General features: G+C 39.7%; 54 protein-coding genes (2 of these 54 cut by a window edge). 22 read left to right on the top strand and 32 right to left on the bottom strand.

All coding sequences use genetic code 11. From position 1 onward, the window contains the following. The 7 genes from ACLCDL_RS12125 to ACLCDL_RS12095 form a co-directional block, all read left to right on the top strand. Window positions 1-905, top strand: the 3' portion of a protein-coding gene (locus tag ACLCDL_RS12125; protein ID WP_423148570.1) for an ROK family protein. It extends 343 nt beyond the left edge of the window; the window shows 905 of its 1248 coding nt (coding positions 344-1248); its start codon lies off the left edge, out of view; the stop codon is at window positions 903-905. A 45-nt stretch (window positions 906-950) separates the two neighbouring features. Beyond that, complete coding sequence (locus tag ACLCDL_RS12120; RefSeq protein ID WP_423148569.1) at window positions 951-4295, top strand: SusC/RagA family TonB-linked outer membrane protein; 3345 nt, start codon at window positions 951-953, stop codon at window positions 4293-4295. A gap of 107 nt (window positions 4296-4402) precedes the next feature. Further along, window positions 4403-5908 carry a SusD/RagB family nutrient-binding outer membrane lipoprotein gene (locus ACLCDL_RS12115; protein ID WP_423148568.1) on the top strand — a complete coding sequence of 502 codons (1506 nt, stop codon included), beginning with the start codon at window positions 4403-4405 and terminating at the stop codon, window positions 5906-5908. 134 nt (window positions 5909-6042) lie between these two features. Beyond that, complete coding sequence (locus tag ACLCDL_RS12110; protein WP_423148567.1) at window positions 6043-6582, top strand: redoxin domain-containing protein; 540 nt, start codon at window positions 6043-6045, stop codon at window positions 6580-6582. A 1-nt stretch (window position 6583) separates the two neighbouring features. Beyond that, window positions 6584-7900, top strand: a complete 1317-nt coding sequence (locus tag ACLCDL_RS12105) for a cytochrome c (protein ID WP_423148566.1) — start codon at window positions 6584-6586, stop codon at window positions 7898-7900. A gap of 7 nt (window positions 7901-7907) precedes the next feature. After that, window positions 7908-11255: a VCBS repeat-containing protein gene (locus ACLCDL_RS12100; RefSeq protein ID WP_423148565.1), complete on the top strand. Its 3348-nt coding sequence runs from the start codon at window positions 7908-7910 to the stop codon at window positions 11253-11255. A 2-nt stretch (window positions 11256-11257) separates the two neighbouring features. Continuing rightward, a complete protein-coding gene (locus ACLCDL_RS12095) occupies window positions 11258-12613 on the top strand; it encodes a vanadium-dependent haloperoxidase (protein WP_423148564.1) in 1356 nt (451 codons plus the stop codon). A gap of 277 nt (window positions 12614-12890) precedes the next feature. On the opposite strand, the gene ACLCDL_RS12090 is transcribed toward ACLCDL_RS12095, so the two are convergent. From ACLCDL_RS12090 to ACLCDL_RS12080, 3 genes are all read right to left on the bottom strand, one after another. After that, window positions 12891-13217, bottom strand: a complete 327-nt coding sequence (locus ACLCDL_RS12090; protein WP_423148563.1) for a DMT family transporter — start codon at window positions 13215-13217, stop codon at window positions 12891-12893. A 140-nt stretch (window positions 13218-13357) separates the two neighbouring features. Then, window positions 13358-14194: a ferritin-like domain-containing protein gene (locus tag ACLCDL_RS12085; protein WP_423148562.1), complete on the bottom strand. Its 837-nt coding sequence runs from the start codon at window positions 14192-14194 to the stop codon at window positions 13358-13360. 10 nt (window positions 14195-14204) lie between these two features. Continuing rightward, entirely contained in the window at window positions 14205-14918 is a 714-nt protein-coding gene (locus ACLCDL_RS12080) for a ferritin-like domain-containing protein (protein ID WP_423148561.1), read from the bottom strand. 219 nt (window positions 14919-15137) lie between these two features. Here ACLCDL_RS12080 and ACLCDL_RS12075 point away from each other — a divergent pair, with 219 nt between their 5' ends. Continuing rightward, window positions 15138-16109: a polyprenyl synthetase family protein gene (locus ACLCDL_RS12075; RefSeq protein ID WP_423148560.1), complete on the top strand. Its 972-nt coding sequence runs from the start codon at window positions 15138-15140 to the stop codon at window positions 16107-16109. A gap of 1 nt (window position 16110) precedes the next feature. Further along, window positions 16111-17181 carry a TerC/Alx family metal homeostasis membrane protein gene (locus tag ACLCDL_RS12070; protein ID WP_423148559.1) on the top strand — a complete coding sequence of 357 codons (1071 nt, stop codon included), beginning with the start codon at window positions 16111-16113 and terminating at the stop codon, window positions 17179-17181. A 4-nt stretch (window positions 17182-17185) separates the two neighbouring features. Here the strand turns inward: ACLCDL_RS12070 and ACLCDL_RS12065 are convergent, their stop codons facing one another. The 3 genes from ACLCDL_RS12065 to recJ are packed head-to-tail and all read right to left on the bottom strand — an operon-like array spanning window position 17186 to window position 21151. Further along, a complete protein-coding gene (locus ACLCDL_RS12065) occupies window positions 17186-18697 on the bottom strand; it encodes a GH3 auxin-responsive promoter family protein (RefSeq protein ID WP_423148558.1) in 1512 nt (503 codons plus the stop codon). A gap of 9 nt (window positions 18698-18706) precedes the next feature. Further along, a complete protein-coding gene (gene lptB / locus ACLCDL_RS12060; RefSeq protein WP_423148557.1) occupies window positions 18707-19441 on the bottom strand; it encodes an LPS export ABC transporter ATP-binding protein in 735 nt (244 codons plus the stop codon). Then, window positions 19442-21151, bottom strand: a complete 1710-nt coding sequence (recJ, locus tag ACLCDL_RS12055; RefSeq protein WP_423148556.1) for a single-stranded-DNA-specific exonuclease RecJ — start codon at window positions 21149-21151, stop codon at window positions 19442-19444. 97 nt (window positions 21152-21248) lie between these two features. Between recJ and ACLCDL_RS12050 the strand changes: the two genes are divergently transcribed. Then, complete coding sequence (locus ACLCDL_RS12050) at window positions 21249-22019, top strand: MBL fold metallo-hydrolase (RefSeq protein ID WP_423148555.1); 771 nt, start codon at window positions 21249-21251, stop codon at window positions 22017-22019. A gap of 34 nt (window positions 22020-22053) precedes the next feature. On the opposite strand, the gene ACLCDL_RS12045 is transcribed toward ACLCDL_RS12050, so the two are convergent. The 13 genes from ACLCDL_RS12045 to ahcY all read right to left on the bottom strand — a co-directional run bounded on the left by ACLCDL_RS12045 (window position 22054) and on the right by ahcY (window position 37683). Further along, complete coding sequence (locus ACLCDL_RS12045; protein ID WP_423148554.1) at window positions 22054-22650, bottom strand: YceI family protein; 597 nt, start codon at window positions 22648-22650, stop codon at window positions 22054-22056. Between the two features lie 83 nt (window positions 22651-22733). After that, entirely contained in the window at window positions 22734-25019 is a 2286-nt protein-coding gene (locus ACLCDL_RS12040) for a DUF7133 domain-containing protein (protein ID WP_423148553.1), read from the bottom strand. Beyond that, the gene (locus tag ACLCDL_RS12035; RefSeq protein ID WP_423148552.1) at window positions 25016-26302 is read right to left on the bottom strand and encodes an MFS transporter; all 1287 of its coding nucleotides are present in this window, start codon (window positions 26300-26302) and stop codon (window positions 25016-25018) included. The genes ACLCDL_RS12040 and ACLCDL_RS12035 overlap by 4 nt, the downstream gene beginning before the upstream one ends. Before the next feature lie 42 nt (window positions 26303-26344). After that, complete coding sequence (locus ACLCDL_RS12030) at window positions 26345-27538, bottom strand: Gfo/Idh/MocA family protein (protein WP_423148551.1); 1194 nt, start codon at window positions 27536-27538, stop codon at window positions 26345-26347. Between the two features lie 105 nt (window positions 27539-27643). After that, the gene (locus tag ACLCDL_RS12025; protein ID WP_423148550.1) at window positions 27644-29005 is read right to left on the bottom strand and encodes a Gfo/Idh/MocA family protein; all 1362 of its coding nucleotides are present in this window, start codon (window positions 29003-29005) and stop codon (window positions 27644-27646) included. Window positions 29006-29007: 2 nt separating this feature from the next. After that, entirely contained in the window at window positions 29008-30396 is a 1389-nt protein-coding gene (locus tag ACLCDL_RS12020) for a 3-keto-disaccharide hydrolase (RefSeq protein WP_423148549.1), read from the bottom strand. Between the two features lie 36 nt (window positions 30397-30432). Beyond that, window positions 30433-31476 carry a DUF6807 domain-containing protein gene (locus ACLCDL_RS12015; protein ID WP_423148548.1) on the bottom strand — a complete coding sequence of 348 codons (1044 nt, stop codon included), beginning with the start codon at window positions 31474-31476 and terminating at the stop codon, window positions 30433-30435. 103 nt (window positions 31477-31579) lie between these two features. Next, window positions 31580-31891 (bottom strand): antibiotic biosynthesis monooxygenase family protein, encoded by a 312-nt coding sequence (locus ACLCDL_RS12010; RefSeq protein WP_423148547.1) that lies wholly within the window; start codon window positions 31889-31891, stop codon window positions 31580-31582. Between the two features lie 71 nt (window positions 31892-31962). After that, window positions 31963-34866 carry an aminomethyl-transferring glycine dehydrogenase gene (gene gcvP, locus ACLCDL_RS12005; RefSeq protein WP_423148546.1) on the bottom strand — a complete coding sequence of 968 codons (2904 nt, stop codon included), beginning with the start codon at window positions 34864-34866 and terminating at the stop codon, window positions 31963-31965. Between the two features lie 152 nt (window positions 34867-35018). Next, the gene (locus tag ACLCDL_RS12000) at window positions 35019-35735 is read right to left on the bottom strand and encodes a pyridoxine 5'-phosphate synthase (RefSeq protein ID WP_423148545.1); all 717 of its coding nucleotides are present in this window, start codon (window positions 35733-35735) and stop codon (window positions 35019-35021) included. 11 nt (window positions 35736-35746) lie between these two features. Continuing rightward, window positions 35747-35980, bottom strand: a complete 234-nt coding sequence (locus tag ACLCDL_RS11995; RefSeq protein WP_423148544.1) for a type II toxin-antitoxin system HicA family toxin — start codon at window positions 35978-35980, stop codon at window positions 35747-35749. Window positions 35981-35987: 7 nt separating this feature from the next. Beyond that, window positions 35988-36194 carry a 2-oxoisovalerate dehydrogenase gene (locus ACLCDL_RS11990; protein ID WP_423148543.1) on the bottom strand — a complete coding sequence of 69 codons (207 nt, stop codon included), beginning with the start codon at window positions 36192-36194 and terminating at the stop codon, window positions 35988-35990. A 172-nt stretch (window positions 36195-36366) separates the two neighbouring features. Beyond that, window positions 36367-37683: an adenosylhomocysteinase gene (gene ahcY / locus ACLCDL_RS11985; RefSeq protein WP_423148542.1), complete on the bottom strand. Its 1317-nt coding sequence runs from the start codon at window positions 37681-37683 to the stop codon at window positions 36367-36369. Window positions 37684-37896: 213 nt separating this feature from the next. Between ahcY and ACLCDL_RS11980 the strand changes: the two genes are divergently transcribed. Next, window positions 37897-38307 carry a BrxA/BrxB family bacilliredoxin gene (locus ACLCDL_RS11980; RefSeq protein ID WP_423148541.1) on the top strand — a complete coding sequence of 137 codons (411 nt, stop codon included), beginning with the start codon at window positions 37897-37899 and terminating at the stop codon, window positions 38305-38307. Between the two features lie 61 nt (window positions 38308-38368). Here the strand turns inward: ACLCDL_RS11980 and cdaA are convergent, their stop codons facing one another. Then, the gene (cdaA, locus tag ACLCDL_RS11975) at window positions 38369-39163 is read right to left on the bottom strand and encodes a diadenylate cyclase CdaA (RefSeq protein WP_423148540.1); all 795 of its coding nucleotides are present in this window, start codon (window positions 39161-39163) and stop codon (window positions 38369-38371) included. A gap of 76 nt (window positions 39164-39239) precedes the next feature. Beyond that, window positions 39240-40106, bottom strand: coding sequence for a dihydropteroate synthase (gene folP, locus ACLCDL_RS11970; RefSeq protein ID WP_423148539.1), 867 nt, complete (start codon window positions 40104-40106; stop codon window positions 39240-39242). Between the two features lie 50 nt (window positions 40107-40156). Between folP and ACLCDL_RS11965 the strand changes: the two genes are divergently transcribed. From ACLCDL_RS11965 to ACLCDL_RS11950, 4 genes are read left to right on the top strand one after another with little or no spacing between them, the layout of a single operon-like run. After that, a complete protein-coding gene (locus ACLCDL_RS11965; RefSeq protein ID WP_423148538.1) occupies window positions 40157-40699 on the top strand; it encodes a DUF1599 domain-containing protein in 543 nt (180 codons plus the stop codon). A gap of 1 nt (window position 40700) precedes the next feature. Then, window positions 40701-41858, top strand: a complete 1158-nt coding sequence (locus ACLCDL_RS11960; RefSeq protein WP_423148537.1) for a BT_3928 family protein — start codon at window positions 40701-40703, stop codon at window positions 41856-41858. A 2-nt stretch (window positions 41859-41860) separates the two neighbouring features. Beyond that, entirely contained in the window at window positions 41861-42307 is a 447-nt protein-coding gene (locus ACLCDL_RS11955) for a DinB family protein (protein ID WP_423148536.1), read from the top strand. Beyond that, window positions 42304-42813 carry a shikimate kinase gene (locus tag ACLCDL_RS11950; RefSeq protein ID WP_423148535.1) on the top strand — a complete coding sequence of 170 codons (510 nt, stop codon included), beginning with the start codon at window positions 42304-42306 and terminating at the stop codon, window positions 42811-42813. The genes ACLCDL_RS11955 and ACLCDL_RS11950 overlap by 4 nt, the downstream gene beginning before the upstream one ends. On the opposite strand, the gene ACLCDL_RS11945 is transcribed toward ACLCDL_RS11950, so the two are convergent. From ACLCDL_RS11945 to pheS, 6 genes are all read right to left on the bottom strand, one after another. Next, entirely contained in the window at window positions 42801-43307 is a 507-nt protein-coding gene (locus ACLCDL_RS11945; RefSeq protein ID WP_423148534.1) for a phosphoribosyltransferase family protein, read from the bottom strand. The two genes, ACLCDL_RS11950 and ACLCDL_RS11945, sit on opposite strands and share 13 nt — an antisense overlap. A gap of 66 nt (window positions 43308-43373) precedes the next feature. Beyond that, window positions 43374-43766, bottom strand: coding sequence for a hypothetical protein (locus ACLCDL_RS11940; protein ID WP_423148533.1), 393 nt, complete (start codon window positions 43764-43766; stop codon window positions 43374-43376). A 6-nt stretch (window positions 43767-43772) separates the two neighbouring features. After that, the gene (gene rlmD, locus ACLCDL_RS11935; RefSeq protein ID WP_423148532.1) at window positions 43773-45200 is read right to left on the bottom strand and encodes a 23S rRNA (uracil(1939)-C(5))-methyltransferase RlmD; all 1428 of its coding nucleotides are present in this window, start codon (window positions 45198-45200) and stop codon (window positions 43773-43775) included. Window positions 45201-45328: 128 nt separating this feature from the next. Then, the gene (locus ACLCDL_RS11930) at window positions 45329-45907 is read right to left on the bottom strand and encodes a TetR/AcrR family transcriptional regulator (protein WP_423148531.1); all 579 of its coding nucleotides are present in this window, start codon (window positions 45905-45907) and stop codon (window positions 45329-45331) included. A 1-nt stretch (window position 45908) separates the two neighbouring features. Next, window positions 45909-46319 carry a Rieske (2Fe-2S) protein gene (locus ACLCDL_RS11925; RefSeq protein WP_423148530.1) on the bottom strand — a complete coding sequence of 137 codons (411 nt, stop codon included), beginning with the start codon at window positions 46317-46319 and terminating at the stop codon, window positions 45909-45911. Window positions 46320-46331: 12 nt separating this feature from the next. After that, window positions 46332-47366 (bottom strand): phenylalanine--tRNA ligase subunit alpha, encoded by a 1035-nt coding sequence (gene pheS / locus ACLCDL_RS11920; RefSeq protein WP_423148529.1) that lies wholly within the window; start codon window positions 47364-47366, stop codon window positions 46332-46334. A gap of 96 nt (window positions 47367-47462) precedes the next feature. Between pheS and ACLCDL_RS11915 the strand changes: the two genes are divergently transcribed. The 3 genes from ACLCDL_RS11915 (at window position 47463) to ACLCDL_RS11905 (ending at window position 50773) form a co-directional block, all read left to right on the top strand. After that, window positions 47463-49961: a DUF5686 and carboxypeptidase regulatory-like domain-containing protein gene (locus tag ACLCDL_RS11915; RefSeq protein WP_423148528.1), complete on the top strand. Its 2499-nt coding sequence runs from the start codon at window positions 47463-47465 to the stop codon at window positions 49959-49961. 77 nt (window positions 49962-50038) lie between these two features. After that, window positions 50039-50248 (top strand): hypothetical protein, encoded by a 210-nt coding sequence (locus ACLCDL_RS11910; protein WP_423148527.1) that lies wholly within the window; start codon window positions 50039-50041, stop codon window positions 50246-50248. 123 nt (window positions 50249-50371) lie between these two features. Continuing rightward, the gene (locus ACLCDL_RS11905) at window positions 50372-50773 is read left to right on the top strand and encodes an RNA recognition motif domain-containing protein (protein ID WP_423148526.1); all 402 of its coding nucleotides are present in this window, start codon (window positions 50372-50374) and stop codon (window positions 50771-50773) included. 59 nt (window positions 50774-50832) lie between these two features. Here the strand turns inward: ACLCDL_RS11905 and ACLCDL_RS11900 are convergent, their stop codons facing one another. The 5 genes from ACLCDL_RS11900 to ACLCDL_RS11880 all read right to left on the bottom strand — a co-directional run bounded on the left by ACLCDL_RS11900 (window position 50833) and on the right by ACLCDL_RS11880 (window position 53279). Continuing rightward, window positions 50833-51165, bottom strand: a complete 333-nt coding sequence (locus ACLCDL_RS11900) for a YciI family protein (protein WP_423148525.1) — start codon at window positions 51163-51165, stop codon at window positions 50833-50835. A gap of 8 nt (window positions 51166-51173) precedes the next feature. Then, entirely contained in the window at window positions 51174-51803 is a 630-nt protein-coding gene (locus tag ACLCDL_RS11895) for an SDR family NAD(P)-dependent oxidoreductase (protein WP_423148524.1), read from the bottom strand. Beyond that, a complete protein-coding gene (locus tag ACLCDL_RS11890) occupies window positions 51722-51895 on the bottom strand; it encodes an SDR family NAD(P)-dependent oxidoreductase (RefSeq protein WP_423148523.1) in 174 nt (57 codons plus the stop codon). Before ACLCDL_RS11890 ends, ACLCDL_RS11895 begins: the two co-directional genes overlap by 82 nt. Before the next feature lies 1 nt (window position 51896). Then, a complete protein-coding gene (locus ACLCDL_RS11885; RefSeq protein ID WP_423148522.1) occupies window positions 51897-52310 on the bottom strand; it encodes an ester cyclase in 414 nt (137 codons plus the stop codon). Between the two features lie 69 nt (window positions 52311-52379). Beyond that, the gene (locus ACLCDL_RS11880) at window positions 52380-53279 is read right to left on the bottom strand and encodes a helix-turn-helix domain-containing protein (RefSeq protein ID WP_423148521.1); all 900 of its coding nucleotides are present in this window, start codon (window positions 53277-53279) and stop codon (window positions 52380-52382) included. Window positions 53280-53397: 118 nt separating this feature from the next. Between ACLCDL_RS11880 and trhO the strand changes: the two genes are divergently transcribed. From trhO to ACLCDL_RS11860, 4 genes are all read left to right on the top strand, one after another. Then, window positions 53398-54378 (top strand): oxygen-dependent tRNA uridine(34) hydroxylase TrhO, encoded by a 981-nt coding sequence (trhO, locus tag ACLCDL_RS11875; protein WP_423148520.1) that lies wholly within the window; start codon window positions 53398-53400, stop codon window positions 54376-54378. 45 nt (window positions 54379-54423) lie between these two features. Further along, window positions 54424-54795, top strand: coding sequence for a DMT family protein (locus ACLCDL_RS11870; protein WP_423148519.1), 372 nt, complete (start codon window positions 54424-54426; stop codon window positions 54793-54795). Between the two features lie 81 nt (window positions 54796-54876). Continuing rightward, window positions 54877-56229 carry a glucoamylase family protein gene (locus tag ACLCDL_RS11865; RefSeq protein WP_423148518.1) on the top strand — a complete coding sequence of 451 codons (1353 nt, stop codon included), beginning with the start codon at window positions 54877-54879 and terminating at the stop codon, window positions 56227-56229. Window positions 56230-56231: 2 nt separating this feature from the next. Then, a protein-coding gene (locus ACLCDL_RS11860; protein ID WP_423148517.1) for a family 43 glycosylhydrolase crosses the window boundary here: on the top strand, window positions 56232-57671 show its 5' portion. 360 nt of this gene lie beyond the right edge of the window; the window shows 1440 of its 1800 coding nt (coding positions 1-1440); its start codon is at window positions 56232-56234; its stop codon lies beyond the right edge, outside the window.

Here is a 57671-nt window from a genome sequence, read left to right as displayed (position 1 = left end):
TGGAAAATAATCCCGATGCATTACCTGTCCTTACTGAACTGATCAATTCCTATATATCACAATCTGGTTTTTCAAAAGAAAAAATTATAGGCATTGGCATTAGCATGCCTGGTTTTGTAGATGTTAAAAAAGGAATTAACTATTCGTTTCTTGAGGCAGGGGGCCAGAGTTTGCAAAAGTATATTTCAGACAGAACTGATTTGCCTGTTTATATTGATAACGACTCTTGCCTGATCGCTTTAGCCGAATTACGATTTGGATTGGCCAGGCTAAAGCAAAATGTTATGGTGGTAAACGTTGCCTGGGGTATTGGCTTGGGGATGATTTTGAATGGAGAAATATTCCGTGGGCATACCGGGTTCGCCGGAGAGTTTAGTCATATTCCAACTTCCACAGAAGGTAAATTATGTAACTGTGGTAAAAGGGGCTGTCTTGAAACAGAGGCTTCGTTGCTGGTAGTTGCTAAAAAAGCCCTTGATGGGATAGAAAGCGGACGTATATCCAGTCTTCAGCAGGAACTTAAAGACCAATCTAAATTGCCGGGTGATGTAATTATGGAGGCGGCAAATAAAGGAGATCAGTTTGCTATCGAGCTGCTTTCTGATGCGGGTTACGCTATCGGTATTGGCTTAGCCATCTTAATTCATATTATTAATCCTGCGGTTATAATCCTCAGCGGACGTGGTGCTGCAGTAGGTAAGATATTATCAGCATCTATTCAACAAGCGCTTAATAAATATGCTATTCCGCGTTTGGCAGACAGTACTGAATTACAAATATCCCAGTTGGGGTCAAATGCTGCTCTTATAGGGGCGGCCAGCCTGGTTATTGAATGTCTGGGCAGGCATTCACCTAAATCGGAAGCAGGCTTACGAAAAAAAGAAAAACACCTTCAAATCCAATAATAAAATAAATGCAAAAATTTACGCTAACAACTAATTAACTAAATTATGAGAAAAAAACTGCTAATCATTTTACTGACAATCCTGGAGTGTTCTCTGGGATTTGCGCAGGTCCGGAAAACCGTTACCGGAACTGTTAAAGATGCCCGGGGAGAAGCAATACCCGGAGTGAGTGTAATTGAAAAGGGAACTACAAACGGCACGCAAACAAATGTGAACGGTACATTTACGTTAAGCGTGAATGCAAATGCGGTGCTTAAATTCTCTTTCTTGGGCTATACACCAAAAGAAGTTCCTGTAGGGACAAACACAACCTTAACTGTAACGCTTTCTGAAGATTCTCAATCACTTGGAGAAGTGGTAGTAACGGCTTTCGGACAGAAAAAGGAAATCCGCAAATTATCGTATTCCATGCAAGAGGTGAAAGGGGAGGAATTAACAAGGGCAAATAACGCTAATATTGTTAATTCACTGCAGGGTAAAGTAGCTGGGGTGATGATTAACCAGGGTGCGAGTGGCCCTCAATCCAGTTCAAGAATCCGTATTCGTGGTAATTCTTCCATCAGTACTTCCGGAAGTTCCAGCACACAACCTCTGTTTGTTATCGACGGAGTATTAATTAAGCCAGGAACAACCGGTGCCGATTCATGGGGTGGTAACCAGGATTTCGGTAACATTATGAAAGACCTGAATCCGGATGACTATGAAAGCATCAGTGTGCTTAAAGGAGCTCCGGCAACTGCATTATACGGTTCTGATGCGTTGAATGGTGTTATTTTGATTACAACAAAAAAAGGAGTGGCACGTAAAGGTTTAGGTGTTTCTTTATCGCACACATCCTCTTTTGATGATGCTTATAAATTATACGATCTGCAGGACGAATTCGGGGGAGGAATATCTACAACATGGCAGAAGAATGCACAGGGAGTAGACATGGTCGATAAAGACAATGGTCAGTTTTATTCATTCGGGCCGAAGATTGACGGACACATGGTTCAGGATATCGACGGAAGAATGGTTGAGTGGAAAGCTAACAAGCCTTTGGATTTCTTCCAAACCGGAAGATACATCAATACGAACGTTGCTCTTGAAGGTGGAAGTGAGAATACAACGTTCCGTTTTTCTTACTCTAACCTATACAACAATAGTATAATGCCTGAGAACTCCTTAAAAAGAAATAACTTCAGTTTAAGGGCAACCCAGAAAGTATCGAAATTTCTGAACTTAGATGCAAGTATTGTTTATGTTGATAATAACATAGATAATCCGGCAAGTCAGGGTGGTTCAGATAATCCATTGTTCCGTCTTACATATTACCGTCCACGGACGATGGATATTGATTACTGGAAAAATCATTATATAGACACGGAACTGGGTGGCAGAACAACTAATAATGTGTCTCAGAAAGATCCTTACAATATTTCAAACTTTTTGTGGAATATTTACCAGATAGATAATACTCAAAGAGAGAACAATTTCAGGGCTAACGTTGATCTGACAGCAACTATTACACCATGGCTAAATGCCCTGTTAAGAAGCAATATCAACCTTGTTAATACCGAGCAGGAGTATAAAGAACTTGGAAGGGATGTTAATTTTGCCGGCGGTAATTACTGGTTTTCACAAATCAATTCTAAACAAAGCCGTATTCAGTTATTGTTAAACGGAAGCCGTAACCTGAGCAAAGATTTGGAGTTGAGTTTAAGTGCGGGGGGAGAAACGAATCGTGATCTGGGAGGTAAATACAACCGTGCAATTACAAAAGGAGGATTAAATATTCCTGGTCAGTTTGTTATTTCAAACGGTAAAGAAGGTATTCAGGGCGAAGCCAGAAGTTTACCTGAAAAAAGATTGGATGCATTATATGCTTTTGGAGATATTACTTACAAAAACATGTTAACATTTAACTTCAGCGCAAGAAACGACTGGTCATCAGCTCTTACTTATGCAAACGGTGCAGGTACTTACAATTATTTCTACCCTTCTGCAGGTTTAGCATGGACGTTTACTGAAATGGATATGTTTAAATGGCAGCCATTAACTTCAGGTAAACTTAGGGTAAGTTATGGTTATGCAGGTAGAGATACAGATCCTTTTTACCTGAACAGAACAGGGTTCTATTCTCAGTTAGGAACATTTGATGCTCCTGGAGGTACTTATCCTATATATAGCTATGTAAATGGAACTTTAGGTAACTTTAATATCAAACCTGAATTATCTAAAGAATTTGAAATCGGTACAAACCTTCGCTTCCTGAATAACCGTATCGATCTTGATTTTACTTACTATAAGAAAAATACAACTAATCAGATATTGGAATTACCTGTACCTATAGAATCTGGAGCAAGCAGCCGGATTGTAAATGCAGGAAATATTCAGAATCAGGGGATTGAGATATTATTAAATACTGTTCCGGTAAAGAGCAAAAACTTTGAATGGAGCTCAAGCTTCAATTTCTCTCGTAACAGAAACAAGATACTAGAACTTGCAGAAGGTATTACCTCTAAAGATTTGGAACTCGCTTTTGGTAATGATGTTAGAGCAGTTGCTCAGGTAGGAAAAGATTACGGAACTATTGTAACCGGTTACGGCTTTGCTTCATACCAAAAACGCGATGCTGCCGGAAACCCTGTTGCCAGCCCAAGTAACGGAAAGAAAGTTATCGGTTTGCCAAGTGGTGGATGGGGTTATACTTACCTGCGGAATGCAGCTTATGACGGATCTACCAAAGAATTGGGAACTATGATGGAGAATTTTTTAGTAAGCAATATCAATTCCTTCCGCTACAAAGATTTCACTGTAGGTATTCAACTTGACGCAAAAATTGGTGGTTTAATGGCTTCTGCTACTCATCAGTATGGCGGTGCTAACGGAAGTTTGCAATCTTCACTTTTCGGAAGAGATAAAGAGCACGGAGGAGTAGAATACGTTGATGACAACGGAGTTACTCAATTTGACGGAATTATTCCTGACGGAGTATTCCAGGATGGTATAACAGTAGACGTAAACAACCAGACTATAGACCTTGGCGGAATGAGCTATGCCGAGGCAGTTGAAAAGGGGTATGTTAAGCCAAAACCAGCTTATCAGTACTATGACGATTTAACTCAGTGGGGAACCGGAATTCGTGAGTACTCAGTATTTGAAAATAGCTGGGTTGCAGTAAGAGAGGTTTCGGTTAATTACCGTGTTCCTGTAAAATTCAGTTCTAAGATAGGCGTTAGCAATCTGAGCCTGACGGCGACAGGAAGAAACCTGGGATATCTGTATAACACTACTAAAGACGGAATCAATCCTGAAGGGATATTTACAAACCGTCAGGCAGGATTTGCAGAGTACGGAGGCTGGCCTTATGTAAGAAGTATCGGTTTTGGTATCAATGCAAAATTCTAATTAATTAAGAACTAATTTAAAAAGACAACATCATGTTTTCAATTTATAAAAGATTATGTGTGGCAGTGTTATGCATTGCACTAATATCATGTAAAAAGCAGGATTTTGTGGATATAAACGCAGACCCGTCTGTTTTATATACTATTTCTCCTGAAGATCAGTTTTTCTCGGCAGCCAGCGGCATGCAGGATGACTTTGAGTGGTACTATGACAATTACCGCCGTATTATGCCGTGGATGCAACAACTTACTCCTACTAATGGTAATACCAATAACTTTACCCGCGATGTAAGTAATTTCAATACACGGTATGGAAAAGTATATTATGGAAGGGTAGGTCCCCGTTTGGCAGATGTAACCCATCTGATAGATCAGTTACCGGCAGAAGAGCAGGCAAAACGAGCACAGCTACGTAGTATAACTGATATTTTTATGGGATACTATGCGTTCTATGTTTCTGATATAAACGGAAGCATTCCTTACAGCGAAGCATTTCAGGCCCGTTACGGAGGAACACTTACTCCTAAGTACGACGATCAGTTAACTCTGTTTACAACTATTGATCAGCAGCTTAAAGATGCTGTAACGGCCTTAAAAGCAGCCCCTGCTGTTGCTCAGGTTTCGCTGGTAAATAAAGATCTTTTCTTTAACGGCGATGCTTCTAAATGGATAAAAGCAGCTAATGCACTGCGCTTACGCATTGCCCTTCGCTGGATGAAACAAGACAAGGCAAAAGCTCAGTCAATTGCTGCTGAAGTAGCGGCAGATGCCGCAGGTTCAATGAATTCAATTGATGATTCATGGGTATTTGAAGCAAACTATACTTTTGCTGCAGCCGGAAGTAACTGGAGTCCAATTGATTTAAGAGCTCCAAAACCTACTGTAGATTTCATGAATGCAAATAGCGACCCTCGTATCCGTTTATTTTATACTAAAAACGTTAATGGTGATTATGTTGGAAGCTTTACAAGTCCTGACGCTGCAAAGGATCCTGCAAATGCTGCATTGTATGACACACCGGGATTATTATCAAATATTCAGCCCCGTTTATTCTCTGCTGCAGAAAATAGCGGTACCGGAATTAACTTCTTCCCACTGATTACTTACGCAGATTATTGCTTTATGCGTGCAGAAGCTGCTGTGCAAGGTCTTACTGCTGATAATGCCTCAACCTGGTACACTAATGGTGTAACTGCATCTATTCAATTTTACGACAAAAAGGCTGCTGCTGCTCAAGTTGAAGGCTATGTTAAAGTAGACCAATCTGAAATTGACGCTTATTTAAATCAGGCGGCAGTTAAGTTTGATGCTGCTAAAGCACTAAATCAGATTGCTTCACAAGCTTATATTGACTATTACAAAAACCCTAATGAGGCCTGGGCTTTATACAAAAGAACCGGAATGCCAAACAACAATACCGTTCTGCAATTAGCAGTTTTGAAGTCAAACAATGTTGCAGTCGAAATTCCGAGAAGGGCTCCTCTTACATTGGGCGTACCTACCGACATGAATTACGAAAATCAAAAAGCAGCGTACGAAGATATGGCTAAAAACCCTGATTTCGGACAAGGTCCTAATGATGCGTTTGGCCGTGTATGGTGGGATAAGAAATAATTTATACTGTTCAGGTTAAATAGTAATCGGAAACTTTTAGTGAAAAACCCCGTAATTACGGGGTTTTTCACTAATTTACAGTGTTTATTTGTGAGGTGAATATGAAGTGTATTACGTTTCTCTGTGTGCTTGTTATGATGAGTTTGACATTAACAGCACAGCCATTAACAGTTTATTCTGTAAAAAAAATTAGTTCAGTAACTCTGCTAACCTTATCAGGCAAACAAAAGAAGTTAGTAACAGACAAACCTACGGTATTTGTTTTTCTTTCTACCGATTGTCCTTTATGTAAGAACTATGCCAGAGTATTAAATACCCTTAAATCAGATTTTCCTGAAATCCGTTTTTATGGGATCTTTCCCGGGAAAACCAGCCTGGAAGCAATCAAGACTTACCAGAAAGACTACAATGCCGGATTTGAATTACTTTCAGATCCTTCTAAAAAATTAACAAGCTACCTTCACGCTACTACAACTCCACAGGCAATTTTAATCAATACAGCCGGAAATTTACTTTATACGGGTCTTATCGATAATTGGGCATTTTCATTAGGTAAGCAGAGGCAGGTGGTAACAGAACACTATCTGAAAACTGCTATTAAGCAATTTCTAAATAAGGAACCAATAGAAACAAAAAGTACAAAACCGATAGGCTGTTTAATTAATGATATTTGAAATGAAGAAAGTTGTATTTTTTTGTTGCGCCCTTGTAGGAATATTCAAATTTTGCTATGCGCAAAAAGTTACGTTCACTAAAGATATTGCACCAATTATACACACTAAATGTACCCCGTGCCACCGTCGGGGAGAAGCTGCTCCCTTTTCGCTTATAACATATGAAGATGTGGCTAAAAGGGCTTCTTTTATTAAAAAGGTTACTCAAAGTGGTTATATGCCTCCCTGGAAGCCTGATAATCATTATAATTCCTATCAAAACGACAGGTCTCTGACTCCGGATCAGGTGAACAAAATTGCGAAATGGGTAGATGCGAAAATGCCAAAAGGACCGGGAGGAAAGGATGAAGATAAAATTTTAAGTAATTATATTCCCGGGACACAATATTCTCGCAAGCCAGACTTAGTGCTTAAAACCACTAAACCTTTTTTAGTAAAGGGCGACAATCAGGAACGTTTTGTTGTATTTAAAATTCCGTTTGAGCTGGCAGGTGAAGTACCTATTGAAGCTATTGAGTTTATCAGTAACGAAAAAAAGATCATTCATCACGCAAATTTTGGGTTTTACCCGGTACCCGATAAATCAATTGATATACACAACACAGTTGATCATATTAATCTTACAGATGAAGATCGCTCGCAGTACAGGCAATATTTACCATATAAGAGGCAGATGACTTATTACGGCGGATGGATTCCTGGTACAAGCTATGAATCTTATCCTAAAGACTTCGGGTGGGTTCTTCCACAACGGGGCGTATTGCTGCTAACCATTCATTATGCACCGGTAGGTAAAGATTTTGAAGAAATATCAGGTGTAAATATTTTTTATAAAAATAAGCCTGTTACACGAAAAGTAAATGTCATCAGTTTAGGATCAGCAGGGATTGGAGAAAAGCAAATAACACCTGATTTTATCATAATGCCCGATTCTGTTTCTAAGTTTCAATTAAAAATTACCACCCCACAGGATCAGTCGCTCATGTATATATGGCCTCATATGCATTTGTTGGGCAAAGAATTTAAATCTTATGCGGTAACTCCGGCAGGGGATACTATTAAACTGATTCACATTCCTTCATGGGATTTCCGGTGGCAGGAAATTTATAAGTTTAAAAAGCTCGTGAAAATTCCAAAAGGCTCTGTACTAACTATTGAAGGAACTTACGATAATACCAGCGATAACCCCAATAATCCACATAATCCTCCCCAAATGGTTTTCTCCAGCAACGATATGAAATCGACCGACGAGATGATGACCATGATTATGATCTTTATGCCTTATAAAGAGGGGGATGAGAATATAGAACTTGATTGATCCTGTTATGAATAGAAAAAAACCTGAGGTGTTTATACTGTTCTTTACTATACTGCTGCTTACAAATTTACAATCAGAAGCGCAGACGCTGTTTTCACTTGTTCCCGCTAAAGATACTCATATCGACTTTGAAAATAGGCTGATAGAGAACGACAGCTTACATGTAATGAATTATGAATACTTGTATAACGGAAATGGGGTGGGAGTAGCCGATTTCAATAATGACGGTTTAAACGATCTGTTTTTTTCAGCAAATACCACATCTTATAAGTTATATATAAATAAAGGCGGCTTTAAGTTTGAAGATATTACCGTCAAAGCCAATGTAAAAGGAAATGGAACCTGGGCAACAGGGGTAAGTATTGCAGATGTAAACGGTGATGGATTACCCGATATATACGTTTGCCACTCAGGGAAATATCCTGCATCCAAACTTAGTAACGAATTATTTATTCACCAGGGAGTAAAGGACGGGCATCCTGTATTTAAGGAAATGGCAAAAGAATATGGACTTGACGCTCCGGGAACTCAGTCAACTCAGGCTGCTTTTTTTGATTACGACCGCGATGGGGACCTTGATATGTTCCTTCTTAATCATTCTAATCATACGTACAATCCCCTGTTAAATACCCGCAAAATACGGGCTACTTTTAGTAAAGAATTTGGCAACAGGTTGTTTCGTAATGATGTAAAAAATGGTATTTGTACTTTTCAAGAGGTTACAACGGAAGCCGGTATTGTTAATAACCCCTTGAATTTTGGTTTAAGTGTAACTATCAGTGATTTAAATAAAGACGGATGGCCCGATATATATACTACCAGCGATTATTCTGAGCAGGACTATCTTTACATCAATAATAAAGATGGGTCTTTTAAAGAAAGCATTCGAAATGCAATGGGGCATATTTCGAAATACGCGATGGGAGCAGACATTGCCGATTATAATAACGATGGTTTGTCGGATGTTATCACCCTCGATATGCTTCCCGAGGATAATCACCGCCAAAAGATGCTCAGAGGGCCGGATGAATATGATATGTACCATTTGTTGGTGGACAGCGGATATTATCATCAGCAAATGCGGAATATGTTACAGTTAAACTCAGGCGCAGGCCCCGACGGAACTCTTCATTTCAGCGAGATCGGGCAGCTTGCAGGTATTTCTAATACCGATTGGAGCTGGTCAGCTCTGCTTGCCGATTTTGACAATGACGGCTGGAAAGATTTGTTTGTTTCCAATGGCTATCTGCGAGACTTTACCGATATGGATTTTCTTAAATATACGGTAGCAAATGCACAGAAGGACGCTTTGAAATCGGGTACTGTCGTATTTAAAACGTACGATCTGGTAAAAAAAATGCCTTCTAACAAGCTCCACAATTATATTTTTCAAAACAACCACAATCTTACTTTTACAGATAGGAGTACTTCCTGGGGTATAGATGCACCTTCTGTTTCTAACAGCAGCGCTTACGCAGATCTGGATAATGACGGTGACCTGGATCTTATTGTGAATAATATTAACGAGCCGGTAATGATATACCGTAATAATGCAGAGCTATTAAATTCTGGATATATACGCATCCAGCTTATAGGTAAAGGAATGAACACTTCCGCACTGGGTGCCAAGGTATATATAGAAACCGATTCAGTTACACAATATCAGGAGAAATATGGAGTCAGGGGTTATCAGTCAAGTGTTGATCCTGTACTGCTCTTCGGCCTTGGAAAATCAGCTACAATCAAATCAGTTCGAGTTATCTGGCCGGATGGTAAGGAGACACATCTCCATAACCTGAAGGCAAACCAGCTTCTTACTCTTAAACAAGCAGATGCACATGAAACAGCCAGTTCGACCATTGTGCCTCCACCTCTTTTTACAGATGTAAGCCGGCAGTCAGACATTTCGTTTAAGCATACTGAAAATCAGTTTATTGATTTTAAAGGGGAGCCTTTAATGCCGTACCAGTTATCAAAAATGGGTCCGGCACTGGCAAAAGCAGATGTAAATAAGGATGGATTTGAAGATGTTTTTGTGGGAGGAGCAATTGAGCAATCGGGTAAACTGTTTTTGGGAAAATCAGACGGACGTTTTGAGCCGGCACCAGTGCAGCCCTGGGAAAAGGATGCAGCTGCTGAAGATGTAAATGCTGTTTTTTTCGACTCTAATAAAGACGGCAATCTCGATTTATGGATAGTAAGCGGAGGTAATGAATATGATAACGGCGCTCCCGAATATCAGGATCGCTTATATCTTGGAGATGGAACAGGACAATTTACTAAAGCTGAAAACGCACTGCCGCAGATGTTGAGCAGTAAGCAGGCTGTTGCTGTGGCAGACTTTGATAAAGATGGAGATGAGGATATTTTTGTGGGAGGAATGGGACTTCCCGGTTCATTTCCATTATCTTCAAGAAGCTGGCTGCTGAGAAATGATCTGATAAACGGTGCTGTAAAATTCACAGATATCACTTCTGATCTTTCCGACGGCTTGGTCAATCCCGGTATGGTAAGCAGCGCCTGCTGGCAGGATATAGACGCAGATGGTTATCCCGAATTAATTATCGCCGGTCACTGGATGCCGATTCGAATATTTAAAAATTTAAAGGGAAAGCTAACTGATATTTCTGAAAGTGCAGGACTGAAAAATACGGAAGGCTTATGGTCTGCAATAATACCTGCGGATGTAAATAGCGACGGTAAAATGGATTTTATTGCGGGTAATTGGGGCTTGAATAATCAGTTCAAAGCTTCGCCGGATATGCCTGTAACAATTTACGCTTCCGACTTTAATAACGACGGAGCCCTTGATCCTGTGATGTCTTATTATATACAAGGTAAAAATTATCCTTCTGCCTCTCGTGATGAATTGCTTGATCAGATTGTGCAGATGCGGAAGCGCTTTGTAAAATATGCTGATTATGCGGATATAACAATCGACGAACTATTTAGTAAAGAACAATTAGAAAAATCAGCGAAGCTTTATTGTCGTGAGCTCGCTTCATCTATACTTCTGAATGATGGAAAGGGTGCCTTTCAGATTAAGCATTTGCCCGTTGAAGCACAATTTTCAACCGTATTTGTGGTACTGTGGGACGATTTTGATAAGGATGGAAAAAATGACCTGTTGCTTTCTGGCAATTTTTATCCATACCGTGTACAATTGGGTAAGAATGATGCAGGGCATGGCTTATTCCTGAAAGGGAATGGAACAGGTGAATTTAGCAAAGCTGACGAAAGCGGGTTCTACGTGCCAGGAGATGTGCGTGGAATGATTCAGATAAAAAGCAAATCTGGAAAGAATAAGATAGTTATTGTGAAAAATGACGATTATGTTCAGGTTTTAGAATATTAAAAATGAAAGTATTTAAAGTACTTATTTTATTGTTGTTTGCCGGTAGTATTTCTGTTAGTGCACAATGGGAAAAGCATGAAACAGATGCATTTGCCCTTCACCGATCTCAAAAAGCGGTGTCAAATATTATCGTTCATGATGTTTTTTCGCCACCGGTAGCCAGCAGGATTTTTGCTTATGCAAATATTGCCGCCTATGAAATTCAGGCAAAGCAGAATAAAAAGTATGTAAGTATGGGCGGGCAGATAAACGAATTTAAGGGCATTGCTGCTCCGAAAAATGCTGAGTTAAGTTATTCAGTTGCCGCAACTTTCGCGTATTTACAGGTTGCAAAAAGGCTGGTTTTCTCTGAAGACATGGTTAGTGACAGCATCAAAAGCATTTTGAAGTGGTACACATCTAAAGGTTATCCGGAAAAGGTAATCCAAAATTCATTAACATACGGGCAATCTGTTGCTGACTCTATAATAGCCTATGCATCAAAAGATCATTATGGGGAAACGCGGCGCATGAGGAGATACGCATTTATAAAGCAGGAGGGTAAGTGGCAGCCAACGCCTCCCGGATATATGGCAGCGGTAGAACCAAACTGGAATAAGATAAGGCCTTTTGTAATGAATAGTCCTGATCAGTTTAAGCCTCTCCAGCCATTTGCCTACAGTACAGATAAAAAAAGTGACTTTTACAAATCAGCATATGAAGTGTATCTGGCAGTAAACCAATTAACCGCTGAACAAAGGCATATAGCTAGTTTTTGGGATTGTAATCCCTTTTTTTTGAATACACAGGGGCATCTTAATTTTGCTACAAAAAAGATTTCGCCCGGGGCTCATTGGATGTCTATAGCTGGCATCGCCCTCACAAATAAACATGCAGATTATATGAAGTCTTCAGCAGTTTATACTTATACTTCGCTTGCTATATTTGACGCATTTATCAGTTGCTGGGATGAGAAATATCGAAGTAATTATATAAGACCGGAAACCTTTATTAATGCCCACATTGACGAGAGCTGGAAGCCTCTTCTGCAAACACCCCCCTTTCCCGAATATCCCAGTGGCCATAGCGTAGCTTCTACAGCCGCAGCAACGGTGCTAACCGCACTTCTGGGAGATAATATTGTCTTTGATGATAATACAGAAACTGACTATGGTTTACCTGTTAGAAAATTTCCTTCTTTTATTGATGCCGCTAACGAGGCAGCAATAAGCAGATTATACGGGGGAATACACTTTCGTGAAGCTATTGTTAACGGGCAAAAACAAGGTAAAGCGTTGGGCGATTTTATAGTGCAAAAGATTAGGGTTACTGCAAATCAACCTATTCAAACTACTTTACTGGATTTTACTACTCATTAAAATTTACAGGATTTGGAATAAAGTAAGGGTTAGACGGGGAATCTAACCCTTTAACTACTTAAATCAAAATATGCTTTTATAATAACTGATGCAAGTATAGGAACTTTTTTAATTTTTTTAAAAAGATTTTTAATTTTTATGATATGTTTCCAGTAATACTGAAATACTGTGATAACTTTAATAGTTTAAAATCAAACCAGAGTCTATCCAACTACAAAAGCAAGAACATGATTATAGAGATTTAAAGAAACTATCAGAACCGATAGTTTTAGTCTACTTAGTTTGAAACAAACTTTAACCCTGCAATAGAACTTATTAGGGTTGCAATAAAGAATAAGCGCCAGAAATCAGAAGGTTCTTTAAAGAATACTATTCCAACCAGTACAGTGCCAACAGCACCAATTCCCGTCCAAACGGCATAGGCCGTTCCCATAGGTAATGTTTGAGTTGCCTTGTATAGCAAAAGCATGCTAATTGAAAGACTGATAAAAAAGCCTACTGTCCATAAAACAGAGGTAGTTCCCGCTGTTTCTTTCGCTTTTCCCAGGCAGGTGGTAAAGCCTACTTCAAAAAGGCCTGCAATAATTAGAATTATCCAATTCATGGTCGGATAAAGGTATAAAAATTATCAGGCAGTTGTTGCTTACAGCGGATATTAAGAAATAAAAAAGGGTTTTAAATAAACTTAAAAAAGTGGAAGGCCTATCAATACCTTCCACCAGCTATCTATAAACAATCTACTGATTAAACGATAAAAGGGTTCACTATGGCCAGGATTTGTTCTTTGGTTAATGGTTCATCGAAAGCTTCAGAGGCTGCATCCGCTGAAATTTCAAATCCGTTGATATTGGTAATCTCTACATTCGCCTGTTTAGTATTCTCTTCACCATCATACGAAGCTTGTACTGCAGCGCCAATTCCACTCTCTTTCCCGGTAATCCACGGCTTTACATCTGCACCCCGAGCTTTACGCATTTGCCGGATATGAGATGCATGGCGAGCTTCTACCGAATGAATGTTTAAGGCTGCTTCCAGTATCGCATTTTGCTGAACCAGGGCTGGCGCTTGTCCTTTGTAAGCACGTACCCCCGTGTCTTCAAAAGTTTGCGCTACCGCCAAAAAAAGATCGTAATTGGTGTACACATCTTTAAAAGGACCGTTTCCGGATCCGTTTCCTGCAGAAAAATCAAATGTTGGCTTGCTAACCGGAGTGGAGCCTAAAGCTGTAATAGTGCTTTTTAAGAAGTCAACATGTGCTTTTTCATGATCGCGGATAGCGGCAATAGCTCCCTGGGCAGGGCCGGCAGGAATTAATGATGGATTAACTGTAAAAGCATTCTGATAAAACTCATTTTCCAGATATTCCAGTGTGAGTGCGAACTGCAGCACATCAATTACAGAATTAGCTGTTTGTCCATACGCTTTTTTAAACATCGAACCTAAAGCCAATGGCAACGATGCAAGGGCTATTTTAGAACCAAAGGCTGTAAAACTTTTTAATACTCTTCTTCTGGGGCTTAAACGCTCGTATATATCAGCGTCTGTTTTTTCTATTTCTTCAATTATATTTAAAATATTCATGGTGATAGTATTAAGATGGTAAGTTTGATGCGTTGATAGAAGTTTTAATAAAAGATTTCGCGATAGCCAATACTTCGGCTGGAGATCTGGAAGTATCAAGGCCGTTGCTATTAACAACACTGCTGTCCGCAAAAGTGCCGTTTGTTATCAAATCACGGATTAAAGCCGCATGCCTTGCTTCTACAGATACAATTTTACCGGCAAGAGTAAGGTAATCTGCTGATTGAATCAACTTCCCGGCACCGTTATAAGCAGAAACGCCTAAATCTTCAAATGCTTTAGCTGTCGCCAGTACATTGTCTCTGCTGCCAAAGTCTATTCCAGAAAAGTTTACTTCCAATGCGGGTATTGCTTTACTTCCCAGGGCAGTTTTGAAAAATTCTCTGTGTGCAATTTCATGATCACGTATATCCGCCAAAAGAGCTAATTCGTTATTACTTATACCACCATAAGGAGTATCTGAAACCTGTTTGTAAAAAGCTGCTTCTAGTTGTTCAAGCGCATAAGCATAATTCAATATGCCAATGTCTCCGCTTCCCAAATCTACACCACCAGTGTTCATAGTTGGATTACTGTCTTTTTTACAGCCTGCAGCAATTAGAGCAATTGAAGCAACTCCTGCTCCGGTGAACTGCAGAAATGAGCGCCTTTGGAACTTTTTTGATAAGAAATTGCTCTCATCCTGCAAAAGTTCTCTTTCCTTGTCTATTAAGGGATTTGTCATGTGAGGTGAAGTTTAAAAGGTTAAAAATTCTTGTTTAACCTTACCTACGGATATTTAAACTAAGCAGATTTTTTTTAAATGCTTTTTTTAGGTTAAGACTGATCTTAATCGCTTAAAAGCAGTAAAAGGGTTGTGAACCCTGCTTTATCGGGCTTCGTATTTTATTTTTTTAGGTTATGTTTGCACTGATTATTCAGCGTAGCTGAAAGTAGTACTTCAATGTTAGATCTTGATAAGATAAAGAAACCGATTGAGCATGAACTGGATGTTTTTGAAGAAAGATTCAAATCGTCCATGCAGAGTTCAGTTCCTCTTCTTGACCGTATTACCCATTATATTGTAAAGCGTAAAGGGAAGCAGATTCGGCCCATGTTCGTGTTCTTTTCTGCCGCTATATGCGGGGGAATAACGGATGCTACTTACCGCGGGGCTGCCCTTGTCGAATTGCTTCATACTGCTACACTTGTTCACGACGATGTAGTGGATAACTCCTACGAACGACGCGGCTTTTTTTCTGTAAATGCATTATGGAAAAATAAAATCGCTGTTTTGGTGGGTGATTTTCTGCTCGCAAAGGGAATGCATCTTTCCTTGCAGAACCAGGATTTCGACTTGCTGAAGATTGTAAATAATGCCGTTCAGCAAATGAGCGAAGGTGAATTGCTTCAAATGGAAAAAGCAAGAAGGCTGGATATTGATGAACGGGTATATTATGAAGTTATACGTCAAAAAACAGCTTCTTTGATCGCATCCTGTTGTGCTTGCGGAGCCGCTTCTGCTGCTGCCACTTCTGATGTAATTGAGAAAATGCGTTTGTTCGGCGAAAAAGTAGGTATGGCTTTCCAGATTAAGGATGACCTTTTTGATTTCGGGACAGACGATGTTGGAAAACCCCTGGGTATTGATATTAAGGAAAAGAAAATAACACTGCCTTTGATTTACGCGTTAAATAAAGCGGCTTACAGCGAAAAACGACACATTATAAATCTCGTAAAGAATCATAACGAAGATGCCCGGAAGATAGAAGAAGTAATTTATTTTGTACGGAACAGCGGGGGACTTGCTTACGCAGAAATGCAGATGCATCGTTTTCAGGAAGAAGCTTTTGAAATTTTAAACGAGTTTCCTGAACGTGAATTCAGAACAAGTTTAGAGCAATTGGTACGTTTTACTACAGAAAGAAAAAAATAGCATGTCAAATGAAGTAGTATTTTTTGGTGGATTCATGTTATTCATCATCCTGATGCTCTCCATTGATCTTGGATTGTTTAACAAGAAGGATCATGTGGTGAAGTTGAAAGAAGCGGCAATAATGAGTTTCATCTGGGTGTCTTTTGCACTCGGTTTTTATTTTATTTTATTAGCGGAAGGGCAGGAGCTTCATGGTATTACAAACCTCGATCAGTTGAAGCATATTGTGCAGGAAAACAAGCATAATATTACCTTAATCCCTGATAATTTTTCCGCCAGTATCCATTTATATAACCAAAACCTGGGTCTTGAATTTCTGACAGGATACCTGGTTGAGTACGCCCTTTCAGTTGATAATATCTTTGTCATGGTACTTATTTTTACCGCTTTTGGGGTAGAAGAAAAGCTATATCACCGCGTGCTGTTCTGGGGTATTGTGGGCGCCTTGCTGATGCGTTTTTTGTTTATTTTTCTTGGGGCTACATTGATTAACCAGTTTGAATGGATCCTATACGTTTTCGGTGCTTTTCTGCTTTATACAGGAGTAATGATGCTTTTCCAAAGGGATGAGGATCAGAAAATTGATCCGAAAAACCATAAAGTAGTGCGTTTGGCATCTAAGTATTTTGCCGTTTATCCGGGATTTTCCGGGAATAAATTCTTTATTAAGCAGAATGGGAAAAAGATGGTAACCACCTTATTCCTGGTATTGCTTATTGTTGAATTTACCGACCTTATTTTCGCGGTTGACTCCATTCCAGCAATTTTTGCTGTAACAAAAGATCCTTATATTGTTTTCTTCTCTAATATTTTCGCTATTCTGGGTTTACGGTCGATGTTCTTCCTGTTGGTGAACATTATCCATAAATTCCATTATCTCAAAATAGGACTTGCATTTTTGCTGATCTTCATCGGTGTGAAAATGCTGGCGCATTCATGGCTGGCGCAAATTGGTTTTACAACCATGCATTCCCTTATTCTGATCGTGTTAATTCTTACAATCAGTATAGTTGCCTCGTTACTTTTTCCGAAAAGAAAGCATCTGCAGCATACAGATTCGGCAAAGCATTGATTGATTACTTTAGTAATTCGAGAATTTCTTCTACATATTTTCGTTCGTTTGCCAAACGCGGAACTTTATGCTGACCGCCTAATTTTCCGCGATTTTTCATCCAGTTATAAAAAGTTCCGTCAGGAGCTACATGTATTAAAGGCCGTCGCAATGCCATGTCTTTAAAACGTTTCGCATCGTAATCAGAGTTAACTTCTCTTAGCGTGTTGTCCAGGTAATCGGTGAACTTTTCGATATCAGTGGGTGTATGTTCAAACTCAATGATCCATTCATGGCCTCCGGCTTCATTCCCTTTAAAATAAATAGGGCATGCTGTATAATCCCGGATGCTTGCATTTGTTTCTTTACAAGCCTTTGTAAGTGCCTTTTCGGCGTTGTCAATGATCACTTCCTCGCCAAAAGCATTTATAAAATGTTTTGTTCGCCCGGTAATTTGAATCCGGTAGGGAGAAAGTGAAGTAAATTTAATAGTATCTCCGATCAGGTATCGCCACAAACCACCATTGGTTGAAATTACCAGCGCATAATTTTTATTTAGTTCTACTTCATCAAGAGTCAAGGTTGCAGGGTTTTCCTGGTCCATATTCTCCATAGGTATAAACTCATAAAAGATGCCGTAATCCAGCATCAGAAGCATTTCGTCTGAATTAGACTGATCCTGTATTCCGAAAAACCCTTCAGAAGCATTGTAAGTTTCCAGGTAATACATAGAATCTGAAGGTATAAGCTGTTTGAACTGATCGCGGTATGGAGTAAAATTTACAGCGCCATGAATGTAAAGTTCAAGGTTTGGCCATACTTCAAGTAAGTTGCTTTTTCCGGTCATTTCAAGCAAGTACTTTGCTAAAACTACGGTCCATGTTGGTACACCTGAAATATTGGTAACATTGACATTTACGGTAGCTTCGGCCATTTTCTTGATCTTTTCCTCATAATTATCCATCAGTGTGATGGCCATATCAGGAGTTCTGTAAGCTTCTGCCCAGAACGGAAGGTTTTTTATAATTACTGCCGAAAGGTCGCCATAATAGATATTATTTTTCATCTGGCTTACCTGATGACTACCACCCATTGCAAGAGACCTTCCTGAAAATATCTGAGCATCCGGGCGGTTATTACAGTAGATGGAAAGCATATCTTTGCCCCCCTTAAAATGGCATTCATCCAGCGATTCTTTGCTTACAGGAATAAATTTACTCCTGTCGTTTGTTGTTCCGGACGATTTGGCAAACCACTTTATTTCTGAATGCCATAAGATGTTTTGTTCTCCATTCAGCATTCTTTCTATATAGGGTTTTAAAGAATCGTAGTTTTGAAGCGGGATACGCTCTTTAAACTGGCTGATGGTATCTACGGACTTATAGTCGTATTTCTTACCCCATTCCGTGTCCATAGCATCGGATACCAGGTGCTGAAAAACTTCTTCCTGTACTTCATGCGGGTATTTAATAAAAAGCTCAATCTGGTGGATTCGCTTTTTCATAAACCAGTTGAAGATTGAATTTACAATTGGCATAGAGAACGTTTAGATTTTCTTTTTTCTGAGCTCAAAGTGCTGGCCCAGGTAAAATTTCCTGGCCATTTCATTATTTGCAATTTCTTGTGGGGTACCTCCAAGCATAATTTTCCCTTCTGTAAGCAAATATGCCCTGTCGGTTATTGAAAGGGTTTCCTGCACATTATGGTCTGTTATTAAAATGCCAATATTTCTTAGTTTTAATTTAGCTACTATAGACTGAATTTCTTCTACCGCAATCGGGTCAACGCCGGCAAATGGTTCATCCAGTAAAATGAAATTTGGGCTTGCTGCAAGCGCTCTAGCAATCTCAGTCCTTCTGCGTTCCCCTCCCGAAAGCAAGTCGCCTCGATTTTTTCTTACCCTGTTAAGGCTGAATTCTGAAAGCAGTTCTTCTAATTTGTCTTTCTGTGCTTCTTTGCTCAGGTCAGTCATTTCTAATACCGCCCTTACATTATCTTCTACAGAAAGTTTGCGGAAAACTGAAGCCTCCTGAGCTAAATATCCAATTCCCTTCTGTGCCCTCCGATACATAGGGTCTGAAGTTATATCTTCATCTTCTAAAAAAACGTGCCCTTCATTTGGTTTAATCAAACCCACAATCATATAAAAGGAGGTGGTTTTTCCGGCACCGTTTGGCCCAAGCAAACCTACAATCTCACCTTGCGATACGTGGAATGAAACATTGTTTACCACCGTACGCTGTTTGTATTTCTTTACTAAATTTTCTGCTTTTAGTATCATTTATTTTTGTGAGGCAATCCGAATACCTTTAACATTCAATTGAATAGTACGTTTTTCTTTCCAGATATTTTCTTCAATTGTATAACAAATATCAAAAGGCAGGCCCTTTTTTATAATGGGTAAATAATCACCTAATCCAAAACCTATACAATCAAACAGGTTTGAATCATCCTGCTTTATCACCATTTTTAAATGGTTATTTCCTACAATTGCCGGCTGGCCAAAAATAAAAACATTTTCGCTATGTAACACAGGAGCCATATTTCCGGGTCCGAAAGGCGCAAACTGATTCAGTATCCTGAAGAATTTTGGATCAATCTGTTTAAGGCGTATCATGGCATCAATAGAAATTTCCTGTGTTAATAATTCTTCAGGTATAGTGCTTGCTACAACTTCTTCAAACCGTTGCTGCAGGGCAGGAATATTTTCAGGCTTGATAGTTAAGCCGGCAGCGTATTTGTGGCCCCCGAACTGTTCGAGCAGATCGCTGCACGAGTTTAAAGCTTCGTACAGGTCAAATCCTAAAACCGAGCGAGCTGAGCCGGCTGCATGCCCGTTAGATTGGGTAAGCACAATGGTAGGACGATAATATTTTTCAGTTAACCTGGATGCAACAATGCCTATAACCCCTTTATGCCAGTTTTCGTTAAAAACAACGGTAGTTTTGCGGTTAATTAAAGCAGGATCAGCCTGGATCATTGCCAAAGCCTGCTCAGTTATCGAGCTGTCATGCTCTTTACGCTCGGTATTTTTAACGTTTATAAGCAGTCCCCGATCTCTGGCAGAAACATGATCGTCGCAAATTAAAAGATGTACTGCATGTTTGGCGTCATCAATACGGCCTGCTGCGTTTATTCGAGGGCCTATAAGAAAAACGATATCAGAAATAGTGAAATTTTCTTTCCTTCCGGCCAGTTCAATCAGCGCTTTTACACCTGCGCAGGGCGATGAGTTCAGCTTCTTTAAACCATACCAGGCCAGTACACGGTTTTCTCCGGTTATGGGTACAATATCCGATGCAATGCTTATGGCAACCAGGTCAAGGTAGCATTCAATCTCCGAAAAGGGAATGTTGTTTTTTTCACTATATGCCTGGATAAGTTTAAAGCCTAATCCACAGCCTGAAAGTTCTTTATATGGATAGCTGCAATCTTTTCTTTTGGGATCTAAAACCGCAATCGCTTCAGGAATAGTTTCCCCCGGCAGGTGATGGTCGCAGATAATAAAATCTACTCCTAAGCTATTTGCATAGGCTATTTTATCGATTGACTTAATTCCACAATCTAACGCGATAATCAGGCTGTAGCTATTTTCTGCAGCATAATCAATCCCTGCAGTAGAAATACCATAACCTTCTTTATACCGGTCGGGAATATAAAAATCAAGTTTTTTATGGTACTTTCTGAAAAAGCCGTAAACCAGAGAAACTGCTGTAGTACCATCTACATCGTAATCGCCGTAAACAAGAATCTTTTCTTCGCGAAGAATTGCTTTTTCAATTCGCAAAATTGCCTGTTCCATATCCTTCATTAAAAAAGGATCGTGAAGATGACAGATGTCTGGCCTGAAAAAACAACGGGCCTCCTCAAAGGTAGTAATGCCGCGGCTAACAAGAATGCGGGCAAGTGTATGATCTATCTGCAGTGATTGCATTAAATCATTTACCGCGTCCAGGTTTTTAAGTTCCTGTTCTACCCACCTTTTTTGCATATCTTTGTTTACTTTAAATGGTAAATATAATACTTAATCAGTATTCTTTACTTACTGAATTCTTAACCCATTCATTGTCTTAATAGTATATTTTATCGTGAAAATATTCCCGCTGTTTGAAGGTTCTTATTCTGTAGATAGCTCTAAAAAGTTTATTCCTTTTGATCCGGATATTCATCAGGCTAAAGATCGACCTGCTTCGCTGTTTATTTATGTGCAGCCGTTTTTGGTAAAAACAGCTACTGATCTAATAGTTTTTGATACGGGTCTCGGCTTTAAAAATGATGCCGGGAAAATGGTGATCCATGAAAATATAAAAAAGGCCGGCTTTGATCCGGAAGATGTGAACCTGGTTTTAATGTCGCATCTTCATTTTGACCATTCGGGTGGAATGGTTCAGGAAAGCATGGGAAAATATGAGCTAAGCTTCCCCAATGCGGAATATGTAATTCAACGAGGGGAATGGGAAAGCGCTTATAGCAAGCCTTCAAAATCATATCGTACAGAAATTTTTGACGTGGTGCAGAGGAGTGGCCATATTCATTTTGTTGAGGGGAGTGGCAACTTAACCGAATATATAAGTTATGAACTTACCGGAGGCCATTGCGAATATCACCAGGTTTTTTTAGTGAAAGATGGGGAAGAAACTTGTTTCTTTGGCGGAGATATTCTTCCGGAACCTGAGCAATTACTCAGAAAATTTAAGGCCAAATACGATTTTGACGGAGCAAAAGCAATGGAATTAAGAGAAGAATATGGAATAAGAGCCGCAGAGGGTAACTGGACCTGTTTGTTTTATCATGCAAAAAGCAAGGCTGTCGGAAAAGTACAATTTGAGAATGGTGCTTTCAGGATAGTAGCAGTGTAACGCAAACAGGCTTTAACCTGTTTGCATTTTTAAGTTATTTCCTCGCCACCAGGCTTACTGATAGCTCAAATTCATCATCAATCGCTTTATCGCCAATGTCACCGAAAAAGCTTTTTGACCGGTATTTAATATTGTACTTAGTCCGGTCAACTTTTATTCCTTTCGCTGTGGCAATGATGTTATTGTTTTGATATTTGATAGTAGCAGCGAACGAAACCGGGTTTGTAATTCCTTTGATTGTGAGGTTTCCGGTAATGGTTACCCGATCAGCATCAACAGGAACTACTTTGGTGATTTGAAAAGTTGAGGTTGGATTGTCAGCAACTCCAAAAAAGTCATCCGATTTTAAATGGTTCATCAGGTTCTGTTTCGACTGTCCGCTCATTTCCTCAATCGTAATTGTATTCATATCAGTAGTGAATGAACCGCCTTTCAATTCCATGCCCGATACTAATAAATAGCCTGAAGCCAGCTTTAATTTACCATGATGTCCTCCTACTACTTTTGTGGCTTTCCACTCCACCACAGAACGTCTGGTATCTACCGCATACTTATCATCTGCAGAAATTGTTTTAAAGGCAGAAAGACTTGTTATACTTATTAAAAGGATTAGAATAGCTGAAATCTTCATACGTATTTTTCTTGTAATGGTCGTTTATAGACTTTTGTTAACAGTTAAGGTTTAATTCATTGTTAAAAGTATCAGCAGTGATCCTATTTAAGTTCTTTTGCAGTAAAGGCATTTTTCCTGTTTTTAAATTTCTGCCGGATTTTTTCTACCTCCGCTGCTGTTACCGTTTCGCCATCATTCTGCCATGATTTTCTTATAAAGGAAAGTACCTCTGCAATGTCTTTATCAGAAAGTGATTTATCAAAGCCGAGGGCGGGCATATCGCCGTTAATTTCCGGAGCTTTATACAAGTGCCCGTTTACCTCTACAGGCCCTGTTAATCCAAACAATACAATAGAGATCAGTTTGTCTTTATTGCCGTTTACCCATTGTGATTTGTTTAGCGGAGGTGCCAATGATTTCACACCATTGCCATCCGTTCCGTGACAGGTCTGGCAGGTGGAAGTGAATACCGCATAACCTTTTGGAAATTCTTTTTTCAGCTTTTCAGGGTCATGATTGTCTTTAGCTTTTTTAATGTCAGCAACAACTCTGGCTAATTCTCTGTTGATCTGAAGGCTGGTATCAGGAACACTTTGTATCATATCTTTTTGAAATGCAGCCTCCCGGCCTTCGAGGTTACTGATAACGGCATCTGCAACATAAACGTTATCAGGATATTTTACGGCTACTTTGTTCAATAAATTTCCTGCTGCGTTTTTATCAAATTCGGAAATATAATGAGTTAAAAAGGCAATGTATGGAGCAGCCAGACTATCGTTCTGGGTCAACATGTTTTCCAGTACAGGAAGAAACTGTTTGTAAGAGCCTGGAGTTAATACAGAAGGCAGAACGCTTAATGCCTCCATACGCAGCGGCCATACATGCTGGTTCAGCAACTCGGCGACCATGTCGGGTTTTAACGCGTCCAGTCCTTCGAGTGTCCATAGAGCGTGTACTGCCAGCAAAGGTTTGCCGGTTTGTACTAATGCCGCTTGCAGGGCCGGAATAGCTGCAGTAAAATTATGGTCTATCAATAGTTGCTGTGCTTTATCACGTACCCAGCCATTAGGATGCTCCAGTAGTTTTACCAATTGTGCCGGATCATTAGAAAAATTTACGGGATTGGCATTTTTATCTCCAGGAACAATCTTATAAATGCGTCCGTAATTTAAGGGCTGCGTCAATTTACGATGTCCGATCTGGTTTTGAAGATAAGGTGTCAGATAAGTTTTATGTTGTATTATTCCCCGGTACATATCAACTATGTACAAAGCGCCATCAGGGCCATCAGACAGATTTACGGGGCGAAATCGTTCGTCTACACTGGCTAAAAACTCTTTGCCTCCGTACGCTTGTTTACCGGTAACAACATAGCCACTATCTCTGATAATATTTCGTTTAATAAGATTGGCAGAAGGTTCGGCGACAAAAACGTTTGATTCATATACTTCTCCAAACAGATTACCGCGATAAACAAGCGGCGCACAGGCAGCAGTAAAATTTACAAGATGTTTGGTAGAATCAAGGATGCCTGGCAGGTATCCACGATTGACACCAGGATTAGGTCGTAACGGATAAACGCGGTTATCTGCAACTATTTTTTCGATATATCCTTCTACGCTGCGCTGATTTTTGTTGCCTGCTCCAAAGCCTGGGCTAAAATAATCTCCGAGTAAGTTTTCGGAATTGTTATTGTAATATAAGCGCCCGAGATTATCCTGGCTGATTCCCCACTGCCCGCGAAAGTGTGTTTGTTCGATTAACCATTTATCCCCTTTTTTACGATAACGTTTGCTGGATTTTGCGTTGTAGATCCAGTTATCCATTGCTCTTAACAACCCATTCGGCTGATGCTCCACATTACCACCATCAGTATATTTATCATCTACTAAAGTTTTTTTGCCGGGTTTGTCGTCATTTATTTCGTAATACCATAGGTTAGGCGGTTCGGCAACTAATATTCCTTTTCCAACAAGGCAAATGGCTCTGGGCAACACTAAAGAGGTTAGAAATTCCTTTCGGTTATCCATGGTTCCGTCTTTATCGTTGTCTTCCAGAATTACTATTTTTCCGTTTGGAATATCTTCTCCTGTTCCCAACGTATCGGGCATATAACCATTCATCTCTACAACCCAAATACGTCCGCTATTATCAAATGTTAAAGCCACGGGCGTTGTTACCAAGGGTTCGGCAGCTACTAACTTTACTTCAAATCCATCTTCTGTCTTCATCCTTTTCATAGATTCTTTGGGAGAAAATACCGGGGAGGAATCCAGATTTACTTTATAGATATGTTCTTTGCTGCTGGTTTTGTAATAGAAAAAGATAGCTGCTGCTGCAATTATTAAAAAAAAGGCTATGAGAATTTTCGTGTTCGGTTTCTTCATATTTCAACTGGTTTCATTCTCCGCGTAAGTAGATGGATAATAATCAGGGCAACAAAATAAGCTAAACCTGAGATAATGAACAATATGTTATATCCGGCAGTAATACTTCCTGACTCTTTATAATATTCTAAAAGGGAGCCCACCAGTAAAGGGAAAAGGGTGGCGCCAATTGAGCCGGCCATACCGCCTATACCAACCACAGAACTCACTGCTTTTTTGGGAACTATGTCTGAAACAATAGTAAAGAGATTGGCGCTCCATGCCTGATGAGCACCTGCCGCTAAACTAATTAAACCGACAGCAACCCAAATATCCGAAGCAAACCGGGCAAGAATAATCGGAGATACTGCAATAGCAGCGATTAATAATGTCACCTTTCGGGCTTTTAATACAGGCCAGCCACTTTTAATGAAATTAGATGAAAGATAACCGCCGCCTATACTGCCGATTGTTGTAGCCGTATAAACGATAGCCAGGGGTAAACTTGGCTTGCTTAGATCAAGATTAAAGGTGCTTGCAAAATAGGAGGGCAGCCAGAAAAGGAAAAACCACCAGATAGGGTCTGTGAGTAACTTGCCCATAATAAATACCCACGTTTGCCTGAAGGAAAGCAAACGGCTCCATTTTATCGACGAAGTTTTTTGTTCCGTAGATTCACCGTCGTTGTCGCTATGAATGTAATTATACTCTTCGTGGCTGATTTTTTTATGCCGGGATGGAACTTCGTATAAAATCCACCAGAAAATCAGCCAGATAAAACCGATCGCCCCGGTTATTATAAAGGCTTCCTGCCACCCATAAACGCCCAATATCCAGGGGACAAGCAAAGGTGCAACAACAGGGCCAAGGCTGGTTCCTGAATTGAAAATGCCCGTGGCAAGCGCCCGTTCTTTTTTCGGAAACCATTCTGCTACAGCTTTAACTGCTGCCGGAAAGTTACCCGATTCACTCAAGCCGAGTAATCCGCGTACAAGCCCGAATCCAAAAGTGCTTTTTACAGCTGCATGCAGCATAGCGGCTATACTCCAGATCACAACAGAAATGCTGTAACCCAGTTTGGTGCCGATTTTATCAATAAAATTTCCGAAAATGATGTACCCCAAAGCATAGCAGCCGGCAAATGTCATTACAATATTTCCATAGTCTACTTCGGTCCAGTTAAATTCTTTTTCAAGTGTTGGCTTTAATAGCCCTATTACCTGCCGGTCTATATAATTAATGGTAGTTGCAAAGAAAAGCAATGCACAAATGTACCAGCGGTAGTTAGTTTTAATCTTGTCCATTAATAAGAGGTTCAGTTGCGGAAATAATTGACATTTTTTATTTTAAAGGATTGTTATCTGAACTTCTGCCCCTTTTCTTTCGGCAGAAACATAGCCTGCATAAATGGTTGCAATAACATCGGCGGCAAGCCTGCTGTTGCTTTCCACCGGTTCTCCAAATGCTACCGATCGGTAAAACGCATCCATTTCGTGCTGGTACCCTGCAAACCAGCTTTCATCTGGTGAGATTGAGGACCAGCCTTGCTTAGTTTCAGTTTTCTCTACAATGTAAATGTCTTCAAAATGCTGCGCAGCAGGTGTGTACGACTGCATTGAGTTATTCGGATTGATATTGCAGATCGTTCGGTGATTCGTGGTATTCACTTCAATCCAATTGTGCACTCCTCCCAAAACCAATTCACTCGCGAAAATATCTGCTATTGTTCCATCCTCAAACTCTACATGCAGCATGGCAAAATCTTCAATATCTGTATAGGTGGTTCTTAGATATCCTTCGTTTTTAAAATTTGGCATTCGGGTTATGGTATGGGTTCGGGCTGTAATTGATTTTGGCCTGATAGGATTTCCATCCCGTACTCTGCCTTCAACATGTTTAAAATAAATAGCAGCGGATAAAGGGTGGCAGCCTTTCCCGATCATGGATCCTCCGCCTGAAAGCTTCCATTTACCATATGCGAGTGAATGTGATCCTGAATGTGATTCCTCACCATGCATCCATAGTATTTGGGCTCCTGTTTTTTCAAGCATTTCTCGCTCTTTCTGTACAGAAGGAGCATAAATCCAGTTTTCAGCATACATAATTGCTCCTCTACTTGCTGTTTCGGCCTCCAGCATTCTGCGGATGCTTTTTAATGTTTCTTCAAGCCCCTTTTCTCTTGGAAATGTGTCTCCATTAAAGTCATCACTTTCATCACCAAAGTACCCGGTAAAGGGCTTTTCAACAATAACATACTTATTCTGCTTTAATGCTTCAATAACAATAGGCTCGTGAGTTACCGGGGGAGTGCAGACATGGATTACATCTGAACATCCTATTAACTTATTCAGATTGCTGAATGCTTTTATTTTCCGTAGTTCTGTATATTCTGATAAATGTTCGCGTGAAGGGGAATAAGCACCTGTGATTTCCACTTCAGTACTGAATACGCGTTTCAATGCATCGAAATGAAACCTGGCTGCGAATCCAGATCCCACAATTCCTGCCCGTATTGTTTTTTTTGCTGAAGGTATGGTCATTGGTTATTGAAGTTAGGTTGTTAGGTGTGAGGTGTTAGGTCACGGTTTGTAGTTAATAGCTAAGCTGAATAGAAGCTATATCTATTGACTATGAGCTATCCGCTATTAACTATATTTAAATACTTTTCCATCCGCCATTACTTCCTGAGTCTTTTCATCGAAAGTTACTTTGGCGCCGGTATGAACTGCGGCATTCGTCATAATGGTTGCTATAGAGTGGGAATAGCCGGCCTCCACAGGGGCATTGGGTTGTTTGCGGCTTCTTACACATTCCATCCAGTTGCGAACATGCGCAGATGAAAGCGGATCAGCACCGGTATTTGCAGAAGCAACAACTTTGGGAGCCGACTCAGCCAGGTTAACAACGGGGAGCAAGTTGGGTTTCATCCCCATAGCTGCAGCGGCTGCTTCTGTAAGGCCGCCTTCCGGAGAAACCATATTGGTAATTAAATTAAGCTCTCCTCCGTTTGAATAATATATTTCAGCCGGTTTTTCTTCGCCGTTATGCATTCTTGATGAAAACACAACCTGGAAGCCTTTGTCGGGCTGATCCTGCGGACCGTATTCAAAAACAGCTGTTGTGGTATCCCAATTTCTGCGGCCGTCTTTCCATTTATAAATTCCACCGTTAGCAACAACGCTTCTTGGGTGTTTTAACCCTGTAAACCAATGTACAGTATCAATCTGGTGCGACATCCACTGGCCGGGCATGCCGGAGGAGTAGGGCCAGAACAGGCGAAACTCCAGGTATTTTCTCGGATCGAACTCCTCGTATGGGCGATTCAATAAAAAACGTTTCCAGTCAGTATCTTCCTCTTTTAGTTTTGAAACAAGATCTGGTCGCCTCCATCTGCCTGGCTGGTTCACATTCCAGGTTAGTTCAACCATTGTAATATCGCCGAATTTCCCACTTTTAATATAATCGTGGGCGGCCATATAATTTGAACCGCTTCGGCGCTGAGAGCCTATCTGCACTATTTTTCCCGAGGCTTTGACCGCTTTCAAAGCCGCCCGGTTATCTTCCATAGTTTCGGCGAAGGGCTTTTCGCAATACACGTCGCATTTTGCATTTACTGCTTCCGTAGCCAGAAGGGCGTGCTGAAAATCAGCTGTGCTGATAAAAACAGCATCTATATCTTTTAAACCATATAATTCGTCATTATTTCTGCACGGTGTAATGCCATGGCCTATTTTACTTTTTATGTATTCGGCACCTTCTTGTCTCCTGTAGTTCCACAGATCTGAAACAGCTACCATGTCGAAATTCAATTCTTTATAATGATTGAGAAAGCAAGGGAATAGCGTACTTTTAAACCGGTCTGAAAATCCCACCACGCCCACTCGTACCCGGTCATTCGCTCCCAAAATGCGGCCATAGCTTTTTGCACTGAAACCTAAAGAACCAAGATAAACTCCCGCAGCCGCAAGCGAGGATTGCCTAATGAATTTACGACGTGAATTGTTCATGCTTATTGATTTAAGGTTTTGATTTTAATGCTTCTGAAACTCACTTCGTTGCCATGATCCTGCAAAAGAATGTGGCCTTTTTCCGCTTCGCCGAAATTTGGCCACACTTTGTATTTGCTCATTGCAACCAGATCTTTAAATGATTTTGATCCGCGTTCATATTCCAGTACCTTAATTCCATTGAGGAAATGTTCAACGTGATTGTTAGGGTAAACAACGACCCGCCCTTTATTCCATTGTCCGATTGGCCGGGTAAATCGGGCTTGTTTATCTGCCTTTATTAAATCATACAGAGAAGCCAGCGTACGATTTCCATCTCTGCCTAATTTAGCATCCGGGTGTCTTTCGTCGTCCAATACCTGGTATTCCAATCCAATTGCAGAACCTGAGGTTTTTTCATCAAGTGTTACAAAGTATTTTACTCCGCTGTTGGCACCGGGTGTAAGTTTAAATTCAAAAGAAAGATCGAATGCTTTATACTGATCATTCGTGACAATATCACCGCCATTGGCAGATTCTTTCCCTTCCGCATCCTGAACCGTTAATATTCCGTTTTTGATTTGCCATCCTTCCCTGGGAAATGAATTGTTTTTTGCACTTCTCCATCCGCTAGAAGTTTTTCCATCAAATAATAGCTTCCAGTTATCTTGTTTTTCATATCCCGATAAGGAGTTTGGTACATTGTTTACAACATAAATGCCTGCAGGAAAAGCCTCCGGATTGAGATTGCTCGTTTTTATACGGATGTTTTTAAAGTAAACTTTCTTATTTGCCTGCTCTTCGTTGCTGATAGCGTGTACCTGTAAGCCGATAAAACCTTTTTTATCAATAGTATCTACCACATAGGCGGCAGGAGTTCCGTTTACCCAGGTCTTCATTTCATTGCCTATACATTCAATTTTAATATGATTGTATTCGCCTACCTTGAAGGCACCTTTAGCAGAAGGATTCAGTTCCAGGGGATACAACCAGTCGCGTCGTCCTTCATCATAAATACCTCCGGCCCATTGTCTGGCGGAGGGATCAAACTCACATTGCCTTCCGTATACTTTTCCCTTTCCGTTATTTGCAGCAGCATCGAAATGGCTTCGTGTCTGTACTCCCGAATTGCTTACTGGGCTTTCTACTTTGGCATCCAGTTCTAAAATAAAATCCCCGTATTCCTTTTCTGTTACCAAAAAAGTATTTCCCGAGTTCATTATGGTAGTACCAACAATAGCTCCGTCTTCAACTTTATAATCTGCTGTTCCGGCAAGGCGTTTCCAGCCCGTCAGGTCCTTGCCATTAAATAGATTTTTCCATCCGGCAGAGGAGGATTGCGCAAATAGAGAACATGAAATTCCGGAAATAGAAAGAGCGATTGCAAATGAAATGACTTTTGTTTTATTCATCAGGATATAATTGGGTTAAAATTTGAAGGTACAATTTTATTTATCAGATGAAAATACCGCAGCTTCTTTATTTAACTCTTCTGCAGTAATTTTCTTGCCTGAAGTTATCAGTACACGGTAACGGAAGGTTACTGATTGGCCGGGTTGTAATGTTAAGTTCATAACTTCTTTCCCATTGCTGAATATTTTTTGACCAAGCGGATTTACCGCGAAAAGCCCGTATCCGCGTGCGTGCCAGTAAGCAGGGTAGCCTGGATTAGCAGGATTGTCAATGATAGCAACAGATACAGGTTCGTTATTAATAATTCCGGATAAAAGGCACCAGTTTGCCCTTGTTCCCCAGGCATCGTCACCTGTTTTCCCTTCACTGGTCAGATAATTTCCTGTAGCGCCATTCTGTTTTGGCGAAACGGTGGTTATGTTTCCATGAATATCTGAAAATTGTTCCGGCTTATCCGACGGTAATTCCAGCTCCTTTGTAACCCGAAGGCCTAAAAGTGCATCTTTGGCATCGTAAAAATGAACGGTATCTTTTTGCGCTGTGAGGGTAGTTACCCTGTCAATTGTTCTGGAATTTGCTGTGCCGCTGAATACCAAAATAGTTTTTTCCTTGAGTAGAACGGTTTTATCCTGTTTTTCCCAATTGGCAGTATAAGTCAAACTACCTTTCGGGCTTCCGTTTTTTATGCTTTCAATTTTAGTGTTTCGTATCCAGCCATATGCTGATTTTTTTTCTGCAGGGATTGCATAAGAGTTATTCCAGAAGTCAATACTATTTACATTTTCGTAAGTAAACCACATGCCCTGATGATGCGGATGGTCTGTCCTTTCGCCCGTTCTTGTTTTAATTGGAAATCCACGGGTAATAGTAAGATTATCGGCAGTGTTTATTGGGTAGAGTATCGGTTTCTCTAAAGTATCGGGATAAAGAAAGCTTGTAAACAGCCGGCCATCTATTATAACATCTACTTTGTCTTTTGATTGCTGGAAACTTACTTTTTTGTCTTGAGAAAATGTGCTGGTATAAATAAAAAGCAGTAAAAATGCCAGGCGCAACGTTTTCAGGAAGATCTTTTTCATGTCAGGTTTACAATGTGTGCAGCGTTAACAGGATAGTTAGCGCCTACAAAATAAAACTAACAGAAACTTTGCGTAATGGATTGAGCCGAATGTAAAAAAGTAATTACAAGGTGTAGTCGCGCTCTACGAGGCAGATACGTGTTTTGTATTGCTGATACCACTTTTCTTTTCCCAGTTTTTGCGCAATAAGATGCCTGCTGTTGGCTTTCCACTTTTTTATTGCTTCGAGCGAATTCCAGTAAGAAACAGTGATTCCAATTTCGTTTCTTGCAGATTCAACACCTAAAAAGCCATCCTGCTGTTGGGCCAGCAAGTACATTTCTTCGGCCATGTCATCATAACCTTCAGCGGGATCATTTTTTACAGAAGTGAAAATTACAGCATAATACGGGGGAGCAGGGGTTTGTGCTATCATGGGTTTAATTTATAAACCTTTTTTCAAACCATTCCAAAAATTTTAAACTTTTGGAATGGTTATTTTTCTCTTTAAACAAACGAAGTTGTATGCGGGATCACTTCTTCATGATATGCTTCTACCGGGGGGCAGGAGCAAACCAAAGCCCGGTCTCCGTACGTATCGTTTACGCGTCCTACTGAGGGCCAGAATTTGTTTTCAATAACGTAAGGCAGTGGAAATGCCGCTTTTTGTCTCGAATAAGGGCGATCCCAGGTATCACCTGTAACTACATTAACCGTATGCGGGGCATTTTTTAATACGTTATTCATTTTGTCTACCGCAGCTGTTTCAACTTCTTCAATTTCTTTACGGATAGCAATCATGGCATCACAAAAACGATCAAGCTCCTGTAATGATTCAGATTCTGTCGGCTCAATCATCAACGTTCCCGGAACCGGGAAAGAAACTGTTGGTGCATGGAATCCGTAATCCATTAACCGTTTTGCGATATCGGTTACTTCAATTCCAAAATTTTTGAATGACCGGCAATCCAGGATCATTTCATGTGCGCATCTTCCTTTAGAACCGGCATATAGCACGTTGTAATGTTTCTCTAAGCGTGCTTTGATATAATTCGCATTCAGTATGGCATATTTGGTAGCGTTGGTTAAACCTGCTGCTCCCATCATGGCAATGTATGCATGCGAAATGATCAGAATAGAAGCAGAGCCCCAGGGAGCCGCAGAAACCGCATGTATGGATTTTCCCGAATCTATATCAACAACGGGATGGCCGGGCAAATAAGGAACCAGGTGCCTGGCAACGCCTATCGGACCCATTCCTGGTCCGCCCCCGCCGTGAGGAATACAAAAAGTTTTATGGAGATTCAGGTGGCAAACATCTGCTCCGATTGTAGCCGGACTGGTAAGTCCAACCTGGGCATTCATGTTAGCGCCATCCATATAAACTTGTCCGCCGTTGGTATGAATAATTTCGCACATTTCAATGATCGATTCCTCAAAAACTCCATGTGTGGAAGGATAGGTAACCATTAAGCAGGAAAGGTTATCCCTATGTTCTTCTGCTTTTGCTTTCAAATCGTTTACATCAATATTTCCGTTTTCATCGCATCTTACCACTACAATGTTCATCCCGGCCATAGCTGCGGAAGCAGGATTTGTTCCGTGTGCAGATGATGGAATCAGAGCCACATTTCTATGACCTTCGCCTCTGTCACGATGATAAGCACGAATTACCATTAATCCGGCGTATTCTCCCTGTGCGCCAGAATTAGGCTGAAAGCTCATCGCGGCAAAGCCGGTAATTTCGCTCAGCCATTTATTCAGTTCATCAAAAATCTGCATGTATCCCCCCACCTGATCTGTTGGAGCAAAGGGGTGAATTTTGCTGAAATGATTCCAGGTAACGGGGATCATTTCTGATGTAGCATTCAGCTTCATGGTGCATGAGCCCAGCGGAATCATGGAATGGCAAAGCGACAGGTCTTTTGCTTCCAGCAATTTGATATACCGCAGCATTTCGTGTTCTGAATGATGTGTATTAAATATCGGATGGGTTAAATAGGATGAAGTCCGTTGGAGATTTACAGGAATAGCAGCCTCTAAAGATGTTTTTAATCCATTTATATCTGCTTCGAAAATAGTTTTTCCTTTTACTTTGGCAAAAACGCGGACGATGGTTTCAATGTCCTCAACCGAACTGGTTTCATCCAGAGAAATAGCTACAATTGGTCCATTGTAATGAAAATTTAGCTCGTTGTTCAACGCTTCTCCATGAATCGGACCTGCCAGATTTCCTAAATCGAACTTCAGAGTATCAAAGAAAAACTCGTTTTCCTGTTTGTATCCTAGCTTCTCTAATGCTTTAGCAAGCAATACAGCTAACGCATGTGTCTTGGAAGCAATCGCTTTTATTCCTTCCGGTCCGTGATAAACGGCATACATACTTGCCATGATGGCCAGCAAAGCCTGTGCTGTGCAGATATTCGAAGTCGCTTTATCTCTGCGGATATGTTGTTCGCGTGTTTGAAGCGCCATTCGTAAGGCATAATTTCCTGCTGCGTCAATTGTTACTCCAATTATGCGGCCCGGAATGGAACGTTTATATTCTTCTTTTGTGGCGAAATAGGCAGCGTGGGGGCCACCAAATCCCATAGGAACTCCAAAGCGCTGCGTGGAACCAACTACAATATCAGCGCCCCATTCTCCGGGAGGCGTTAAAACTGCCAGACTTAAAATATCGGCAATAACGGTAAGCTTTATTCCTTTTTCGTGTGCTTTGGTGGCAAATTCCCGGTAATCAAAAATTGCTCCGTTTCCTGCCGGATACTGAACAATGGCGCCGAACATATTTTCGTTCAATTCCACTGTTTGATGATTGCCGATTTTCAGTTCTATTCCGTAAGGAGCAGAGCGGGTTTTCAGAATATCTATGGTTTGAGGGAAAAGATCTTCAGAAACAAAAAATACCCTGGCTTCCTGATTTTTACGCAAGCTATACTGCATGAACATGGCTTCGGCTGCCGCAGTTCCTTCATCCAGTAAGGATGCGTTTGCTATTTCCATTCCGGTTAAATCAATAACCATGGTTTGGAAATTCAACAGTGCCTGTAATCTTCCCTGCGAAATTTCTGCTTGATATGGGGTGTATTGAGTGTACCAGCCCGGGTTTTCAAAAATATTCCGAAGAATTACGGGAGGAGTAATGGTGTCATAATATCCCTGGCCTATATACGATTTAAAAACTTTGTTATTTAAGGATACTTGTTTCAGGTTCTTTAAGTAATCAAACTCGGTTTTGGCAGGTGGGAGATTAAGCGGGTTCTTTAAGCGTATCTTTGCCGGAACCGATTGTTCTATCAATTCATCCATTGAATTTGCTCCGATCGTTCCCAGCATTTCCTGTGTTTCAGCTTCATTCGGAGCTATGTGGCGGGTTTCAAACTTCCCGACAAAGTCAGTATTAAGATTCATTAAAAATGAGGAATAAATTATGCTGCAAAGGTAGGGATTTGACTGGCTTTTAGCAATTGGAATAGAAGCTTTTGGAAAGTTTAAAACTTTCGAAAAGATAGAATAGGTTCGAATGAAAGTTGTAAGTTATCTGTAAAAACGAATCAAGAATTTTATTTCAACTGCCTTAAATAAAGCTGCACCGTATTCTCCAATCCATAATACAAAGCATCAGAAATTAAAGCATGGCCTATGCTTACTTCGAGCAGACCGGGTATGTTTTCAGCAAAAAATTTAAGGTTGTGTAGGTCAAGGTCGTGGCCTGCATTTAATCCTAAGCCGGCCTGATGCGCTGCTTTTGCAGCTTCGCGGTAAGGCAATATTGCTTTATCGCGGTTTGCATAATAATTCTGTGCATACGCTTCGGTATAAAGTTCCACGCGGTCTGTTCCGGTAGTGGCGGCGGCTTCTATCATTTTAGGGTCGGGGTCAACAAAAATGGAAACGCGGATTCCTGCCTCTTTAAATTGTGGAATAATATCTTTTAAGTACTGTTGATGTTTTATAGTATCCCAACCATGATTTGAAGTGATTTGTCCCAAAACGTCAGGAACTAAAGTGACTTGTGCAGGTTTGTTTGCTAGAACCAGATCTATAAACTTTTGCTCCTGGCAATTCCCTTCAATATTGAATTCGGTTGAAATGACTTTTTTAAGGTCAAAAACATCCTGGTAACGAATATGCCGTTCGTCAGGGCGGGGATGTACTGTGATTCCTTCGGCACCAAATCGCTCACAATCTAAAGCAACTTTTATTAAATCCGGATTATTCCCTCCCCGAGAATTACGGAGAGTAGCGATTTTATTGATATTGACGGAGAGTTTTGTCATAATGTAGTATCTTAACTTAAAAGTTCTTCTTTAGAAATATTTAAATGAGAGCAAATATCATTTAAAATACCAGAAAGTGTGCCTATTTTTATTGGATTGTGATTAGGAATGGTTATATTATGAACTGCTTTGTCCGTTATCCGTGTTAATCGGATATGACTCCCTCTTTGACGGGAAACCTGATAACCATATTTTGATAAGATTTTTATTAGTTCTGAAGCAGAAATATCGCGGGGTAATTTCATTTAATGCTTAAAGAATTAAAGTTTCCTCTTTAACCATATGAAGTCTGATTATTTTGGGTAGATCATTTTCTTCAAAATGACAAAAAACAGCATCTTTAATTTCAATTTTTAAATCTTCTATAGAGTCAGCTTCAGTAAAAATGGATTCTCCTAAGGCCTTAGCTGTATAACCACCTTCAGCAGCTTCTTCAACCAAAAAAAACAGTTCTTTCATAATTACTAGCTCCAAGAACTAAAGTACGGTTTTTATTAAAAATACATCTGATTTAAGTACAAAACACTTTATGTAAACAAACCGTGTAAATTAGAAATGCTTACCCGAAAGTAAGCATTTTTTAATTTTATTGTAATCTTTCCGGGATCTGGACCTCAAATCTCAGTCTTCCTTAATACCTGTAATGTTCCGGTTTAAACGGCCCCTGTACATCCACTCCGATATATTCGGCCTGGTGAGGATCCAGCTCGTCCAGTTCAACACCGATTTTAGCTAAATGCAATCGGGCAACTTTCTCATCCAGGTGTTTAGGTAAGGTGTAAACCTTGTTTTCGTATTTACCAGGATTTGTCCAAAGTTCAAGCTGAGCTAAAGTTTGATTGGTAAACGAGTTAGACATTACGAAAGACGGGTGCCCTGTTGCGCAACCAAGGTTTACTAAACGGCCTTCAGCTAATAAAATGATGTCTTTACCATCAATTGTATATTTATCTACCTGTGGTTTTATTTCCACTTTAGTATTACCATAATTCTTGTTTAACCAGGCAACATCAATTTCATTATCGAAGTGGCCGATGTTACAAACGATAGTTTTGTCTTTCATGGATTTGAAATGTTCAGCACGAACAATGTCGCAATTACCCGTAGTTGTTACCACGATGTCTGCCTCTTTAACTGCATTGCTGAATTTCTTCACTTCAAAGCCTTCCATTGCAGCTTGTAAAGCACATATAGGGTCAATTTCAGTAACAATAACACGAACGCCTGCACTGCGCAAGGACTCAGCTGAACCTTTACCAACATCGCCATAGCCGGCAACAACAGCCACTTTTCCAGCCATCATCACATCGGTAGCACGGCGGATAGCATCAACGAGTGATTCGCGGCAGCCATATTTATTGTCGAATTTTGATTTTGTAACCGAATCGTTCACATTAATTGCAGGAAGATGCAGTGTTCCGTTTTTCATGCGCTCGTACAAACGGTGAACTCCTGTAGTAGTTTCTTCAGATAATCCTCTGATTCCGGCAATCAATTCAGGATATTTATCAAAAACCATGTTGGTTAAATCGCCGCCATCATCCAGAATCATATTTAGAGGCTTGCGGTCTTCGCCAAAATATAAGGTTTGTTCAATACACCAGTCAAATTCTTCTGCATTCATACCTTTCCAGGCATAAACCGAAATTCCTGCGGCAGCAATAGCGGCAGCAGCGTGGTCCTGTGTTGAAAAAATGTTGCAGGACGACCAGGTAACTTCCGCCCCAAGCTCAATAAGCGTTTCAATTAAAACCGCAGTCTGAATGGTCATGTGCAGGCATCCAGCAATACGTGCTCCTTTCAATGGCTTTGATGGGCCATACTCTGCACGAAGCGCCATTAATCCGGGCATTTCTGCTTCCGCCAGTTCAATTTCTTTTCTTCCCCATTCTGCCAGGGCAATATCCTTCACTTTGTAAGGAATGTAAGTTGTCTCTACTGATGACATAGTTTGTTTTTTTAATGTATACAAAAATACCTGATTACCCGATGAATTTCAAACTTTTATGAAGAGAATACAGTTAAGCATAGCTATTAGTAGGGTTTAGATGTAAAATGTAAGTAATAAGTAAAAAACGCCTTACTCTATGCACTTACCGTTCTGCATTTTTTAACTTTGCTACAATTAATTGTAATACGTAAATCAAAAATCTAAAATAGAATGTATCCGGAATATTTAGTTGCTCCTATGCGCCAGGAATTAACAACTGTAGGGTTTGAGGAGTTGAAATCGCCAGAAGAAGTTGATGCGGCTATCAAATCAGAGGGGACTGTTTTTGTAGTGGTTAATTCAGTATGCGGATGTGCTGCTGCAAATGCTCGTCCAGCTGCAAAGCTTGCGTCTCAGAATGAAAAACATCCTGATAAGCTTGTTACTGTTTTTGCCGGAATGGAAAAAGATGCGGTTGACCGTGCACGCAGTTACATGGTGCCTTTCCCTCCCTCTTCTCCGTCGATGGCGTTATTTAAAGATGGTAAGCTTGTTCATATGATAGAGCGCCACCAGATTGAAGGCCGGCCTGCACAAATGATTGCAGATAACCTGGTAGCTGCATTTGATCAATATTGCTAACATCACAGGTAATTAATAGTAAAAGGACTGTCTCCAACGGCGATGGTCCTTTTTTTATTTATCAGCTTACTTCACTTAAAAGAAATTTCTCTAATTCTGTACGGTTCACGTTCATCCTAACCTGCCCCTGTTTTGCATAAGAAATTTCGCCCGTTTCTTCCGAAACAATCAAAGCAATGGCATCACTCATTTCAGAAATCCCTATTCCTGCACGATGCCGTAATCCGAATTGCGGTGGTAGCTTTTCATTATCTGTAAGTGGAAGAATGCAACTGGCGCATTTTATTTTGCCTTCAGATATGACAACTGCCCCGTCGTGCAACGGGCTGTTTTTTTGAAAAATAGATTCAATTAATCTTCTTGAGATTATCGCATCCATGGTTTCTCCGCTATTCTGATAGTACTGCTCGTCGAAATACTTTGCAAAAATTATCAAAGCCCCAGTACGGCTTTTTTGCATATTACTGCATGCTTCTATAACCGGCTCAATATAGGTGGAATTGTTATTTTCAATTTCTTTCCTTTTGATAAAAAGTGTCCACCATACTTTATTTTTATGTATCGATGCATTCTTACCTATTAAAAGAAGAAACCGCCGGATTTCCTGTTGAAAAACGATTATTACGGCCAGAAAACCGACGCTTACAAATCCGCCCAGAATTTCGGTCAGCAAACGCATATGGACCTGTTTTACTATCAGGTACACCAGGTAAATGATTACAAAACCAAGAACAATGTTAACCGCTATCGTTCCGCGAATTAGGTTGTAGATATAATAAAAGATACACGCCACCAGTACAATGTCTACAATGTCGAGCCAGCGGATATCCAGGAAATTTAAATCTGTGCTATGCATTGGCTGAAAATTACAAAATACGATTCATAGTTTATAGCAATTAGCCAACAGATAATATTTTTATTGCTCCAATGCTTTATAATGAAGTTTGAGTTGTTGCAGCAACTATTGTAACAGCTTCTGTTGCAGCCCTTACATCGTGAACACGCAGGATGTTTGCTCCTTTCATCAATGCAATGGTATTTGCAACGGTCGTTCCGTTTAAGGCATTCTCGCTGGTGCTTCCTATTGTTTTATAGATCATAGACTTTCTGGAAACACCTGCAAGAACAGGATGACCGAGTAACCGGAACTGGTCCAGTTTGTTAAGCAACTGGTAGCTATGTTGCGGTTGTTTTGCAAAACCAAATCCCGGATCAATAATCAGATCTTTTACGCCAAGGTCTGTTAGTCTTGCTATTTTTTCAATAAAATACTGGTAAACTTCCATGAACACATCCTCGTATTTCGCTTCCTGCAGCATTGTTTGAGGCGTTCCCTTCATGTGCATTAAAATGTAAGGTACCTGTAATTCTGCTATTGCAGTAAACATTTTAATATCCATTTCGCCGGCAGATATGTCGTTTATAATATGTGCACCTTCAGAAACAGCTGCTTTTGCAATGCCTGCACGAAAAGTGTCTATCGAGATCAATGCCTTCGGAAATTCTTTAACAAGAGCCTTTAGTGTCGGGATAAGCCGTTGCAGTTCTTCTTGCTCTGTAATATGCTCTGCCCCCGGGCGGGACGAGTAAGCGCCTATATCAATAAAAGTTGCCCCTTCTTCGAGCATACTGTGCGTTTTTTTTAAAGCCTCCTTCGCCGAATTATTTCTGCCCCCGTCATAAAAAGAATCAGGGGTTAAATTGAGTATTCCCATTATTTTCGGAACAGACAGATCAATCAACTCTCCCCGAACATTCAGCGTTTTCTTTTGATGAAAAAATGTATTTTTATCCCTCATTAAACACAAAATACAGATAAATTCATCTTTGAAACAAATCTCAAAACGTTTTGGCAGCTAACACAACCGCAGAGTACGAAGCAGTAATAAAAGTATGTAAAGAGCTTTTCCTGAAGAAAACAAAAGATTACGGAACAGCATGGCGTATTCTTCGCCCTTCTTCCATTACAGACCAGATCTTTATAAAGGCCCAGCGCATACGTACCCTTGAAGAAAAGAAAGTTTCTAAAGTAGGAGAGGATGTAACTTCTGAATATATAGGCATTGTTAACTATTGTGTAATTGCCATGATGCAACTGGAACTTTCTCCTGATGATCCGATGGAATTATCTGTTGATGAAGTTGAAATTCAGTTCGATAAAAAAGTTACAGAGACAAAGGAGCTGATGTTTGCAAAAAATCACGATTATGGCGAAGCCTGGAGAGATATGCGGATCAGTTCGTTAACAGACCTTATCCTGATGAAAATTTATCGTGTAAAACAAATTGAAGATAATCAGGGCCAAACTTTGGCATCTGAAGGAATTAAGGCAAATTACCAGGATATGTTGAACTATTCTGTTTTTGCATTAATAAAACTGGGAGTAAATTAAAATGAGGAATGTTTTATTAACTATTGCGAGAGTATTAGTAGGCCTGCTTTTTATTTTTTCAGGGCTAATCAAAGCAAATGATCCTCTCGGATTCGGGTACAAGCTACAGGAATATTTCGAGGTATTTCACATCATTTTTTTAAATGATTATGCTGCCGCGATCGCTATTATTCTTTGTGCGCTTGAAATAATTCTGGGTGCCGCACTTTTATTAGGGATCAAGGCGGTGAAAGTAAGCTGGGGATTGCTTTTACTGATCGTCTTTTTTACCTTTTTAACATTTTATTCAGCGTACTTCAATGTTGTAAAAACCTGCGGATGTTTTGGCGATGCTATCCCCTTAACGCCGTGGCAGTCTTTTACAAAAGATCTGATCCTACTGATTCTGATCGTTTTTATCTTTATTAACAGGAACCAGATCCGGCCTTTATTGTCGGGCGAGAAAGATCAAAAACTGGCACTGATAAGTATTTCTCTGCTTGCCTTTGGTTTTGGGATCTATACGTATAGTTATCTTCCAATCATTGATTTTCTTCCTTATAAAGTTGGTGCAAATATTCCACAGGAAATGAAAATACCACCCGGAGCACTACAGGATATTTACGAAATCACTTATACACTGAAGAATAAGAAAACAGGTGAAACAAAAGTGATGACGGATAAGGAATACCTGAAAACAGAGATATGGAAAGATGCTAACTGGGAAATAACGGGGCAGCCGGAAAGCCGGCTGGTAAAAAAAGGGTTTGATGCAAAAATAAAAGATTTAAAAATAACCGATAGTCAGGGAACAGATTACAATGCTGAATTACTTGAAAATCCGTACTATAATTTAATTGTTGTTGCTTATAATCTTGATAAAACTAATGTCAATGCTCTTGGCAATTTAAATGCGCTGGCAATGAATGCGGCTGAGAATTATAATATCAGAACTGTATTGCTGACATCCAATTCTGCAGAAAGTGCAGAAAGATTCAGCAAACAACATAATCTTGTGATGGAGATATTTTATGCCGACGATGTTCCATTAAAGTCAATGGTGCGGTCAAATCCGGGTTTACTACTTTTAAAAAACGGAACGGTGATAGATAAATGGCCGTTTCGTACACTTCCAACTTATGATGAGCTGGAAAAAAAGTATTTTATGGATAACAAGTAACGATGTTAGAAGAACTTTTAAAGTATAATCACGTAGCCAATAATGAATTTATTGCCGTTTTTTCCAAAGCGGGTGTTCCTGTTGTTGATGCCGAACGGCTTTTTAGTCATATTCTTAATGCAGCTGATATTTGGGTAAGCCGAATTAAAAAGCTGCCTTCCAATTATGATCGGTTTGAACTTCATCCGGTTAAAAACTTCGACCAGTTAGAAAATGATTCCTATACAGCTTTAACAGGAATTTTAACCGGGTTCGATTTATCTTCAGATGTAATCTATAAAATTGGTACCGGCGAAGAATTTACGAGCCGTGTCTCAGATATTTTATTTCATATTGTCAATCATTCTACTTATCACCGCGGGCAAATTGCATCTATTTTTCGTAGACAGGATATTGAGCCGCCCGTTACCGACTATGTTTTGCTGAAACGAAAAGGACTTCTTGTATGATTATTTTTTTAGTGGGCTTTATGGGTTGCGGTAAAACCACCTTAGGTAAAAAGCTGTCTGCAAAACTGAATTATACATTCGTCGATCTTGACAAAAAAATAGAACAGGTATCAGGAGAACGCATAGCGGATTACTTTTCGAATTATGGCGAATCCAGCTTCCGTGAACTGGAAAGAGACACATTGCAGAAAAGCAGTTTTCCTGCCGATTCGGTTGTAGCTACCGGCGGCGGAGCACCTTGCTTTTTCGATAATATGGAGTGGATGAACAAAAACGGGCTTACAATTTATATTTCTCTGCCCCCTAATGCTTTAGCTTCGCGGTTGGAAAATGCCAAGACAGAGCGGCCGCTTATAAAAAATCTGAACCACATGGAGCTTGTGGAGTTTATTAAAAACAGGCTTGAGGCAAGGGACCCTTTTTATAAAAAAGCACAGTATGTATTAAACGGAACAGATATTACGGCCGAAAAGGTTGTTGAAAGTATACGGACTCAACTTAAATAAACCGCATCTTCATTATTAGCCTCATCCAATACTACTTCCACATGTTCTTTAAGCACAGTGGCAAGCTCTAAGCCGGTATAGTCTGGCGAAACAGGAAAGATACGGTGGCTTCTGTCAACCAGCACAACGGTGCGTATTTTTTTCAGCGGAATATTTAAAAAAACTCCTAATCCGTAAGCAAGTGTCCGTCCGCTGTTTAAAACATCATCAACAAGGATAATAGTTTTTCCTGTACAATTTGCTACTTCAACATCCAGCGAAGCATCCAGGTGTGTGCTTACCTTATTCATGCTGATATTTATCAGTAGCGCTTTTGTTTGTGAAATACGCTCAATAATGCTTTTTAAACGTTTTGCAATGGTATATCCATGTGCTGCAATTCCGGCTATAACAATTTCTTTTTCATCAAGAGTATCTTCCAGGATCTGGTAAGCAATCCTGTTTATTTTCTGTTCTATTTGTTTTTTATTCAGGATGAGGATTTTTTTTTCCATTTCCGCACACGTAATTTTTTCGAAAAATACAAATTCCCTAATTAAGGAAACAGTATTGCGTAAATATTAATAAGGATAAAATACAAAATTTGCCCCTTCAGGAACTACTACAAAAAGGCACATAAATTCATGAGGGTTTTTATAATGCTTTATAAACCGTTCTTTTTTATCGGGATGAACAATTCCTTTTTCTACAAATTCCTCTAAAGTGGATGCCTGAATTGTCCATTCCGTATTTAAATCATTCTTATCAAGTATCACTTCACCTAAGTTTACCTCATGCTGGTGCGCTACAAAAACCGGGTACGAGGAAATTCCTTCTGCTATAATTTCTACAGCAACTTCTTTAATAGATTCGTTATAGAATTTTAAATCTGCTTCCAGGCTTTTAAGCGGGCTTTCTTTTTTGGGTGGCTGCCCTTCTTCTCCTGCCTGATTTAATAAATCTTCCAACTGCATGATCTTCTACCTTAAAGTTAATAGAACAACATTTTCTACATGTTGTGTGTGTGGAAACATATCAACAGGTCTAATTCTGCTTACTTCGTATTTCTCCTTTAAAACAGCCAGATCCCTTGCCTGTGTTGCCGCATTGCAACTTACGTACACAATTTTAGCAGCCTCTATTTCCAACAGGCGCTGTACTACATCAGGATGCATTCCCGCCCGCGGGGGATCTGTTATAATTACATCCGGTTTTCCATGCTGAGCAACAAATTCGGGAGTTAATACATCCTTCATGTCGCCGGCGTAAAAAGTAGTATTGGTTATTTTATTAATTTCTGAATTTACTTTTGCGTCTTCGATAGCACTCGGAACATATTCAATACCTATCACGTGCTTTACCTTTTTTGCTGCAAAGTTGGCTATAGTCCCTGTTCCGGTGTACAAATCGTAAACCAGCTCATCGCCTTTCAGACCTGCAAATTCACGTGTTATCTTGTACAGTTCATATGCCTGCAGTGCATTTGTCTGGTAAAAGGATTTAGGCCCAATCTTAAATTTCAGCATTTCGCCGCCTGCTTCCTCAACCGGCATTTCTTCTACAATATGATCTTTCCCTGCATACGTTATAATGTCCTGATCGAAATAGGTGTCGTTTTTCTTCTGATTGATAAAATAAAGCAGAGATGTTATCTGAGGGAAATTGCCTTTAAGAAATTCCATAACCAGCTTAATTTCTTTTTTATCAGCATAGGCAAAAGCTACCAGCACCATCAGTTCTCCTGTAGTAGCAGTGCGGATAATTAGATTTCTGAGGGCACCTTCGTGTGTGCGCAGATCGTAAAAAGAAAGGTTGTTTTTAATGCAAAACGCTCGCAGCTGATTGCGGATCTCATTTGAAGGATCAGTTTGCAGGTAACAAGTTTCTATATTTAAAATCTTATCAAAACGTAAGGGGATATGAAAACCAAGGGCATTCATTTCCTGATTTTCTCTATCCTGCATATCGTTATTGGTAAGCCAGCGCTTATTTGAAAAAGTAAATTCCAGTTTATTGCGGTAATACCTTGTTTCAAATGAACGTAAAATCGGTTCTGTATTGCTCACATCTACTTTTGCCAGTCGCTGCAAAGCATCTGTTACACTTTTTTGTTTGAACTGAAGCTGCGCTTCGTAGTCCATGTGCTGCCATTTGCAGCCGCCACAGGTTCCAAAATGGGGACAGAAAGGTTCAGTTCTGTATGCAGAAGGTTTAATCAGGTTTTGAATTTTGGCTTCAGCAAAGTTTTTCTTTTTTCGCAACAGTTCAATGTCTACAACATCGCCCGGAACGGCTTTTTCAATAAATATAACCAGGTCATCGGCTTTGCCCACGCCTTTGCCATCTTCGGCTATATCAATTACCTGAATGTTTTGTATAAACTTTTTATCTGCCGGCACTCTTTTCATTTCCGCGAAATTAAGGGAAATTTTTGAGGGAGAAGGGTTGTAAATAATGATTTCGGAATTAGTTACTGCAAGAGGATGATTAATTTCAGCAACGCAGCAGCTTATCTATGCAGAAAATTACAGACTTTCTACTTTACAGCGGCCTTTATCAGGTAAGGCAAGATTTCTTTTTGAAAAGAAACGAAGTTTTTGCGGACATCAGAGTCGCTCACAGAGGTAAATGCAAAGGAGAATACAATGCTTTTGCTGGCTTTTATCAGAAAGCGAAGCCGCTCGGCATAATTCTCTTCATTTTTAAAAAGATTAGTTTCAAGGAAAGATTGTATCAGGAGATTTTCCAGGTCGTCTGAAAGGATTTTTAAGAAGTCCTGTGCGTTTGCCGATTCGCGAATAAAATCCCATCCAATAAATTCATTACAAACTGTATAAGAAAGGCGACTTGTTTTAAGGATCAGGTCTGTAAGATATGCTTCCTTGTTTAAACCTTCGGTGGTAGAATGAATAAGTTCGTGCACACTTACCCGGATATAATCCATAATGATAGAGTGCAGCAATACTTCTTTACTGTCAAAATATTTATAGATAGTGGCTTTGGCTATCTTCGCTTTGCGGGCAATTTCATTAACGCTGGTTTTATGGTAGCCGTATTTCCTGAAAAGCTCCCGGGCAGATTTTTTAATACTTTCCTTTATTTTATCAACTTCCATGTTAATTAATCACCGAGATTTCATAGTTACTTACATTTACCTGATATTCTTTTAATGGCCGCTTAGCAGGAGCTTTTACCGGATTACCATCGAAAAGAGAAAATTTAGCGCCACTGCATGGATCTGTTGCCGTTAAACTGGGATCATCAGGAACCACGGCACATTGTTTTTCGGGATTTACCGAGCTACAGCGGTCGAAAGCAACGTATGCATTATCCGCTCTGCGATAAATTATAATTCCGGCAACACCGTATCCATCGATCACAACAGCTCCGCCTGCACCATTTAAATGGCTCAGCCGCGGGTCTGTTAAAGGAGCATGAAAGTTTACATAAACCTCCGGAATCCGGCTTTCATTATCTTTACTGCATGCAAACAGTAAGATGAACAAAGAGATTCCAAGAAGCTTCATGCAGCTTTTCATTTACAGGAGTTCGGTTTGAAATTGTTTTAAGAAACGGATGTCGTTTTCAGAGAATAAACGAAGGTCCTTTATCTGGTATTTTAAATTCGTAATTCGTTCTATTCCCATTCCGAAAGCAAATCCGGTATATTTTTTACTATCGATTCCGCAATTCTCCAAAACATTAGGATCTACCATTCCGCAACCCAAAATTTCCACCCAGCCTGAATATTTGCAAAGCTGACATCCTTCCCCTTTACAAATAGTACACGAAATATCCATCTCTGCAGATGGTTCGGTAAAAGGAAAATAAGAGGGGCGGAAGCGAACTTTTGTACCCTCACCAAACATTTCCTGTACAAAGTAAAACAGTGTTTGTTTCAGATCGGCAAATGAAACATTTTCATCAATATACAAACCTTCTACCTGGTGGAAGAAGCAATGAGCTCTGGCAGAAATGGCTTCGTTTCGGTAAACCCTTCCCGGCATGATAGCCCGGAAAGGAGGCTTGCCATTTTCCATCATTCTAACCTGAACAGATGAGGTATGGGTACGCAATGCAATGTCGCCTTTTTCTGAATCTTTCTTTATAAAGAAGGTATCCTGCATATCTCTCGCCGGATGTTCTGGAGGGAAATTGAGGGCGGAGAAGTTATGCCAGTCATCTTCAATTTCAGGGCCTTCTGCTACTATAAAGCCTAACTTCTTGAAAATTTCAATAATCTCTTTTCTTACAAGAGATAGCGGATGGCGAGATCCCAGCTCAAAGTTCGTTCCTGGTAAGGTCAGGTCAGCCTGCTGTGCTCCAGAGGTTGTATCTGATTCTAACTTCTCTTTCTGCGCCTGGAATTTCTCTTCTGCATTTCTTTTAAATTCATTCAAAACTTTTCCAAGTGCCCGTTTTTCTTCGGCAGACACTGTCTTAAATTCATCAAAAAGTTCTTTAATTATTCCTTTACTTCCTAAATATTTAATGCGGAATGCTTCCAGTTCCTGTGTATCGGCTGGATTTGAGTTATTTATTTCCTCTGTATAATGATTAATTCGTTCTTGCATAATCTTTTGCAAAGATAAAATTTAAAAATTCATTAACAGATGCTGCTGCTGTAACGAATAGTAATTCTTTAAATTTTATTTTTACAACTGCAGATTTTGAGTTTAAACAAACAATTGCTTAAAAAGAAGTATATTATCGGTGGATACGGAATGATTAAAGGGCTCTATTTTATACTCTTCTTTATTTTGCCTTTTACAGGCTTCACCCAGGATTATACGCTTTCTGGCAGAATTACCGATACTGAAGGAAAAGGTATTTCATTTGTTTCGGTGTATGTGAAAAACACTTCAGTAAGTACCGTTGCAAACGAATACGGAAATTATAAATTACAGCTTACTGAAGGTGTACATATATTGATTTTTCGGTATGTGGGATTTAAACAACGTGAAATAGAAGTAACTATTCATGGAAATAAAGAACTGAACCTTATTTTGGAACCGGATTTTTTGCAATTGCCCGAAGTTGCAGTTGTATCTCCGCTGTATGACCCGGCACGGGGAATAATAAAGAAAGTGATAGATAAAAGGAAATCACTCCTTAAAGAATCTTCTTTTTTTTCCTGCGATGTTTATACCAAAAGTATTCAAAAGCTGATAAAAGCGCCGAAACGTATTTTAGGCCAGGATGTAGCCAAAGCACTTAACCTCGATTCCGTTGGGCCTACCATTTTATATCAATCAGAAACAAACTCGAAATTGTATTTAAAAAGCCCCGATATAAAAGAAATTATGGTGGCTTCTAAAATAGCCGGCGATAAACAGGGGTTTAGTTTTAACCGGGCTTTAGATGCCCAGGTCAATTTTTATAATAACTTATTAAACTGGCCAGCCCTGGGTAAACAGAACTTTGTTTCGCCCGTGGCAGACATGGCCTTCTCTTATTATCATTACAAGCTTGCAGAAACCTCTGTAGAAAACGGGCGTACTATTTATAAAATCCGGGTAATTCCCCGTTACCGGTTTAGTCCGGCATTTAGCGGATATGTTTATGTTCTTAAAGATGAATGGCGTTTATATAGTGTAAATCTTACCCTTACCGGCGATACACGCATCAACTTTGTTGATACGTTAAAGATCAGCCAGCAATTTATTCCCTTAAAAAAAGGAGTGTGGCAGCCATCGGATATTACGTTTCAGTTTAAAGGAAAAGTTTTAGGTTTTAGGTTTGCCGGATATTTTATTGGTGTTTACAGCAATTATCAGTTGCAGCCCAAATTACCCTGGAATTTTTTTAATGATGAGATCATGCGGATTGAGAAGAATGCCAATCAAAAAAGTTCGTCGTACTGGGCTGAAAACAGGCCCGTTCCCTTAAGTTTTGAAGAACAGCTGAATTATGATATGCAGGATAGCATTGAGGTGAAGAAAAGGTCAAAAAGTTTCCTGAATTCTGTACAGCGAAAACAAAATGTTTTTAAACCGTTAAAAGCTTTAATAGCAGGTTATCAGTTAAATAATTTATCAAATAAAAGCTACTGGTATTTTTATCCGCTGCAGCACACCGTATTTTATAATACCGTAGAAGGCTGGGGAGTGAATTTGAGAGCCCGCTACAATAAACAGTATAGTTACCGAAGATGGCTTGAAATAGATCCTGCTATCCGGTATGGTTTTTCAAGTAAAACATTAAATGCCAATACAGAAGTAACTTACCAGTACGATACCTTAAATCATGCCAGTGTTACTTTGAAAGGCGGAAGCGACTTTCTTGACCTGAATAACAGAGGCACAATTAATTTATTTTACAATACCCTAACTACGCTTTTCAGGGGGAAGAACTACCTGAAGTTATACCGGGCTAACTTTATCTCTTTCCGGACACAGCGAGAACTGATAGACGGACTACAGATTACTGCGGGAGCGGAAATTGCAAAAAGGATGCCGGTAAAAAATTCTGCCGACAGTTCTGCATTTCACAATGCTTCTAAATTATGGACTTCCAATAACCCGTTTAGTCCCTACCGGGAACAGGATCTTTTTCCGGTAAATAATGCCCTGACGTTCCAGGTAAAGGCTTCTTATACGTACGGACAAAAATATACTACCCGGCCTGATGGTAAAGTTTATGAAGCGGCCCGTTACCCAACTATTCAGCTGGATTACCGCAAGGGAATTAAAAATGTGATAAATTCTGCTGTCGATTATGATTTTTTAGCAGTGAATGTATTGCAAGATCAGGTTAGAATGGGTTTAAAAGGTTATAGTTCTTTCTATTTATCTGCAGGTAAATTTTTCAATTCAAAATCTGTTTACTTTCCCGATCTTAAACATTTTACAGGTAATCAGACAGCCCTTTATAATCCCGTATTTCCGAATTTCCACTTCCTGGATTATTATGCATTCAGTACTGATGATAGATATTTTGAAGCCCACTACGAGCATAACTTTTCGGGACTGTTAACCAATAAAATTCCGCTGCTCAGAAAACTTAAGCTCGAAGAAATTATAGGAGGAGCTTACCTTATTGAACCCACACAAAGTTACAAAGAAGCTTATTTTGGGTTTCAGCGCTTGATGTTTCGTGTAGATTATGGAGTTTCCTGGGTTAATGGCATGCGGTTAAATCATGCTGTTCGTATATATTACGGATTTTGAGGAAATTAAGCACTCTTTTTGAAACAATACAGTGAAAGTGTTGTTAAATCAGGGCTTGCAAATAAAGAGCACAATTTATGCCCGCTAAAAAGAGTAATGCCGATGATTTTACCGAAGTTATAGAATTGTTTTTAGAAGAACTTCCTGATCCTAAAACTTCTATGCAATCTACCTTTTCAAAAGAGTTTTCTACAGAAGATAATAAGAGGATAATCCTTTTAGCCCAGCAGGCGAAAAGTGCAAAAGGAATGAAATGGAATGTAAATATTCGTAAATACCTGAATTAGCAAAATTTAATTAACTAACCTGTTTTGTGCTATAAATAAAAGCTTTTAAAATTATATTTTTTAAAAACTTAGAAAAGATCAATCCTTTTTCTTTAAATTGCATATATAAATTATAAATATTAAATGAACATTTTTGTTGCCAGTCTTCCTTTTAAATTAGAGGAGTCTGAAATTAAAGAGATCTTTGAGGACTATGGTGAAGTTACTTCTGCCAGGTTAATCATGGATAAAGAAACAGGCCGTAGTAAAGGCTTTGGTTTTGTTGATATGCCAAATGAAGAAGAAGCTTTAAAGGCTATCGAAGATTTAAACGGAACCGAGATTTACGGCCGTAATATCTCAGTAAGCAAGGCTCAGGAGAAAAAAGACAATGGCGGTAGCCGGGGAGGTTATTCCGGCGGTAATCGTGGAGGCTACTCTGGCGGTGGCAGAAGCGGTGGTTATTCCGGTGGCGGAAATCGAAACGGCGGCGGATATAACAAAGGCGGCAACAGAGGTGGTGGCGGCAGAAGCTACGAATCTTAATAATACTTCTATTAAAATAAAAAACCAGGATTTACCTGGTTTTTTATTTTAATAGGTTTTCACATGCACTCTCTTATTTCTGCAAAGCCACCAAATTCAAAAACCGGGCAGGTTTTTACCAGCTCTGTAGCCTCTTCCATATCGGCCGCTTTAATAAGTAAATATCCTCCAACCAGTTCTTTTTCATTTACAACGTAAGCACCGTTATCAATTCTGCCATCTCGGATTACTTTGCCGCTTAGTGTTAACGCTTTCCCTCCTGTAAGTTTACCTTGTTCTGTAGCAAAACGCATCCATTCCTGCCAATGCGCCTGATGGTTTTTTACATCTTCTTCCGGATGAGGTTCTGTCCTGCCATCCGGCTCTCTGAATAATACTAAAAAATCTTTCATAAATTAAATTACCATGGTGTTTCACCATCATCACTTATAAATTTTCCTGTTGGTCCGTTTGTAGCCAAAATGGCCTGCTCAACGATAAGGGATGCAGCTTCTGTTACATTTTTAGTTCCTGAATACCGGTTGAAATCTGTAGCGGTATATCCCGGATTTACTGAATTAACCTTTATGCCTGTATCTTTTAATTCATACGCTAATGCTACGGTATAGGCGTTTAAAGCTGTTTTGGATGGGCCATAAGCAGCTCCCTTAAAAGCATAATATTTCCATGAAGGATTATTGTGCAGCGTTAAGGAAGCCAGATCAGAAGTTACATTTACAATTCTTGCTTCTTCTGCATTTTTTAAAAGGTCAATTAATGCCTGCGTTGTCCTGATAGTGCCAAAAAAGTTGGTCTCAAAAACTCCTTTTATATTATCAATAGCAACAGAAGTTGCATTTTGAGGTATGCTGCCCAGAATGCCAGCATTATTAATCAGAATATTCAGACTTTTAATTCTTTCTTTTAAAATGCTTGCTGCTTTTTCAACTGATTCAGGTTTGCAAACGTCTATTCTATCAGTTCGAAATGTGTAAAACCCTGATTGTGTAATTGTTTTAAAGCTTCTTCGCCTTTTAACACATCGCGACAACCAATAAAAACATAATATCCTTTTGCCAGCAATTGCCGGGCTGTTTCAAAGCCAATCCCTTTATTGGCACCTGTAATAAATGCTGTTTTCATTTCACGATTTTAACTGTTCTAAAACGTCTGTCATATTTCTAATTCCCCAGTGTTCTATATATTTTCCGTCTTTTAGCCTCACTATATCCATTACCGGGATGATAATTTTTTTTCCTGTTGCAGGTATTCCCATAAATTCCTGAATATGAGTTGCATGAAATGCTTTGTGTGTTGTTACTAAATCCCCTTCAGCAACCTGTGTATATATTTCTACTGTTAAATCAGGGAAAGTTTTTCTTAAAATATCCGTAATGTATTTGCCGGTAGCTTCTCTGTCATTTCGAGCTCCGGTAGCAGCAGTGCGGTTAATAAAATCTGGGTGAACAAGTTCTTCCAATACGGTTAAATCGCCGCCTTCTATAAATTCTTTGTTGAAGCGTCGTACAATGTCTTTGTTTTTTTGAAGTTGATCCATCTATTTTGCTTTTATACAGCAGCAAAACTACAGGCAACAGGGAAGGTGGAAAATGGATATATCAGGGTATCAATGGTACATTTCGCGGATAGAACTTCGAAATGCGGCAGGAGTTCCGGAAGTAAGCCTTTTGAAAAAGCGGTTGAAATAAGCTGTATCCTCAAAATTCAGACTGTAAGCAATTTCCTTTACAGATAAGTCTGTATGCAACAGCTTTCTTTTAGCTTCCAGTATAATTCGTTCGTGAATGTGTTCTATAGCGGTTTTTCCGCTTTGTGATTTTACGCTATCGTTCAGGTGGCCGGGTGTTATATTTAAAAGATCGGCATAATTACTAACCTGGTGGAACTTTACGAAATGCTCTTCTATCAGCAAACGAAACTTTTTCAATAAAAAGCGGTCTGGCGAACTTTCGTTATATTTAACCTGGTCTGTATATAAACGGCTCATATAAATCAGCAACACCTTTAAATACGATAGCAGCATACTGTTTTTCCATTCGGAAATAGTTTTAAATTCATAAAGCATCTTGCTGAAAATATCCTCAAGGAAAGAAATGTCTTCTGCAGTCAAATTCAATTCGTGCAGGTTCTCCGGGTTTTGAATAACCGGCAGTTCCTTTAAAAGTTTGTTTTCATCTAATTCCATAAACTCTGCAGTAAATGAAATCAGCGTGCCAAGCAGGGGTGCAGATTGCTCTTTTAAATGTACCTGAGGCGGAGTAGTGAAGTATAACGTATCTGGCTTTAAAGTATAGGGCGTAAAATCCACCCAATGCCTGCTGCTCCCGTTCTTTACAAAAACAATTAAATAATAGTCCTTTCTGTGTGGAATCAGAAAATCGGCCTTTCGTTTAATAAACTCTCCTTTGGCTTCAATAATTTCGAACAGCGAACTTCCAATACTGCTGCTTTCGCTAAGTTTGTATTTACGGATTATTCCTTCTTTTTGAGGAGTTAAAACAGGCATTTGGCCGTAAAATTAAAAATTTCTTATTTAAAAGCTGATGAATGTCATTTTCTTCAGCCTATACTTTTTGCTATCTTTGCCGCTCATTTTACGCTGTTTACACCAGTATCAATGATTTATGGCTAAATATCAAACATTACTTTATTATTGTTATTCAACAATAGAAAATGCGGAGCAATTTGCCGCAGATCACCTTAAATTTTGCAAGTCAATCAATTTGGTAGGGCGAATCATCGTTGCAGATGAAGGACTAAACGGAACAGTTTCCGGTACGGCAGAATCCTGTAAGATGTACATGGATGCAGTATTGTCGGATCCGAGGTTTGCTAAAACCGAATTTAAAATTGATGAGGTTGAAGAGCCTTCTTTTATTAAGATGCATTGCCGGTATAAATCGGAAATTGTGTATTCCGGATTACGTGATCCTCAAATTATTGATCCTACTAAAAAAACAGGGGTGCACCTGGAGCCTAAAGAATTCCTTGAAATGAAAGACCGGGAGGATGTGGTGATATTGGATGTGCGTTCAAATTACGAACATTCTTTAGGTAAATTTAAAAATGCGGTTACCCTTGATATTGAGAATTTTCGCGACTTCCCTTCTAAGATAAATGAGCTCGCACAATACAAAGATAAAAAGATTTTAACCTACTGTACCGGCGGGATAAAGTGTGAAAAAGCTTCTGCCTTGTTATTGCACGAAGGTTTTAAGGATGTTTACCAGCTTCATGGCGGCATCATTAAATATGGAAAAGAAGCAGGTGGAAAGGATTTTGAGGGAAAATGTTACGTTTTTGATAATCGGGTGGCTGTGGATGTAAACTCTGTTAACCCGGTAGTTATTTCTACCTGCTATAACTGTGGAAAAATAACAGCGAAAATGATCAATTGTGCCAATCCTGAATGCAATGAGCATTTTACGCAGTGCGATGATTGTGGCTCAAAGATGGATGGCTGCTGTTCTGAAACTTGCAGGGAACATCCGCGAAAGCGTCCTTATGATGGTACCGGATATTATGTAAAAGTACCGCAGCAGGTTAATCTGAATAAAAGGGGAAGGAAGGAGTTTCTTGAAGAATTACGTCCGGTAGAGGAATAATAAAAGCAGACACGTATTTTCGTGTCTGCTTTTATTTTATAACTCATGCGCGGCATCCTCACAATAGCATTACTCTCCATTTCTAATATTTTTATGACGCTGGCCTGGTACGGTCATTTGAAGTTTAAGGAAATGGAATGGAGTAAGAACCTCGAACTTATCGCCATTATTTTTATCAGTTGGGGAATTGCCCTGCTTGAATACACTTTTCAGGTTCCGGCAAATAAATTTGGCTTTAAGGAAAACGGAGGACCTTTTAATCTATTGCAGCTAAAGGTGATACAGGAAGCTCTTTCTATCACCATCTTTCTGATTTTTTCGGTAGTGTTCTTTAAATCTGAAAAATTGGCCTGGAATCACTTTGTGGGATTTGCCTTTATTATTCTGGCAGTATATTTTATTTTTAAGAAGTGGTGATCTTTTTAAAGGACTAATTCTCAGTGTTATAATAATAAGATAACTTTTCTCACTAAGTTACTATCTATTGTATCTTAGTAAATGATTATAAACCAACTTAAAGCTTTTGTTTTCGGGGGCTGTATGATTATAGCCTTTTTTATTTTTCAGATTAAGCTTTTTGCACAGGGGATTAAAGCAGAGCCGCTTAAAAAAAACCTGACCGATGAACAGCTTTTAGACGAGGTGCAGCGCCAAACTTTCCGGTATTTCTGGGATTTTGCTCACCCCGTAAGTGGGATGGCACGAGAACGAAGTAATGTGGCCTATGATTACGGAAACGAGGTAGTAACAACCGGTGGAACCGGCTTCGGCATTCTTTCGATTATTGTCGCGGCAGAGAGAAAATGGATTACGCATGAGCAGGCAGCAGCCAGAATGTCGAAAATTGTTAATTTTTTATGGAAGGCAGATGCTTTTCATGGCGTGTTTCCGCATTGGTTAAATGGAGAAACCGGAAAAGTTATACGGTTTAGCCGTAAAGACGACGGAGGTGATCTGGTAGAAACATCATTCTTGTTAGAAGGATTATTATGTGCCCGCCAGTATTTTACCGCTAATAATGTGATAGAAAATGATATAAGAAATAAAATCAACTGGATGTGGAGTGAGATTGAATGGGATTGGTACACCAAAGGCGGCGAGGAAGTTTTATACTGGCATTGGTCTCCAAATAACGACTGGGCAATGAATTTTCCGCTGCGAGGATATAACGAAGCCTTAATAACTTACGTGCTTGCAGCTTCATCCGAGCGTTATCCCGTGAGCAATGCAGTGTATAACAGAGGTTGGGCTCAAAGTGACTTTTTTAAAAACGGGAAAACGTTTTATGGGTATAAACTTCCTTTAGGGTTTGATTATGGAGGCCCTTTGTTCTTTGCACATTATTCTTTTGTTGGTTTAGATCCACGTGGATTGAAAGATCAATATGCCGATTACTGGCAGCAGAATGTGAATCATACCCTGATAAACAGAGCGTATTGTATTGATAATCCAAAGAAATATAAAGGATACGGAAAGAATAGCTGGGGACTAACAGCAAGCGATAGTTACCAGGGATATGCAGCTCATTCGCCATCAGAAGATCTGGGCGTAATAACTCCTGCCGCTGCACTTTCTTCCTTTCCATATACTCCCGAATATTCTATGCAGGCATTAAAACATTTTTATTATGAGCTGGGTGATAAAATATGGAGTGAATACGGTTTTGTTGATGCTTTTAGCGAAGAACATAACTGGTATGCCAAATCGCACCTTGCAATAGATCAAGGGCCTATCATTGTAATGATAGAGAATTACCGAACCGGTTTGTTATGGAAGCTTTTTATGAGTTGTCCGGAAATTCAGAATGGATTAAAAAAGCTGGGTTTTGAAAGCCCGGTATTAAAAAAATAATCATGAAAGCAGGCAGGATATTAATTGTCTTTTTTATTTGCTTTAGGTTTCTTATAAATATTGCCTTTGCCCAGCATAAGCAGTTAACTTATTGCAATCCTATTAACATTGATTACGGCTATACACCTATTCCTAACTTTTCTGAAGATGGAAGGCACCGGGCAACTGCCGATCCTGTTATTGTAATGTATAAAGGTGATTATTATCTTTTTTCTACCAATCAATGGGGATACTGGTGGAGCAGCGACATGTACCACTGGAATTTTGTTTCCCGGTCTTTTTTAAAGCCATATCATAAAGTGTACGACGACCTGTGTGCTCCTGCAGTTTGGGTACAAGGTGATACTTTGCTCGTTTACGGTTCTACCCAAGAGAAAAACTTCCCCATCTGGATGAGTACCAATCCAAAAGCCAACGAATGGAAGGAAGCGATTGATCCTTTTCAAATCGGCGCCTGGGACCCGGATTTTTTTGTGGATGACGGTGGAAGATTATATCTCTACTGGGGCAGCAGTAATTTTTATCCATTATATGGTATTGAAATAAACAGGAAAACTTTTCAACCGATTGGCGAAAGGAAAGAACTATATAAATTAAACGATGAACGCTTTGGCTGGCAGCGCTTCGGCGAATACCTGGATAACACGTTTCTTGATCCTTTTATGGAAGGAGCGTGGATGACTAAACACAATGGAAAATATTATCTTCAGTACGGTGCTCCGGGTACCGAGTTTAGCAGTTACGCCGATGGCGTGGTAGTAAGTGATAAACCCCTCGGCCCTTTTAAACCGCAGCTTCACAATCCTTTTGCATACAAACCCGGTGGTTTTGCCCGCGGTGCCGGACACGGCTCAACCTATCAGGATAAATGGAATAACTGGTGGCATATTTCAACCATGGTGGTTGCTGTTAAAAATAATTTTGAACGACGTCTTGGAATATGGCCTGCCGGTTTCGATAAGGATGATGTAATGTATTGTAATACCACCTTTGGTGATTATCCTCATTATCTTCCTGCAGGAAAAGAAGATCATTTACACAGTCGTTTTACCGGTTGGATGTTGCTTAACTATAATAAACCGGTAAGCGTTTCGTCTACTTTAGGCGCTTATGCACCTAATTATGCGGTTGACGAAAGTATTAAAACCTATTGGAGTGCAGCTTCGGGTAACAAGGGCGAATGGATTCAAACCGATCTTGGAAATTTAAGCACGGTAAATGCTATCCAGATAAACTACGCGGATCAGGATGCGGACTCTTCTTTCCTGGGTAAAATGAAAGGTATTTATCATCAGTATAGATTATATCATTCTGCTGATGGCAAAAAGTGGCAGGTATTGGTTGATAAAGAAAATAATAAAACCGATGTTCCGCATGATTATATCGAACTTGAAAAACCAGTGCAGGCAAGGTACATCCGAATGGAGAATATTCATATGCCT

The sequence above is a fragment of the Rubrilithobacter danxiaensis genome (genome assembly GCF_047272945.1).
Classification (GTDB): domain Bacteria; phylum Bacteroidota; class Bacteroidia; order Sphingobacteriales; family Sphingobacteriaceae; genus Rubrolithibacter; species Rubrolithibacter danxiaensis.
Note: the sequence above shows the minus strand (reverse complement) of the source record. Positions and strands in the feature narration are given on the sequence as shown.

What these genes read in the sequence shown, in the direction of transcription:
- ACLCDL_RS12120 (WP_423148569.1), top strand. Translation starts at nt 951, where the DNA reads ATGAGAAAAAAACTGCTAATCATTTTACTGACAATCCTGGAGTGTTCT.
- ACLCDL_RS12110 (WP_423148567.1), top strand. Translation starts at nt 6,043, where the DNA reads ATGATGAGTTTGACATTAACAGCACAGCCATTAACAGTTTATTCTGTA.
- ACLCDL_RS12105 (WP_423148566.1), top strand. Translation starts at nt 6,584, where the DNA reads ATGAAGAAAGTTGTATTTTTTTGTTGCGCCCTTGTAGGAATATTCAAA.
- ACLCDL_RS12100 (WP_423148565.1), top strand. Translation starts at nt 7,908, where the DNA reads ATGAATAGAAAAAAACCTGAGGTGTTTATACTGTTCTTTACTATACTG.
- ACLCDL_RS12095 (WP_423148564.1), top strand. Translation starts at nt 11,258, where the DNA reads ATGAAAGTATTTAAAGTACTTATTTTATTGTTGTTTGCCGGTAGTATT.
- ACLCDL_RS12090 (WP_423148563.1), bottom strand. Translation starts at nt 13,217, where the DNA reads ATGAATTGGATAATTCTAATTATTGCAGGCCTTTTTGAAGTAGGCTTT.
- ACLCDL_RS12085 (WP_423148562.1), bottom strand. Translation starts at nt 14,194, where the DNA reads ATGAATATTTTAAATATAATTGAAGAAATAGAAAAAACAGACGCTGAT.
- ACLCDL_RS12080 (WP_423148561.1), bottom strand. Translation starts at nt 14,918, where the DNA reads ATGACAAATCCCTTAATAGACAAGGAAAGAGAACTTTTGCAGGATGAG.
- ACLCDL_RS12075 (WP_423148560.1), top strand. Translation starts at nt 15,138, where the DNA reads ATGTTAGATCTTGATAAGATAAAGAAACCGATTGAGCATGAACTGGAT.
- ACLCDL_RS12070 (WP_423148559.1), top strand. Translation starts at nt 16,111, where the DNA reads ATGTCAAATGAAGTAGTATTTTTTGGTGGATTCATGTTATTCATCATC.
- ACLCDL_RS12065 (WP_423148558.1), bottom strand. Translation starts at nt 18,697, where the DNA reads ATGCCAATTGTAAATTCAATCTTCAACTGGTTTATGAAAAAGCGAATC.
- lptB (WP_423148557.1), bottom strand. Translation starts at nt 19,441, where the DNA reads ATGATACTAAAAGCAGAAAATTTAGTAAAGAAATACAAACAGCGTACG.
- recJ (WP_423148556.1), bottom strand. Translation starts at nt 21,151, where the DNA reads ATGCAAAAAAGGTGGGTAGAACAGGAACTTAAAAACCTGGACGCGGTA.
- ACLCDL_RS12045 (WP_423148554.1), bottom strand. Translation starts at nt 22,650, where the DNA reads ATGAAGATTTCAGCTATTCTAATCCTTTTAATAAGTATAACAAGTCTT.
- ACLCDL_RS12040 (WP_423148553.1), bottom strand. Translation starts at nt 25,019, where the DNA reads ATGAAGAAACCGAACACGAAAATTCTCATAGCCTTTTTTTTAATAATT.
- ACLCDL_RS12035 (WP_423148552.1), bottom strand. Translation starts at nt 26,302, where the DNA reads ATGGACAAGATTAAAACTAACTACCGCTGGTACATTTGTGCATTGCTT.
- ACLCDL_RS12030 (WP_423148551.1), bottom strand. Translation starts at nt 27,538, where the DNA reads ATGACCATACCTTCAGCAAAAAAAACAATACGGGCAGGAATTGTGGGA.
- ACLCDL_RS12025 (WP_423148550.1), bottom strand. Translation starts at nt 29,005, where the DNA reads ATGAACAATTCACGTCGTAAATTCATTAGGCAATCCTCGCTTGCGGCT.
- ACLCDL_RS12020 (WP_423148549.1), bottom strand. Translation starts at nt 30,396, where the DNA reads ATGAATAAAACAAAAGTCATTTCATTTGCAATCGCTCTTTCTATTTCC.
- ACLCDL_RS12015 (WP_423148548.1), bottom strand. Translation starts at nt 31,476, where the DNA reads ATGAAAAAGATCTTCCTGAAAACGTTGCGCCTGGCATTTTTACTGCTT.
- ACLCDL_RS12010 (WP_423148547.1), bottom strand. Translation starts at nt 31,891, where the DNA reads ATGATAGCACAAACCCCTGCTCCCCCGTATTATGCTGTAATTTTCACT.
- gcvP (WP_423148546.1), bottom strand. Translation starts at nt 34,866, where the DNA reads ATGAATCTTAATACTGACTTTGTCGGGAAGTTTGAAACCCGCCACATA.
- ACLCDL_RS12000 (WP_423148545.1), bottom strand. Translation starts at nt 35,735, where the DNA reads ATGACAAAACTCTCCGTCAATATCAATAAAATCGCTACTCTCCGTAAT.
- ACLCDL_RS11995 (WP_423148544.1), bottom strand. Translation starts at nt 35,980, where the DNA reads ATGAAATTACCCCGCGATATTTCTGCTTCAGAACTAATAAAAATCTTA.
- ACLCDL_RS11990 (WP_423148543.1), bottom strand. Translation starts at nt 36,194, where the DNA reads ATGAAAGAACTGTTTTTTTTGGTTGAAGAAGCTGCTGAAGGTGGTTAT.
- ahcY (WP_423148542.1), bottom strand. Translation starts at nt 37,683, where the DNA reads ATGTCATCAGTAGAGACAACTTACATTCCTTACAAAGTGAAGGATATT.
- ACLCDL_RS11980 (WP_423148541.1), top strand. Translation starts at nt 37,897, where the DNA reads ATGTATCCGGAATATTTAGTTGCTCCTATGCGCCAGGAATTAACAACT.
- cdaA (WP_423148540.1), bottom strand. Translation starts at nt 39,163, where the DNA reads ATGCATAGCACAGATTTAAATTTCCTGGATATCCGCTGGCTCGACATT.
- folP (WP_423148539.1), bottom strand. Translation starts at nt 40,106, where the DNA reads ATGAGGGATAAAAATACATTTTTTCATCAAAAGAAAACGCTGAATGTT.
- ACLCDL_RS11960 (WP_423148537.1), top strand. Translation starts at nt 40,701, where the DNA reads ATGAGGAATGTTTTATTAACTATTGCGAGAGTATTAGTAGGCCTGCTT.
- ACLCDL_RS11955 (WP_423148536.1), top strand. Translation starts at nt 41,861, where the DNA reads ATGTTAGAAGAACTTTTAAAGTATAATCACGTAGCCAATAATGAATTT.
- ACLCDL_RS11950 (WP_423148535.1), top strand. Translation starts at nt 42,304, where the DNA reads ATGATTATTTTTTTAGTGGGCTTTATGGGTTGCGGTAAAACCACCTTA.
- ACLCDL_RS11945 (WP_423148534.1), bottom strand. Translation starts at nt 43,307, where the DNA reads ATGGAAAAAAAAATCCTCATCCTGAATAAAAAACAAATAGAACAGAAA.
- ACLCDL_RS11940 (WP_423148533.1), bottom strand. Translation starts at nt 43,766, where the DNA reads ATGCAGTTGGAAGATTTATTAAATCAGGCAGGAGAAGAAGGGCAGCCA.
- rlmD (WP_423148532.1), bottom strand. Translation starts at nt 45,200, where the DNA reads ATGAAAAGAGTGCCGGCAGATAAAAAGTTTATACAAAACATTCAGGTA.
- ACLCDL_RS11930 (WP_423148531.1), bottom strand. Translation starts at nt 45,907, where the DNA reads ATGGAAGTTGATAAAATAAAGGAAAGTATTAAAAAATCTGCCCGGGAG.
- ACLCDL_RS11925 (WP_423148530.1), bottom strand. Translation starts at nt 46,319, where the DNA reads ATGAAGCTTCTTGGAATCTCTTTGTTCATCTTACTGTTTGCATGCAGT.
- pheS (WP_423148529.1), bottom strand. Translation starts at nt 47,366, where the DNA reads ATGCAAGAACGAATTAATCATTATACAGAGGAAATAAATAACTCAAAT.
- ACLCDL_RS11910 (WP_423148527.1), top strand. Translation starts at nt 50,039, where the DNA reads ATGCCCGCTAAAAAGAGTAATGCCGATGATTTTACCGAAGTTATAGAA.
- ACLCDL_RS11905 (WP_423148526.1), top strand. Translation starts at nt 50,372, where the DNA reads ATGAACATTTTTGTTGCCAGTCTTCCTTTTAAATTAGAGGAGTCTGAA.
- ACLCDL_RS11900 (WP_423148525.1), bottom strand. Translation starts at nt 51,165, where the DNA reads ATGAAAGATTTTTTAGTATTATTCAGAGAGCCGGATGGCAGGACAGAA.
- ACLCDL_RS11890 (WP_423148523.1), bottom strand. Translation starts at nt 51,895, where the DNA reads ATGAAAACAGCATTTATTACAGGTGCCAATAAAGGGATTGGCTTTGAA.
- ACLCDL_RS11885 (WP_423148522.1), bottom strand. Translation starts at nt 52,310, where the DNA reads ATGGATCAACTTCAAAAAAACAAAGACATTGTACGACGCTTCAACAAA.
- ACLCDL_RS11880 (WP_423148521.1), bottom strand. Translation starts at nt 53,279, where the DNA reads ATGCCTGTTTTAACTCCTCAAAAAGAAGGAATAATCCGTAAATACAAA.
- trhO (WP_423148520.1), top strand. Translation starts at nt 53,398, where the DNA reads ATGGCTAAATATCAAACATTACTTTATTATTGTTATTCAACAATAGAA.
- ACLCDL_RS11870 (WP_423148519.1), top strand. Translation starts at nt 54,424, where the DNA reads ATGCGCGGCATCCTCACAATAGCATTACTCTCCATTTCTAATATTTTT.
- ACLCDL_RS11865 (WP_423148518.1), top strand. Translation starts at nt 54,877, where the DNA reads ATGATTATAAACCAACTTAAAGCTTTTGTTTTCGGGGGCTGTATGATT.